A 55,604-nucleotide genomic window follows, 5' to 3' on the forward strand; every position below is an offset into this window, starting at 1 on the left:
CGTTTGCGCGCACAGCGGCTCATCTCCACCTTGCCCACATAGGGGTTGCCCCAGCCCATCACGCACGCCACCTGCTGGTTGCGTTGCTGCTCCCAGGCCTTGGGCGGGTAGGCCTTGCTCCAGGCTTCGTAGAGCTGCCGATCCTGTTTCGACAGGCGCAGCTTGTAGCGGTCGGCCATATAGAAATAGGTGCGGGCGATCATCCCGCGGATGGCCGGGCGCGGCATGACCTTGCGCGCCTTAAAGTCCACCACCGTCTCGCATCGACCGTATTGATGCGGCTTCTGCGGTAGCCAGGCAAAGCTGTAGTTGCTGCGGTCGCCGTTCACCTCACCGATGCTCGGCACCAGGTTGTGCAGGTCGGCCTCGGCCTTGCGGAACTGCGTATCGTGGGCCGTGCAATTCTTGCGTCCGCCTTTCTGCCAGCACTGGCGCTGATGGCCGATCACCCAGGCCGGGACGATATGTTCCCACTCGATGCGCTGGGCGCGATTGGCGTTCTTGCGCGGCGTGTAGCCACATGAGCGCAGGTCGACGCGATTACCGCTGTACTTGCAGCCGCAATAGAACTCGGTGGATTGCTGCTCATACAGCGGCCAGGCCAGGCGCTTGGCCTCGGCAAAGGTCGCGGGTGCAGCGTGCAGGGAAAGGGCGGTGAGACCGCACAACAGAGGGAGTAGGCGTCGAATCATGGGGCGGCAGAGTAGCCGCCACAGCCGTCGATGTGAAGATGGAAAATCAAGGTTTTTCAACGACTTATATAGTGGCAAAGCGCCCTCCTGCAGACAGGAGGGCGTCGACGCTCACGCCTTGGCCGCGGCGGTGATGGCCTGCACGCTTTCGCCACGATGGCGGCTGAACTGCGGCAGCAGCGAACCGATCAGCATGCCCGCCAGGCTCAGCAGCAGACCCGCCAGTTGCGGCGGCCAGAAGTCGGTTTCCTGGTAGGTCAGCTCCAGGGCTGCCCAACTCGTCAGACCGAAACAGATGGCCAGCAGCGCGCCCTGGGTGGTCGCACGCTTCCAGAACAGGCCGGCGAACAGCGGCACCACCGCGGCCACCAGGGTCACCTTGTAGGCATTGCCGACCATCTCGTAGATGCTAGCCGTGGAGTTCAGGGCGAAGATCGAGGTGGCGATGGTCATGGCCACCACGCTGACGCGCATGGCCAGCAGGAACTGGCGGTCGCTCATCACCGGCACGAAGTTCTTCAGGATGTTCTCGGTGAAGGTCACCGACGGTGCCAGCAGCGTGCCCGAGGCGGTGGACATGATCGCCGAGAGCAGCGCGCCGAAGAACATCACCTGGGCGAACAGCGGCGTGCGCTCCATGATCAGGTGCGGCAGGATCATCTGCGCGTCCTCCGCCAGCCACTGCTGGACCATCGCCGGATCGATCAGCGAGGCGGCGTAGGTGAGGAAGATCGGCAGCATGCAGAACGACAGGTAGAACACCGCGCCGGCCATCGAGGCGCGCGCGGCGATGTTCTCGGTCTTGGCCGACATCACCCGGGCGTACACGTCCTGTTGCGGGATGGAACCGAGCATCAGCGTCACCGCTGCAGCGATGAAGGCGACGATGTCGCGTGGCTCGAAGGCATGCATGAAGGTGAACTTGCCTTCGGCAGCGGCATGGCTTATCACCACATCGGCGCCGCCGGCCATATCGCCGATCAGCCAGGTCAGGTAGCACAGGCCGGCGACGATGATGATCATCTGCATGAAGTCGGTCAGCGCCACCGACCACATGCCGCCGAACAGGGTGTAGAGCAGCACGATGGCGGTGCCGATCAGCATGCCCTGGGTGGTGCTGATCGAGCCGTCGGAGAGCACGTTGAACACCACGCCCAGCGCGGTCAGCTGCGCCGCGACCCAGCCCAGGTAGGAGCCGATGATCACCAGGCTGGTGAAGATCTCCACGTGTGGGCCGTAGCGCTTGCGGAAGAAGTCGCCGATGGTCAGCAGGTTCATGCGGTACAGCGGCCTGGCGAAGACCAGGCCAACCAGCATCAGGCAGCCAAAGGAGCCGAACGGGTCCTCGATGATGCCGGCGAAGCCTTCCTCGATGAAGGTGGCCGGGATGCCCAGCACGGCTTCCGAACCGAACCAGGTGGCAAACACCATGGCCGCCACCAGCGGGAAGGACATGCTCCTGCCGCCGGCAGCGAAATCCTTGGAGTTTTTGACGCGGGTGGATGCATAGAAGCCGACACCGACGGTGAACAGCAGGTAGATCGCAACAAACCAGATCAGCATGGGATGAACACCAGTGGCTCGCCCGTCGTCCGGCGTGGGCAGTGCCCGCTAGGCCGCCTGGACAGACAGAATTGTTGTTTTCATGGCGTGTCACGAATGGCGATCGGTACCCCGCAGGCAATCGCCATAGCGGGTTCACGGCCACCTGCCGCAACGGGCGAGCAGTCTGCCAAAAACGTAAAATATGTCAAACAGATGAAGGGCTTTTTTTTGTGCAAAAGCGATAAACGACAAGCCCTTGATGCGGTGATTACAGCCAGATTGCGCGCCCAGGTGAATTTTCTGGATGACTGTTGTGGATATTTTACGAATGTGCTTGCCACCAATACTGCTGATCGCCAGGCGTCGCGCACGCGTTGGTCGCACCTCAAGGGACGGGCCAGGGACGATGGGGGCTGCAGCAATGGCCTGCCTTGCAGGCGTGGCTAACTGAAGCGTGGCAGGCGCCCATCGCTGGCGGTATCGGCGCGCTCGGTTTGCTGCGGCAGGCCGGCGACCTTGAGTACCGGCATCTTCTCGCCCACCAGGCGCAGGTCGCGGCGAGGCAGGGCGAAGCGCACGTCCAGCTCGCGCAGGGCGTCGAGCAGTTGCAGATTGATCTCCTGCTGGACGTCCATGTACTGGTTGTAGTCCGAGCTCAGCACGATATACACCACCTCGAAGGTCAGCTGGCTTTCATCGAAGCCAAGAAAATGCGCGCGGTCGAAGCGGGTCTTGGGCGTGGCGCGGATAATCTCGCCGACCTTGTTGGCCACCTGACGCACCTTGTCGCTCGGGGTGTCGTAGTTGATGCCGAACTTGAAGACGATACGGCGGGTGTCCATGCGCTTGTAGTTGTGCACGATCTGCCGCAGCAGATCGGCGTTGGCGCACACCACCTGCTCGCCACTGAGGCTGCGGATGCGCGTGGTCTTCAGGCCGATATGCTCGATGGTGCCGGCCACCTCGCCGAACACCACGAAGTCGCCGATCTCGAAGGGCTTGTCGACGCCAATCGATAGCGAGGCGAACACATCGCTGAGCACCGTCTGCACCGCCAGCGCCACGGCGATACCGCCAACCCCGAGGCTGGCCACCAGCGCGGTGATATCCACACCCAGATTGGCCAGGATAGACAGCAGCATCACCGACCACACCACGATCAGGATCATGATGCTCATGATGGTGGTCATCACCGGGTTGTAGTGGCCGCCGCTCTTGCCCATCACCAGGCTGCGCGACCACAGCCGCACGCCGGTATCGACCCACAGCGCGACCTGCAGGGCCAGGGCGACGAACCAGGTATGGCTCAGCGCGCCTTGCCAGGCTAGCGGCAAGTCCGCCAGACGCAACGCCAGCAACAGCGAAAACGCCAGCAACAACAGACGATTGGTGCGGCCGATGACCATGGCGATGAAATGCGCCCAACTGCTCTCCCGATCCTTCGACCCGGCCTTCAGCCGCTTGTGCAGGGTATTCACCAGGGTGCGCAGCACGCTGTAGATCAGCGCTGTAGCGACCAGGACAATCGCCACATTGAGCCAGATATCGCGGTTCAGCCAGATATTCCACTGCTCCATCGCCAGGGCCTCCAGAAAAAGACGTATAGGGTTCTGGTGGCGTTGGGGGGCAGAAGTTCCGGAGGATGGGTGAGTGGTTTGGGTTGGTTCAGTGTTGGGGGAGCCGGACCCTTTCCGGCGTCTCGCTGTGATCCGCAAAGCTCGGCTCTACTGGCCTTGCCGCCTACCCAAGACGGCATTTTTCCGCTATCTCTTGCAGTGATTTCGACACTTTTTCGACAGGCCGTCTGGACAGTTTTCAAGTCTGCCAGTAGCGTCTGGCCATTACGTTGCCTCGGCTGATCGGCTTGGTTGTGGTTTTCCGCCCACCCAGAGTCGCGCTCCTTCTTCTTGTCTTCATGCGAACCAAGACTGTACTGCATGACAAGGAACGTTATCCGACACCGCCAAGGTGTGTTATATGACAGCAATGTCGCCTAATTAATAGTTATGCTTTTTCAGAGTTAGATTCATGGAAATCAAAGTATTTATCAGCAAAGGTGGTGATGAAAGCACATCGCAAAGAGCTTTTGTTGTCGCCGTTATAGATGCGCTGAAGACTGCTGGAATAAAATCTCGGATTATGTATGAGAATGAATGGTCTCATGAGCAGCCGCTAAAAGTTATTAAAAAAACAATTAGTGAATGTGATGGTCTTTTGGTTATTGCTTATACAAGATCTGAGTTTGATAAAGGTAAAGAGCTTAGGGATAATAAAGAAAAAGAGATTCGTGATATTAGACTGCCTACAACATGGGTGCATATAGAAGGTGCGATTGCATATGCATATGAGCTTCCCATTTGGATACTTGCTGAAAGCGGATTGAAGTCTGAGGGTTTGATTGAGAAAGGCTACGATTGGAATGTTTATTGGTCAAGTTTGGATGTAGAGGAAGTTAAGTCCGATAAATTCAGAGGTTATCTCCAAAGCTGGAAATCCGCGATGGAAGAACGAAAGGAAAAAATGTCGAGTACCGCTCCTGAAATAGACTTATCTAAAATTGGTCTTGGTAAATTGCTTTCCATGATCTCTTTACCGCAGCTTTGGAAGGTTGTAGGGGTGCTAGTTGCTGCGTTCACTTTAACCGCTGTGGCGTCATATAAATTAGGTGCTGGTCAGTGGCCGGGGCAAGCCGACCCCGACCCTAACAAGTCAATCCAGCCGACCGCTGACGCTTCGGCTGATTGAGGCGTTATCAGTCGAACTGCTTCACTCGCACTTGGTCTCTCTCTGCTACGGTTTAACAGTGTGTGGCCACAAGAAAATAAATCTGTCCATTTTTTACATGGAACGCTATGTCTGCGACCCATTTGGGGTATTTGCTTGACAAAGCTTTTGATCTTATTGGCTCTTTGAGGGTTTGTGTACCTCAACCTCGTTAAAGTAAGTTACCTGGCCGTTCTCGGCTGGTTTATGGTCTGCAATGATTACTTCTGCTGCTCTTTCTGCGAATAGTAGAGCTATTTTGTAAAAGCATTCTTCATCCTCTGTAGCACCGGCAAGTGTAAATACCTCTTTTCCAAGTGCTGTGAGTGGATATGCTTTTATTGCTATATTTTTTTTGGGGGATGGGTCTTTGATTATGATTAGCTTTCTGTCGGTGAAAAAGTATCCTAGAAAAGAATCTTCAGATCGATTGTTTATTTTGTAATCTAGACCTATCGACTCTACTCCAGAAATTAATCCGATCTGTTGAAGGAATAAGAAGTTATGAAAATTTACGTTCTGATTGCTATAGTGATCAGTTAGCTCTCGGCAAATTACATTCCCCATTACGATTTTTGCAACTTTTTCAATTAACTGTGCTTCGGCCTTGGTAAGGCATTTCAAGAACTCCATGGTTCTGATTGAATAGCTGCCAGGGCTTTTTATTTCTCCCGCTAGCACCCTGCCCCACAAGCTTTGCAGTTCTTCTGAGGAAACTCTTTCTGCATATCCTCGCCATGCGAACAGCCAGTCTCTTTCAACTTCCTTGTCTGAGGGGGCTACTTCGCTCTGAGCTAGTTCGTCTTCAGCCTTAATCATGCTCTTTGCGATATTTATTTCTTTCTGCATGGCTTCGGCAGTTTGAGCTGCAGATGCCAGTCCGCATATGCTTAATTCACCAATATATGGCTCTATGCGGTCGCTCATTAACTTGTCTACTTCTTGCTCACTACGAAGTAGCTTTATTTGGCCGTTGCCACAGTATACTGCTTCGCCAGCTGCGATTTTCTTTGCGTCTTCTTCTGCTTGCGCTAGTGACAAAAGCTCGTCTCTGCGAATTTCATGTCTTGTTTTTCCAAGCCTTTTCTCTTGTGCTGGCTTTAAGATCCCACCGACTCCTTTGTCGATGAAGGAATCCCACATTTTAATTACAAGCTCTTCCCCAAAGAATTTCATCGATTTGACTCCGTTTATCGATAAATAACTTATTCCTTGATCGTGCTACGGGCATACCAGCGCCTAGATGCTTCCTGGGTGATCGCTATCCCGCGTCGGGTTGGCTCAAGTTTCGGTTGGCTTCGTCATAGGCCGCAAGGAAAAGGTGACAGATTTATTTTCCTTTCTAGCGCCTTTTCTGCCTGATCGCAAAGCGCCATCTTTCCCGGCTCAAACCCTTGCGGTCAAGCCCTTCAAACGCCAGAAACGAAAAAGCCCCGTCAGTGATGACGGGGCTTTTTCTTTGCTGTCTGGAGCGGGTGATGGGAATCGAACCCTTTCCAACCCAATGCAGTGATCCGCAATGCCCGGCTTAACTGGCCTTGCCGCCCACCAGCTACAGCTTTTTTCCGCTATCCCTTGCAGTGTTTTCGACAGTTTTTCGACACGCTAGCTAGACAGCTCTGAGGCTGAGGGGTAGCGTTTGGCTATTACAGGGAGGCCTGCCGGAGTTAGCCATGGATGACATTCCCCTATACGCAAATGATCTTGATGCGATTGTCCGTAGTGTTTCGAAGAACGGAGACTTCTTCATGGCTGCTGCGGCGCTAGCATCTGCCTCCCACATACTCAACCCAAGTCAGGCAGTCCGCTTATACGAACATATTCGGGATAATTCCGACAGACTTGAGGTGGAATGGCGGGATGATTTTATTGCTGCATTCTCTGGTGTTGAAAGCTTACTACCAGAACCTTTGTGGTGAATACGTTGATTTAAATAAATCTGCCGCCCTTTTTTAAGGATAAGATGGAACTTTATTATGTATATAAGCAAGGTGATAGTTGGAAAGTTTCGTCATCTAGAAAATGAAGAGCTTGGTCCGTTTGTGTTTAACCATAAGTCATCTGACTTGGTTGCATTTGCTGGTCCAAATGGTAGTGGGAAGAGTTCCGTATTGGAGTTAATCGGATATTCTTTGTCTAACTCATATAGCCTGAATTGGCAGCTATCTAGAACGTTTAGCGGTTTCTCATTTGAGGTTGGGATTGGGTTAAGTCCAGATGAGAAAAGAATTATTATCGATGCCTTGAAGAGTGAGTTGGCGCCAAAAGAGGAACGCCTTTCTCAGCATCTTAAGCAGATAGATGAAAATAACAATCTTGCTGATGAGCTAAAGGCGGTTGAGAAGAGAAACGTTACTGAAGTTCATCGACGCCCTTTAAAGTATCATTACGATATTCTTGAATATTTCACGCATAGCGATGTGTATTACAGGGCTTTTGAATACAATCAAGGAGAGTATGGGAAAAACTCCACGCTTCATAATCAAATTCATTCTTATGTTACGCGGGAATTAAAAGATCTTCTAAAGCGATCATTAGGTTTTTTTCTACGGGCAGACCGGCATTATCCGCAAGCAGGGTTTGATCAGAAGAAAATATTTCAATATGAGAATGTTAAGCGTAAAGAACATCTTTGGACAATGGCGTTTAATACCAGTGAGTTGCAGTATCGGGATATGTATGAGTTCTTGGTGCAGCAGAGATATCACTATTTAAGAGAGTTGGGTAATTATCATAATCAGAAGAATAAAGGAGTTCAGGTCGGGGATGAGCCGACCGATCCTTTGTTGCCATATGAGGAGCTCTTGAATAGGTTGTTCCCGTTCTACAAATTTGCAGACAAAAATGAAGCTGTTCCGTCAAACCTTTTTATAGAAATACCGTCCGGTGAAGTGATTACTTTTAATGATCTTTCTTCCGGTGAGAAAGAGGTTTTCTTTATACTCTCTTTCTTTATACGGCATAATGTTGAGAATGCAATTATTGTTATCGATGAGCCTGAGTTGCATCTGCATCCAGAGCTATCTAGGCTTCTAATTAGGAATATGAAGTCGATTCGCAATGGTAATCAAATATGGGTGGCCACGCATAACTCAGAAATAATAGATGAAGCTGGTAGAGATAAAGTCATATATGTTGCTAGAGATGTCTCTACTAGAAAGGCTAGATTTATAGCTGGTGAGCATGAGCAGGAAGTAATATCTCAGTTGAGAAATATGTTTGGTTTCTCTGGTTATATTGGAGTGGCTAAGAATCTTGTTTTTCTTGAGGGTGATAATTCAAGTCAGGATCGAAAGTTCTACAGTGCTCTGTTCCCGGGTGATAGTTCAAATTTTAAGATTGTTCCGTCAAGCAGTAGTAATAATCTGAATAAAATTAACAGCGCTGTTATGTCGATTGTTCAGGCTAATCTGGGGTGGATGAATTTTTTCCTGATTCGAGATAGGGACTATCTCACAGAGGAAATGGTTATTAAGTATAGGGCTCATTCTGAGGGTAAGGTTTTTGTTCTGTCGAAACATGAAATAGAAAATTATCTTATTAATTTTGAAGTAATTTCCATTGTTTTGTCAGATATTTTTAACATTGAAAAGAGTCCAAGTGATGTTAAGAGCTTGTTTCATCAGGCAGCTATTAAGCTATCTTCTGATGTTGTTAGGGATATGGTTTCATTTAGGTTGAATCTTATTATTAGTCCTCAAGATTTTTCTGTTGGCAAGGTCCTAAGCAAACAGCCTTACTTCGACTCAAGTGATGGGCAGGTGGTCCCGAAAGAAAGCTGTACTGAGGTTCTAAAAAATAAATTCAGTGGTGCTGCGCAGCAAATACATATGTCGCTAGCATCTTCGCTATCTCAGGATAGAATTGTTGCTATCTTAAGTGAGTGTGAGATGGAAGTGCAGTCGGCGCTTGAGTCGGATTTATGGATGAGTTTGTTTCCAGGTAAGGAATTAATAGAAACAGTATCAAAGCAGTTGGGGATTTCTAATCCAATTAGTTTTCAGAACTCTCTGATAAAAGAGTTTTCCAGTAACAGAGGTTATATTGACTCTGAGATTGAGGGGATATTTGATAGAATTAATTCTAACTAGAGTAAGCCATTTAGGGGTGGAATGGCTGATTAAAGTCCCATCCCTCTTTGTTGCAGGCTTAACAGCATCTATCGCTTTTGTGAGTGTTATTTATTTCTCTAAAAATACAACTAGAGATCACCCAGGCAAAGCCCGTAATTATCTTAATACATTCCTTCACTTTCTTTCGGGCATGCCAGTGCCTAGCTGTTTCCTGGATAATCGCTATCCCGCGTTGGGTTGGCTCAAGTTTCGGTTGGCTTCGTCATAGTCAGGGCTGGTCTGGCCAATCTCGGGTGCTATTTGCCCGCTCGCGATCCAGAAGGCGTATTCTGGGAACATCTGCACGATGGCCTCAATGTCCTGTTCGTTGGCTCGTCGCTTTCCATTTCTCAGGTGATACCAGCTGCTGCGGTCTATGCCAGTCAGCTTCTCAAGCTTAGGGGCTGAGAGCTTCTTTCTGTCCCATACGGCTATCAATCGTTCTCTGATCATTCCTTGATTACTTGCTCCGATTCCTTTCCTTAACGGGCATACCAGCGCCTAGCTGCTTCCTGGGTGATCGCTATCCCGCGTTGGGTTGGCTCAAGTTTCGGTTGGCTTCGTCATAGGCTGGGCTGGTCTGGCCGATCTCCGGCGCAGTTTTCCCGCTAGCCAGCCATAGGGCGTACTGGGGGTAAATCTTCACCAGTACGTCGATCTCGTCCGCGCTTACGCGTACAGCGCCCTTGCTGACGTTTCTCCAGCGCTCGTAATCCCCGCCTTGTTCGCTTGCTTTTTTCGGGCCTACCAGCTTGATCAATACGCGTGCTCTATCGGCTGCGCTTTCCATATAGAAAATATTTCCTGAGTAGTAATTGCTCCATCGTGGGGGATGGGTAACAATCACTCCATGGGTAGCTATTACCCATTTCGTTGGTTGCTTATCAATGCCGAACATAGTGGAACAAAGCTTATGGATACGGAAGGTCTCGACCCGCAAAAGCTGCACGGTGCACCACCCTTGATGCCGTGGCAGAAGTTCGCCGAGTGGATCGGCATGGGCGACGAACCCATCGTTGTACGCACCTGGGTAGAACGTAACTACCTGCCTTCGCAGAAGGTCGGCAAACGCACCATGGTCAACGTGGCGTTGCTGACCCGCCAGCTACTGGAACAGGAGTGGACGCTGTGAGCCGAACAGACCCGCAATTCAAGCTGCGCGTACCGCCAGAGCTGCGCGCCAAGATCGAACAGTCCGCCTTCGCCTCGCGCCGTTCGATGAACTCGGAAGTCGTCATTCGCCTGGAAGCGAGCTACGCCCAGGACAAGCCAGCAAAGGAGCCCACGCCATGACACACGTAATAGGCCGCGATCTGTGTGCCATCGATACCTTCGCCACCGCTTGTGGCGTTGAGGAACAGGAGGTGCGCGGCTGGGTACAGAACGGCACCCTGCCAAGCGTCAAGCTGGGCGATCAACGCTTCATCAACGTCAGTCGCCTGCAGGCCGATCTGCTGAGCGGAAAGGATGTCTTTGACGCGGGGGACTATGACCATGACTAGCACTGGCCTGACTCTAGATGCCGCAAGCGCAGTCGACTACATCGGCCAGACCGTTCTGGTCGAACTGTACTGGGATGATGAACCGGAGACCGTCTGGCATTGCCTGCATATCGTCGGTGTCATGCTGCCCGTTGAGGGTGTGTATCCGCATGGATGCTTCATGACCCTGGATCTGAACGGCAGTGACGACTTTCCGAATGAGGTGTTCTTTACGAACATCCGCACTATCAGGGCGATGCGGCACCGCGACCGGCGTGGTTCCGGCAACGTACTGGGCCGCATGACCCTGACCCATTCCGCCGATGGTTCCGGGTCAGGGGCCGCGCTCCCGGCTCGTCGGAACAGCTCCACCGTTCCGGCGAACGGAAGCACGGGCGCAGCGCACCCTTGACCCCACACCATGAAAACGAGCCTGACCACGGGAGAGTGGGGTAGCTTCACCACCCCGCGCTCCCGAGCCCTCGGCGGCAAGAGTGGGATGACAAGGGCAAAGCCCTTGGTGTTGATCTTCAACGCCCGCCAGTGCCGCACAACCTCCACGTCTGATCCTGGGCGTTCCCGCCTGCATCTGCTCCCGCCCACACCTGAAACCCTGCCGGGCTTCCTCGCGTTGATCCTTTACCTGCTGCTGTCCGCCTGGGGGAATAACTGGGTCTCCATGATGAGGCCAGGAAGCCCCTCGCCGAGCGCCTGGACAGTGACAGACGAAGGATGCGGGCCGGCGGTGGGGTTGCGTGCGAGGCACGAGCGCGGGTGCGCGCCGCCGGCCCGCTGACGCCCCTGTAGCACGTCAGAGAGTTAGAGAAAAACTTCCGCATTAATCAGCAATAGGTGAACAGATGAGAAAGCCAAAAGACTTCCTGAGACTCGACATGCTGGCCCGTGAAGACGCGAATGGCCGCCTGTACGTTGATCCAAGCACAACCCGTTTTGTCGACCTGTCGAAAGTCCGTCTGTTGCACTGCGGCGTCGATACCGTCCGCCAGTTGTATCGTGGCCTGATCCGCCCGGACATCATGTGCCTGTTCGACAAGCCCGGCACCATTGTCGATTTCGCGGGTGAACGTTGGCATGCCGGACGGGTCGGCAAGGATTCGGGCTACCAGTACAAGCTCCAGAATGCCGACCTTGGGTTCATCCTGCTGGTGAAGAACTTCAACGCCAAGCAAGAGAACATCGGCCCACACCTGAAAGTCGAAGTGTCACCCCATGCCATCGACAGCCTGTCGCCTGAGCGCCTGCAGGCCCGCATGGATTTCTATGCCGAACAGATCCTCACGCACGTTGAAGTGAACCAGTGCGCCGTCCACATCGCCCTGGATCTGCAAGGCTGGCAACCGCCCGTTGACTTGGTCGCTCACATGCACTGCCGCGCCCGTGCTGCCCGCGATATCTCCGGCATCAAGGAAATCCAGTGGACCCTGGAGTCGGCCACCTACGGCAAAGGCCAGTCCTACCTGTTCGGCTCGGCGGGGAGTGTCCAGCTGGGTATCTACAACAAAACCATACAGGCCCGTGCTGCCGACAAGCTCGACTACTGGGAAGGCGTCTGGAAGCGTCGTGACAGCTTCGACGAAGGCGACCCGGACAACTACGATCCCGAACAAGATGTGTGGCGCGTAGAGCTGCGTTATCACCACTCCGTCATCCAGCAATTCGCCACTGGCTCGGTCGATCTGCACACCGGCAACGCCATTGAAACGAATAGCTTTGCCGGCTTCGCGCCCCACCTCGACGGCCTCTGGCGCTATGGCCTGGGGCAATTCAAACTGCTGGCCCGCCCTGGGTACTTCGAACCCATCTGGACCCTGATCCGTGACGACGCCCGCGTCGATCTACCGGTCGATTCCCTGCTCGATGACACCGAATACAAGCGCAGCTACAAGACGTCTCGCGGCTTCTCCGGCAAGAACGTGGAACTGTTCCTGGGAAACTTCGTTAGCCTGCTGGCAAGGGAGCGAGTGGGCGTAAAAAAGGCGTTCTCCACCCTAAAACAATGGGACTGTTGGCCCGTTATACGGGATCACTACGCGGCCAAGGAAATGAGTGAGCGTGACCTCTACAAGCACATAAAAAACATCCTGGAGGAACGACACGTCAGGTGGGGCAGGGCGGTCTGATGGCGATCATCCAACAACCTGACGGACGCTGGAAGGTCGACGTCGAACCCATCAAGGGCCGGCGCTTCCGCAAGACCTTCAAGACCAAGACCGAGGCACAACGGTTCGAAACGTCCTGCCGGGCCAAGGTGATGGAAACGCCCGAGTGGGCACCCAAGCCAAAGGATCGCCGCAAGCTCTCTGAGCTGTTCGCCCGCTACTACGATCTGCACGGTCACACCCTGGCTGACTCCAAGCGCTTGCAGCAGGTGTTGGCAAACATCGCTCGCGACCTGGGCGACCCGCTCGCGGTCAAGTTCACCGCTGACCAGTTCTGCACCCTGCGCGGCAAGCAACTGGCTGAGGGCATGCACGGCAAGACGCTGAACAACCGCTTGGGCTACGTGAAGTCGGTATTCAACGAGCTGCATCGCCTAGGTGATATCGACTACCCGAACCCGTTGGCCAAGGTGCGTCCGTTACGCCTGCAGGAACGCCCGCTGTCGTACCTCACCCAAGAGCAGATAGCCGAGCTGCTGGAGACCTTCGACCACTACCCGAACTGCACGCATATGGCGTTGATTGCTCGCGTCTGTCTGGCCACCGGGGCACGTTGGGGAGAGGCTCAGGGGCTGGTGCCGTCCAGGGTGAAGAATGGCGCTGTGACCTTCGCCAATACCAAGTCGAGACGCACACGAACCGTGCCGATCGCGCCCGCCCTGGAGCGCATGCTGTTGGACTATTTCAGGGAGTACGGGCCGTTCCCGAACTGCATCCGGCATTTCAGCCGAGTGCTGCTGTCGACCTCGATCACGCTTCCGGCCGGACAAGCCACGCACGTTCTGCGGCACACCTTCGCCAGTCACTTCGTTATGGCCGGTGGCAATATCTTGACCTTGCAGAAGGTCCTAGGGCATTCCTCGGTGACGATGACCATGCGCTATGCACACTTGTCGCCTGATCACCTGCAGGATGCGCTTCGGCTAAATCCCATCGTCGACACTTTATCGACACTTCCAAAACCCGGAAACGAAAAAGCCCCGTAAAAACAGGGCTTTAACTTTGCGATTTTGGAGCGGGTGATGGGAATCGAACCCACGGCTCTAGCTTGGGAAGCTAGGGTATTACCATTATACGACACCCGCAGCGGGTGCCTTTATACCGGAAGCGGCGGCGGAAATGAAGCGCAAAGCGTATCCGCTTTGCGCTCGGTGCCCGTCATACCGCTATCGCCTGGAGGTCGCGCAGGTCGCCTTTGACCGGCAGTTGCAGGCGTCGGCTGGGGGCGTTGAAGAAGTCCAGCAGCACGCGTTGGGTCTGCAGCCAGGCGGCCTTGTGTTCCATGTCGAGGAAGTGGCCGGCGTCGTCGATCACGGCGAACTGGGCGTGGTCGATGTGCTGGGCGAACAGGCAGGCGTCTTCCACCGAGGTGTATTCGTCACGGTCGCCGTTGACGAATACCAGCGGAATGTCGATGGCCTGCAGGCATTCCTTGCTGCAGTTCGCTTCCATGTTCAGCACTTGCTTGATGTGCGTGTACATCTGCCGGTACTCGTGCTCGTCCAGGGTGCTGATGTGCTTGTGGTTGAAGCGCTTGAACAGCGACGGCAGATGCTTGCCGATGGTGCTGTTGACCAGCAGGGCGACGTTGTCGCGGTCTATCGAGCCGAGGAAGCGCAAGCCTTTGTGCAGGTAGTCGAGCATCGGCACGTTGAGGATCGGTGAGAAGGAGCAGATGGCTGCCTTCTCCAGCGTCGCCGGGCGTTGGGCCATGGCGAGCATGGAGGCGACGCCACCCCAGGAAAAGGACATCAGGTAGTTGGCGCCGTAGTGGTCGATCAGCTTCAGCAGGATCGCCGCTTCGTCTTCCTTGGTGATGGGCGTGAAATCGCTGTTGTGCGGTTTCGACTGGCCGGCGTAGGGCTGGTCGAAGGCCACCACGTTGTACTGTGGCTGCAGGTACTTGACCGTTTGCGCGAACGAGGCCGTGGTCGCCAGAGAGCCATTGACCAGGATGATGGTCTTGCTTGCTGCCGGGTTGCCGTAGAACTCCGTGTGTACCTTGTGCTTCCTGTTGATCTCGACGACTGCGGTTTCTGGCCTCATGTCGTTTCCTCCTGGCGCAAGTGTGTCAAGGCGAGCGGGCGACCGTTCGCGTTGTTTTGAGCAGTTAGAAAAGCGCCTGAGCGTGACAGCTTGATGTCAGGCTGGGGATTCTTATAAGTCTAGGAATTTCAATCAGTTAGGATCGAAACAGGCGAGCGCTCCAGGCCTTTTCGAGGGCCGGGAGAGGGCGGTGTTACCAGGCAGGAATCCAGTCGGTGCAGAGCACCAGCAACCGAAAAACATTTTCATCCGTCTAGCTGTGACCGATCAGTCACGCAAAGACTTGTGATTCGATTCAAGCAGCTCCCTTGCAGCCATGCAAGGCCGAGTCACATCTTTATGGACGATTGAGCTGACCGTTGGTCGGGTAGTCAGATTCAGGCGCAGGATGACGATCAAACGCTGGCGATTTCCGTATCCGTCAGGGCGCGGTATTGGCCCGGGGCGAGCTGCGGGTCGAGGACGATGTCGCCCATGCTTTCGCGGTGCAGGGCGACGACGCGGTTGCGGAAGTGGCCGAACATGCGCTTGACCTGGTGGTAGCGGCCTTCGAACAGGGTCAGGCGGGCTTCGTAGCTGCTCAGCATGTCGAGCTGGGCGGGTAGGGTGGTGAGGTCTTCGAAGGCGAAGTACAGGCCGCGTGCGAAGACCTCGGCGTACTCGGTGGTGATCGGCTGTTCGGTAGTGACGTAGTAGACCTTGGGTTTGCGTTGCTGCGGCTGGGTGATACGCCGCGACCAGCGCCCGTCGTTGGTGATCAGCAGCAGGCCACTGGTGTTCAGGTCGAGGCGGCCGGCCAGGTGCAGCTCGTGTTTGTCCGGCTCGTCGAGCAGGTCGAGGACGGTGCGGTGTTCGTCGTGCTCGGTGGCGCTGACCACGCCGACCGGTTTGTGCAGCATCCAGTAGCGCGCGCTGCGCCCGGCTTGCAGCAGTTCGTCGTCCAGCTCGACGCGCTGGAAGTCGCGTACGTCGAAGCGCGGGTCGTGCACCACCGCACCGTCCACACGCAGGCGTCCGGCACTGATCAGCAGGCGGCTGTCCTGGCGGCTGAAGCGGGGGAAGTTGCTGAGGAAGCGATCCAGGCGCATGGCTCAGTGCTGCTCGCCGCGCTCGACTGCATCCTGCACGCCGGCGCAGGCGGGGCACAGGCAGGCCTGGTCACGTTGCTCGGGTGTCAGGCGCTGCAGCGCGGCCGGGTCGATCTGCGCCTCGAAGCACCAGCAGGGTTCGTCGCGCCCGGCGGCGACACTGCACTGGTTGGCCTTGCCGCATAGCGGGCAGCGTTGGGTGTCCATCAGTTATCGACGCAGACGCGGTCGCGCCCGGCCTGCTTGGCGCGGTACAGCGCGCGGTCGGTGCGGCCGAGCAGGGCGTGCAGGCTTTCGCCGGCTTGCCACTGGCTAAGGCCGAGGCTGACGGTGACCTGCAAGGTCTGGCCTTCGACCTGATAGCGCTGTTCGGCGCATTGCTGGCGCAGTTTTTCGGCCAGGTCATGGGCGGCCTGGCGGTCGGTATTCTTCAGCAGCAGGATGAATTCTTCGCCACCCCAGCGGCAGAGAATGTCGGACTGACGCAGCCGCTCGCGCAGTTGCTGAGCGAAGCGTTGCAGCACTTCGTCGCCGGCCAGATGACCGTACTGGTCGTTGATCGACTTGAAGTTGTCCAGATCCAGCAGTACGGCGCACAGCGGGCTGGTGTCGCGCTGCGCTTCCTGCAGTGCCTGTTCGGCGAGGATGTCGAAGCCACGGCGGTTGGGCAGCTCGGTGAGGCTGTCGGTGGTGGCCAGGGCCTCGATGCGCTGCTGGTAGCGACGAATCGCCAGGTTGACCAGGACAAGGACGATGCTGGTGACCAGCAGGCACAACAGCAGGTTGATGTAGAGCCCCTGGCGGATGCCGGCCAGGGCCTTGTCGTGCTTGTCGACGAACAGGTACCACTCCAGTTCGGGGATGTAGCGCACGTTGAGGAAGTGTTCGTGGCCCTGTTCCTGATACTCGAACTGGCCACTCTGCGGCGTTGGCAGTTTCTCCATCAGGTTTTCCAGGCCGGGGATGTCGACCAGTTTGTCGCCGACCTTGGCGCCCAGCGGCCCGCCCTGGGCGCCGGTAAGGGTGATGCGCCCGGTGGTGTCGACGAAGTAGACGCTGCGCGAGTAGCGCTGCTGGTATTCATCGATCAGCTTGACCACCGCATCGACGGCCAGGCCGACGCCGGCAGCGCCGATGAAGTTGCCCTCGTAGTCGAGCACCTTGTAGTTGATGAAGATGGTCAGACGGTCGGCGTTGGCCATGTCGACGTCGACATTGATTTCATAGGGCTCCGGCAGCATGCGCACGCGGTAGTACCAGACGTCGCGTGGCTCGTTCGGTTTGACCTTCTTCAGCACGCCCTTGGACTGGTAGTAGACGCTGCTCTTGTCGGAGACGAAGAAGCTGGTGAAGGCGCCGTAATGCTCCTGCACTTCGCGCAGGTAGCGGGTCATCTGCTCGGTGTCCTGCTCGCCGGCCAGCACCCAGTCACGCAGGAAGGTGTCGCGGGCCATCATCGAAGAGATGAGCGTGGGGCGTACCAGGTCTTTCTGGATTTCCGAATAGACGGTATCGGAGGTCAGCGGCAGTTCGGTGTTGATGATGCTGTCGCGGATCGAGTCGCGCGAGGCGTAGTAGCTCAGCAGCGAGGTGGTGAGAAAGCCGCTACCGAGCAGGAACAGGAGCAGTAACACCAACGAGGTTTGCGTGTGCCTTTTGGGGCGCAAGGGCATGGGAGAATCCGGGAGCGGGTGGATGGCGTGATGCTAGCTTGCCGGAAGGGGATAGCGCCAGTTGTGATCACAATCGGCGCTGTTTATCGGTTGCGAATGTCTGGGGGGAGGGTTCCCGGATTGCATCCGGGCTACGGGGCTATGTAGGAGCGGATTTATCCGCGACTGGAGTTGCCGGTATTACGGTGGGGCATGAGGTTGTCGCGGCTAAAGCCCCTCCCACAGGGGGGGCTTGGGGCGTTGGCGAGATCGCGGCTGAAGCCGCTCCTACAAGGTGTTGGTGGTCTTGGGGACGCTGGTGTATCGCGACTGTAAGGGAATGCCGCCCAGCCGCTCCTAAGGAGCGCTGCTGTTCGTGGGGAGAACGCCTCCCGCAAGGACTGGTCAGAGGCGCTTTAGCGGCGAGCTTATCGAAGCAGTCGCGGCTAAAGCCCCTCCCACAGCGGGCGCTTGGGGCTTTGGTGAGATCGCGGCTGAAGCCGCTCCTACAAGGTGTTGGTGGTCTTGGGGCGCTGGTATATCGCGGCTGTAAGGGAATGCCGCCCAGCCGCTCCTATGGGGGCGCTGCTGGTCGTGGGGAGAACGCCTCCCGCAAGGACTGGTCAGGTCCTGTGGGAGGCGCTTTAGCGGCGAGTTTTTCAGGCTTCTTCAAGCACCACCACGCGCTGCCCGGCACGCACCGGCGAGCCCGGTTGCACGCGTACTTCGCGCACGGTGCCGGCTATTGGTGCGGTCAGTGGGATCTCCATCTTCATCGACTCGAGGATCACCAGTACGTCGCCGGCCTGCACCTGGGTGCCGGCCTCGACCTGCACCTGCCAGAGGTTGCCCGCTACATGGCTTTCGATGGCGTGTTGGCCGGCGGCCAGTGGCGCATCCTCGCCCTGTTCGGGCGCGGCCTCTTCGACCTCGAAGTGGGCCTGGCCGTTGTCGATCCAGCGCTGACGTTCGGCGTCGAAGGCGGCGCGCTGCTGCTGGCGGAAGGCGGCGATGCCCTCGGCTTCGTCATCGAGAAACTGCTGGTAGTCGGCCAGCGCCAGTTCGCTCTGTTCGATGCGCAGCGGGTAGCGGCCCAGCGGGAAGTCGCGGCGGATGCGCAGCAGCTCGTCGGCCGAGACCGGGTAGAAGCGGATCTGGTCGAAGAAGCGCAGCAGCCACGGCTTACCGTCGAAGGCCTCGACCGCGCGGTAGCGGTTCCACATCTGCAGGGTGCGGCCGACGAACTGGTAGCCGCCGGGGCCTTCCATGCCGTACACGCACATGTAGGCGCCGCCGATGCCGACGGAGTTTTCCGCCGTCCAGGTGCGCGCCGGGTTGTACTTGGTGGTGACCAGGCGGTGGCGCGGATCGAGCGGGGTAGCCACCGGCGCACCGAGGTAGACGTCGCCCAGGCCCATGACCAGGTAGCTGGCGTCGAACACCGTGCGGTAGACCTCGTCCAGATTTGGCAGGTCGTTGATGCGGCGGATGAACTCCAGGTTGCTCGGGCACCAGGGCGCGTCCTTGCGCACAGTGGTCATGTACTTGTCGATGGCCAGCTGGCAGGCCGGGTCGTCCCAGGACAGCGGCAGGTGGACGATACGCGACGGCACGCGCAGGTCTTGCGCGGCGCAGACGGCGTCCCACTCGCCGGCGACGATGTCGAGCAGCGTCTGCAGTGCCAGGGTTTCCGGCTGGTAGTGCAACTGCAACGAGCGGATGCCCGGCGTCAGGTCGATCACGCCGTCGAGTTGCATGGCTTGCAATGCCTGCATCAGCGCGTGGCCGCGGAAACGCAGCACCAGATCGAGTTCCGGCTGGCCAATTTCCAGCAGCAGATGGGTGTCGCCGGACAGGCGCGCGACCAGGCGGGTATCGCCTTCGCCGAGGTCGAGGACGATGGGGCTTTGGAGGGCCTTTGTGGGAGGGGCTTCAGCCGCGACAGAAGCGGCGCAATTGTCGCGGCTAAAGCCCCTCCCACCGAGTTCGGCGTATTCGCGTGCATTGCTTTGCGCCAACGCCCGCGCCGTGGCGATATCCACCGGCACGAAGCGCACCTTGTCGCCGGCCTTGAGCTGGCCGAGCTGCCACAGGTCGGCTTCGATGATGGTTACCAGACAGACGAAACCGCCCAGGCTGGGGCCGTCCGGGCCGAGGATCACCGGCATGTCGCCGGTAAAATCCACCGCGCCGATGGCGTAGGGGTTGTCGTGGATGTTGGACGGGTGCAGGCCGGCTTCGCCGCCACTGTCGCGCACCCATTCCGGTTTTGGGCCGATCAGGCGCACGCCGGTGCGGCTGGAGTTGAAGTGCACTTCCCAGTCGGTGGCGAGGAAGTTGTCGACATAGGCGGGCGTGAAGTATTCCGGCGCGCCGTGCGGGCCGTAGATCACCCGCAGTTCGCGCACCGCCGGCAGGGCCGGGCAGAGTTCGGCGGGCAGTTGTGCGCCGGCCTCACGGCTATCGAGCGGCAGCAGATGCAGCACGTCACCGGCACGCAGGGCGCGGCCGCCATGGCCGCCGAACTGGCCGAGGGTGAAGGTGCTCTTGCTGCCCAGGTAGTCCGGCACCTGGATGCCGCCACGGATGCTCAGGTAGCTGCGCGCGCCAGCACCCGCGATGGTGCCGAGGGCCAGGGTGCTGCCGGCCTTGACCAGCAGCGCGGTGTTCATTGGTTGCTGCGCGCCATCGACGCTTAGCGGTATCTCGGCGCCGGTGACGGCCAGCATGGCGTCGCAGTTGAAGCGCAGGCTCGGGCCGCTCATGGTGATTTCCAGGCCGGCGGCGCCTTCTGCGTTACCCAGCAGGCGATTGCCCAGGCGCAGCGCGCGGTCATCCATCGGCCCGGATGGCGGTACGCCTACCGCCCAGTAGCCGAGGCGGCCGGGGAAGTCCTGCACACTGGTCTGGGTGCCGGCGCTGAGCACCTCGAAGGTGCTGGCCTGGTAAACCAGATTCTCCAGGCAGCGCGTCCACGGCGAGCCGCTGGCGAAGGGCGCGTCAGTGAGGATCTGGCGCAGGTAGTCGCGGTTGCATTCCACGCCGTACAGCAGGGTGCCTGCCAGCGCCTGATCCAGTGCGGCGCTGGCCCGTTCGCGGGTTGGCGCCCAGGTGATCAGCTTGGCGATCATTGGGTCGAAGTAGGGCGGAATCTCGCAACCGGCCTCGACCCAGGTGTCGATGCGCAGGGCCTTGCCGTCGGCTTCGGGAAACTGCACGGCGGTGAGCAGGCCGGGGCTGGGCTGGAAGTCGCGACCCGGGTCTTCGGCATACAGGCGCGCCTGGATGGCATGGCCGCTGGGTTGCAGCGTTGCCGCCAGCTCACTCAGCGGCGCCAGATCACCAGCCGCCAGCTCGATCATCCAGCGCACCAGGTCGACGCCCCACACCTGTTCGGTGACGCCGTGCTCGACCTGCAGGCGGGTGTTCACTTCCAGGAAGTAGAAGCGCTCGGCCTCGCTGTCGTAGACGAATTCGACGGTGCCGGCGCTGCGGTAATTCACCGCCTTGGCCAGCTTGATCGCGGCGGCGCACAGTTCATCGGCCATGCCGGCGGGCAGGTTGGGTGCCGGGGTTTCCTCCAGCACCTTCTGGTTGCGCCGCTGCACCGAGCAGTCGCGCACGCCGAGGGCGAGCACCTCGCCCTGGCCGTCGCCGAACACCTGCACTTCCAGGTGGCGGGCGCGCTGGATGTATTTCTCGATGAATACGCCTGAGTCGCTGAAGTTGTTCTGCCCCAGACGCTTGACCGCCTCGAAGGCCTCGGAGAGTTCTGCTGCCGAGCGGCACACGCGCATGCCGATGCCACCACCGCCTGCGGTGCTTTTCAGCATCACCGGGTAGCCGACCTGTTCACCGGCCTTGAGCGCGGCGTCGAGGTTTTCCAGCAGCTCGGTGCCTTCGAGCATCGGCACGCCATGCTGTTTGGCCAGGGCGCGGGCGGTGTGCTTGAGGCCGAAGACGCGCAGCTGTTCTGGTGTTGGGCCGACGAAGGCGATGCCGGCCGCTTCGCAGGCTTCGGCGAAGGCCGCGTTTTCGGAGAGAAAACCATAACCGGGGTGAATGGCCTTGGCGCCGCTGGTTTTGGCAGCGGCGAGAATCTTGTCGACCACGAGGTAGGTCTGCGCGGCCGGGCCGTCGCCGAGGGAGAGGGCTTGATCGGCCTGCTGGATATGCAGGCTGGCGGCGTCGGCTTCGGAATACACGGCCACGCCACCGACGTTCAGCTCACGCAGGGTGCGCAGGATGCGGCAGGCGATGGCGCCACGGTTGGCGATTAGAAGTTTCTCGAACATATCCGCTCCCGAGACAGTTCAAAGCTGCTGCGCTCCACCATGCGGCGTTGGCAGGCAGTTCGAAATGCTCATTTGCTCCAGCAAACTCCGCTTTCTCACTGGCTGCCGCCTTGCCAGATGTTGGCTCGCGACGCTTTGCTTGTGCCTCGTATAAAGTGGCGGGCCGTCCCGCCGTCATTTGTCATGGGCCACGGTCGTCCGTGGTGAAATCCGGTGATGCGTGGTCCCTGTGTAGGAGCGCTCGGGCGGCGTTCCGCTTCAGCCGTGAACCGGCGCAGCCGGTGGATGTAGAAAGCGACATCCACCCTACGGGGTATCGCGGCTGAAGCCGCTCCTACAGATCTTGCGGCCTCACAGCCTGGATGCGATCCGGGTTACTGCTGTAGGAGGGGCTTTAGCCGCGAGCTCTTGAATGGCTGTCGTGGCTGAAGCGAAACGCTGCTCGGTCCTTCCCACAGGAAAATCATCAATCCCACACCAGCACTTCGGCGGGCGTCGGGTTCCAGCCGTTGCAGGGGTTGTTCAGCTGCGGGCAGTTGGAGATCAGTACGATCACGTCGGTCTCGGCTTTCAGCTCCACGTACTTGCCGGGGGCGGAGATGCCGTCCTCGAAGGTCAGGCCGCCCTCCGGCGTTACGGGAACGTTCATGAAGAAGTTGATGTTGGCGCCGATGTCGCGCTTGCTCAGGCGACCGTCGTGCAGGCTGGCGCGCAGGAAGTTGTCGCGGCAGCTGTGCATGTAGCGCTTGTCCAGGGCGTAGCGCACGGTGTTGCTCTCCTGGGCGCAGGCGCCGCCGAGGGTGTCGTGGCGGCCGCAGGTGTCGGCGACTATGGTCAACAGCGGCTTGCCGAGGTTGGAATAGAGCACCGTGCCGGTGCTCAGGTAGACCTTGTTCTGCTTGCGCAGGGTACGTTGCGGGTCGAAGCGCTCGCGCGGATTACGGGCGGCGAAGAACAGGGTATCGATGGCCTGGTTGCCTTCCAGATCATGCAGGCGCAGGGTCTGCCCGGCCTTGACCTCGAACAGGTAGGGTTCGCCCGCCGGGATGGTGTGGCGGAAGCTGGCGGTTTCGGGATGCAGGTTGCTTGCGGTCAGGCTCATGTCGGCATCCTCAGAGGTACTGGCGTTCGGTGTTGTGGAAGGCGCGGCCGTTCTCCGGGCGCGAGGTGCGGCAGAGCACGCTGATGCCATCGCTGGCCACCTTGCTCCAGGCGAGCTGCACCGGCTTGGGCGCGTACTGCGGGTTGGGGTCCATCGGGTGCTGCAGGGCGGTGAGCACAACCAGGCAGTCCATCGGCGCGTACAGCTCGATGTAGTCGCCGGCCTTGCTGTTATTCGGTTGGAAGTGGAAGGCGCCTTCGGCGTCGACATCCACGCGGCTGAACAGGTTGAGGTTCATCAACAGGTCTTGCAGGTTCAGATCCCACTTGCCCATTTCCACCAGCAGGTTGTCCATGCCGTTGCGGAAGAAGCCATTGCGCAGTTCCTGGTAGCGGCCCTGGCCATATTTCTCCAGCGTTTCCTCGGCATTGAGCACGCCGCCGAAGCTGTCGTGCCAGCCGCAGGTGTCGGCGGTGACGGCGGCGAGTACCTTGCCCATGTCCGAGTACAGGCAGTGGCCGGTGGTGAGCTTGGCGGTGTGCTGGCCCTTGAGGGTGTCCGGCAGGTTCAGCCGTTCGCTTTTCTCAAGGGCGTTGAACAGCAGCAGGCTGACGTTGGCGCCGCCTTCGAGATCGGTAATGCGCAGCAGTTGACCGCGCTTGAGGACGAAGGAAGTGTGGCCGCCGCCGGGAAGGGTTTCCTCATAGAGGGTGGCGCGCAGGGTGGGGGCAGTTGTCATGGGTACCTCGGAATCAAAGCCTGGTCGTCAGGCGCCGGCAGTGGCGCCTGATCATCGTTGCGATGGGGTTCAGGGCGGGCTTTTAGCGCTGCCCGTCAGAGCTTGCCGTCGACGGCCATCTGTATGTAGCTCGGGTCGAAACGCAGCTTGATGTTGGCGCTGTCGCCAGTGCTCACCCCGCCGGCGAAGGTCATGCCGATGGCGTCGGCGCTGCGCGCGCCTTCACCAAGGATGCCGTGTTCGAAGCTGAAGTTGGCGACCTTGGTCATGGTCTCCGGCAGGGCCGGGCTGGTGACGAAGTCCAGGGTTTCCTGCGGCGTGTAGAACAGCTTGGTGGTCGCCAGCTGGGCCTGGAAACCGGCCAGGTCGGTGCCGGAGGCCTTGGCCATGTCGGTCAGGGCTTCAGTGGCTTCTGGCGTGCCGGACTGCATCAGCTCGAGAATCTCGAACCAGGCGCCGACCAGGGCCTTGCCGAAGTCCGGGTTGTCCTTCAGGGTCTGGGTGTTGACCACCATCATGTCGAGGATCTCGCCGGGAATCTTCGACGAGTCGAACACTTCGGTGCTGCCGGGCTGGGCCTTGATCTCGGCGAGCATCGGGTTCCAGGTGGCGGCAGCCTGCACGCTCGGGGTGGAGTAGGCGGCGATGATGTCGGCATCGGAGGTGTTCACCACCGTGACGTCGCGCTCGCTCAGGCCAGCGGTTTCCAGGGCGCGGGCAAGGAAGTAGTGGGAAACCGACAGCTCCACCAGGTTGACCTGCATGCCCTTGATATCGGCCAGGGCCTTGCCTTCACCCTTGATCAGCAGGCCGTCGTTGCCGTTGGAGTAGTCGCCGACGATCAGCGCGGTGCTGTCCACGCCACCGGCGGCGGGGATGGTCAGGGCGTCCATGTTGGTCATGGTGCAGCCGTCGAACTGGCCGACGCTGTACTGGTTGATCGACTCGACGTAGTCGTTGAGCTGCACCACATCGATGTTGATGCCGTACTTCTTCGCCCATTTGTCGATGATGCCGGAGGTGCTGACATGGCCCCAGGGCATCCAGCCAGCGTAGAGCGTCCAGCAGACGCTGAAGTTGTCTTTCTTCTCGGCGTGAGCGCTGAAGCTGAGCACCGCGGCCAGACCGGCAGCGGCGAAGGAGAGCAGACGGTACTTGCGCATTTGGAACCTCCAGTCTTGATGAGTACGGGCAGGAGTCGCGGCACGTTTCGATGCGTTCGAAAGGCGCGTTCTCCCGGGCTTTTATCCCGCCGTGTAACCTCACTGGAGGTCGATGACTCTCGGACCAGTCACCCGCTTGCGCGGATCGGAACCCTAGTCATCCATTTCGCAAATTGTGGTGCCGCGATTCCGGGAAACCCCGGTGAAAACCTGCACACCCAGGCTTTAGCGAATAGCGTGCCAGCTCGCCCAGGCCCGTGATTTGGCGCTCTGCCGGCGCAGCTGGCAGATTGCGTGCTGCCTGATGGGGCTGGCGCGGTGCGATTTGCACCGTTGCGGGGCGATTTGTTGCTGGCAGGGCCGGTTGCTGTCGCCATGGTGATGGCATGGAAATCGCTATCGACTCCTGTGCAGGGGCGAGCAGGCGATCGCCCTCGGGACGACCCGACCCGCTGCTCGTCTGGACGACCAGGTAACTCACTTGTTCAAGGGAGATTGCCATGGCGCATACCCATTTCACCTCCATCCCTCTGGTCGACGTTGCCGGCCTTTATGCCGACGACCTGGCTCAGCGCCAGCGCGTTGCCGACGAGCTGGGCCGCGCTGCCCGCGAGGTCGGCTTCCTGCAGATCCGCGGGCACGGTATTGCCCGCGAGCTGCGCGACGGGCTGATCGACCAGGCACGCAGTTTCTTCGCCCGTCCGCTGGAGGAGAAGATGCGTTTTTATATCGGCCAGTCGAGCAACCATAGTGGCTACGTGCCGGAAGGCGAGGAGCAGTTCGCCGGCGGTAGCCAGGATCTGAAGGAAGCCTACGACGTCAATTACGACTACACCGAGGCGGCCCAGGTCTACCCGCTGCTGGGGCCGACGCAGTGGCCGGACTCCGCGGATTTCAAGCGCGCGGTCAGCGCCTACTACCGCGCCGCGCTGGCGCTGGGCGACACGCTGTTCCGCGGTTTCGCCCTGGCCCTGGGGCTGGCCGAGGACAGCTTCGCCGGCATCACCCGGCATCCCACCAGCCAGTTGCGCATGATCCATTACCCGCTTGACCCCGACCCGGTGGCTGATCGCCCGGGCATCGGCGCGCACACCGACTACGAGTGCTTCACCATCCTGCTACCGACCGCCGAAGGATTGCAGGTGCTCAACGGCGACGGGCAATGGATCGATGTGCCGCTAGTCGAGGACGCCTTCGTGATCAACATCGGCGACATGCTCGAGGTGCTCAGCAACGGCCAGTTCGTTGCCACCTCGCACCGCGTGCGCAAGGTCAGCGAGGAGCGTTTCGCCTTCCCGCTGTTCTGCGCCTGTGACTACCCGACGCGGATCGCGCCGATTGCCGGCCTGGCGCCGCGGGGTGAGCGGGTGTACACGCCGGTGAGTTGCGGCGACCACCTGTTCGCGCAGACAGCGCAGACCTTTCGCTACCTGCGCCAGCGCCTGGAGGACGGTTCGCTGCAGTTGCCCGATGGCACGGCAGGCCTGTCCAGCTTCGGCGCAGCCAGCCGGGAGGTGACGGCATGAACCTGCTGCAACTGGCAGCACGTTACCCACAGCGTGCCGAGGGTGGTGTGCCGGACTGGATGCTTGGGCACTTTCGCCGCCGAACCATCAGCTTCGCCGACGGCCGCAGCGACGAGCGCACTCAGGTGCACTGGCTGCAGAGCCGCACCTTCACCATCGACCTGCGCCTGCCGGACGCACCGGCGCTGCCGCCGCGTGCCTGGCACGACTACGACGCCGCCGAGCTGCGCGTGCTGGCCAATCACGAAGGCTGGCTGGCCGACAGCGTCTGGGAGAATGGCTACCTGAGCTGGCGCGGTGGTGTGTCTCTGCAGCTGCACAACCGCTGGCCGGAGCCGGCGCAGTTGCAGCGCATCGGCAACTGCATGATCGAGTTTGGCACCACGGGCGCCTATATCGAGGACTGGCGTCTGCAGGCCAGTAGCGGGCCATTGATCGGCCTGCGTCTGCTGGAGGAATGCGACGCGCAAAGCGGCCAGGTGCTGCATCGCGGCGGCGGCCTGATTCTCTGTGGCGAGCAGCTTGCCTGGGTGCAGGGGCGGGCGGTCGAGCCGGGTGAATCAGCGTTGCAACTGCGCGAGCAGGCGCAGCGTGCGTGCGGCGATGGTGCTGCCCTGGCGGCATTGTTCGGTTGCGAGACCTCGCTGGCCTACGCCGATCAGCAGGGGCGTTACCAGGTGGCGTTGTCGACCATGCCGGCACGGGTGGGGCAGATGATTTCGCTGGAGGGCTTCGAGCTACCGGGAGCAGGGCGCGTCTGTCAGCACTTGCAACGCCCGGACGGCCGTGCGGTGGTGCGGACGTTCATCATCGATACGCTGGAGCCGGATTGGCGCGCGGAACTCGCCACGCCGTGCAGCGACGAGGCGCAGCGCTGGTTTGCTGCGGAGGGCGAAACGCTGTCGCGTTATCTTGAGGTGCTGAGTTAGTCAGGCAGTGACTGTCTGATTCAGCGCTGAAAAGCGCGCCGCTGAAGCGCCTCCCACGGGGCGGGGTCCGCCACGATTCGTGGGAGGGGCTTTCGGCTCGGGCATCCTGCTTCGCTCTACCTCCTGCATCCATGCAGTCGTAGCCGCGAGGCTGTGGCTGCAGAGGTGGTGCGCCGAAATACGCTACATCTCTGGTCCGTAGCCCGGATGCAATCCGGGGACAATGTGCCGGTTATCCCCCCCGGATTTCATCCGGGCTACGGTGTTGAATTGATCGGCAACGTCTTCGGGGCGGACGGTCAGCGTGCAGCAATACGCTCGGCCACTTCGCTGGGCAATTGCGCCTGCGCGCGGCGTGCGGCGTTGAGCGGAATGTCGTAGGTGATGCGCGCGCCATAGGCGTTGGGCGCCTGCGGATCAATGCGCACCTTGTCGAATACCAGCAGGCGGGTGCCAAGGCTGAAACCTTCGGACAGGTCATGGGTGACCATGAACACCGTCAGGCGGGTTTCCTGCCACAGCTCCAGCAGCAGCGCGTGCATGTCCTTGCGGATGCCGGGGTCGAGGGCGCCGAAGGGCTCGTCGAGCAGCAGCATACGTGGTTGCATCACCAGCGCCTGGGCGATGGCCAGGCGTTGCTGCATGCCGCCGGAAAGTGCGCTGGGATATTTGTTCAGGGCATGGCCGAGACCGACCTTGCTGAGGATTTCGGCAGCGCGCTCGCGCGCTTCGCGCTTGGCCGCGCCGAACAGCCGGCCCAGCAGCTTGGATTTCGGCAGCTCCAGGCCCAGGGCGACGTTGTCCAGCACGCTCAGGTGGGGGAACACCGAGTAGCGCTGGAACACCACGCCACGGCTCGGGTCGGGTTCGTTGGGCAGCACCTGGCCGCTCAGCAACAGCTCGCCACGGCTCGGGCGTTCCTGGCCGAGCAGCATGCGCAGGAAGGTGGATTTTCCGCAGCCGGAGGCGCCGACCAGGGTGCAGAACTCACCTTCGTTGACCTTGAGGTTGAGGCCTTCGAGCACGACCAGATCGCCGTATTCCTGCCACAGGTTGCGCGCCTCGATAAAGGCGGCGTTCGAGGTGCCGTGTGCGGCGGCGCTTGAGTCAGTCATGGCAGGTTCACTCAGCGGGACGACGTGTTGGCTGAACAGGGTCATGCCTTGCCTCCTTCATGCCAGGGGAAGCACAGGCGTAGTACCTGGCGCAGGCCCAGATCCATCAGCCAGGCCAGCAGGGTGATCCACAGGACGTAGGGCAGGATCACGTCCATGGCCATGTAGCGACGTACCAGAAAGATGCGGTAACCGAGGCCATCGGTCGAGGCGATGGCCTCGGCGGCGATCAGAAACAGCCAGGCCGAGCCAAGCATCAGTCGCAGCGAGATCAGCAGGCGCGGCATCAGTTGCGGCAGCACCAGGCGCAGGATCAGCGTCCAGGAATTGGCGCCCAGGGTCTGCGCCTTGATCAGCAGTTCGCCGGGAATCTCGCGCGCGCGTTGCTCGATGTCGCGGGCGATGCAGGGGGTGATGCCGATGACGATCAGCATCACCTTGGACAGCTCGCCGAGGCCGAAGACGATGAACAGGATCGGCAGAATGGCCAGCGGCGGAATCATCGACAGCACCGTGAGCAGCGGTGACAAGGGCGCGCCGAACAGCGGCACGCTGCCGGCCGCGATGCCCAGCACCAGGCCCAGCAGCGCGGCGATGCCGATGCCGAGGGCCAGACGCTGCAGGCTGGAAGCGGTGTCCTGCCAGAACAGGTACTGGCCGCTGCGTTTGTCTTCGCTGAAGGCCAGGCGGTCGATGGCATCGACCATCTGACTGGCGCTGGGCAGCAGCTTGTCATTGGGGTTCTCGGCCAGGCGGCTGGTCGAGGCGCTGAAGTAGACGAACAGCAGCAGCGCGAAGGGCAGCAGGATCAGCAGCAGGCGGCCGCTGCGATCCGGGTGGCGGTTGATCAGGCGCATGGGGAGTCCTCGTCGGGCCTTGGGCGGAATGCGTGCGCGGCTAGCGTGCGAAGAGGGCGCAAGAGGGCAGGCGCACGGGCGTCTGGCCGTTCTGGTGGGCGGCTGGCTGCCGCTGTTGCGAGTGGGGCGTACCCATGGTGAACCTCCAGTTTGACAGGGGCGGACAGGAGTTCGCGGCGGTTCCCCACGGATGGGGCGCGTTCTCCCGGGCTTTTGTCCCGCCGTGTAACCTCGCTGGAGGTCGCTAGCTCTCGGACCAGTCGCTCGCGCATGGCGAGCCGGAACCCTAGCCGGCTATTGGCAAATTGTGGTGCCGCGATCCCGGTGAGCCGGGGGGTTCCTGCACCAGAGATTCTTAGCGAACATCGTGCCATGCGCCGTAAGGTGCAGCGCTTGGCGCTGCGCTGCGGTTCGTCGCTGGCGCCGTGCGCCGTGCTGGTGCGTGGTGTGGGCGGCGTGCTGCCTGCTGGGGCGCTACAGGGCGCCGTCTGCGGCCAGCTGCATGTAGGCGTGGTTGAAGCGCAGCAGGATGCGCTGGGGGCTGCCAATGGTCTTTTCACCGCTGAACTCGATACCCAGGTTGGTCAGGCCCTGGCCACGCTTGCCCAACAGGCCATGAGCATCGGCAAAGTGGGCGACGCGTCGCATCGTGTCCGGCAGCTTGCCGGTGCGGGCGAAGTTGAGGGCCGAGCGTGGCGAATAGAACGAGCGCAGGGTGACCAGCTGTTCCTCGAAGTCCTCGGGGCTGGTGTCCGCAGCGGTGGCCATGCGGGCTCGGGCTGCGCGCCCGGCAGCTGTCGGCAGGCCAAGCAGGCGCTGGGTCTCGAACCAGGCACCGGTCAGCGCCCGGCCGAACTCGGGATGCTGGGCCAGGGTCTGGCTGTTGACCACGGTGAGGTCGAGGATCTCGCCGGGGATGCGGTTGGAGTTGAACACCATGCTGACCTGCGTCTTGCGCTGGATCTGCGAGAGGATCGGGTTCCAGGTGATCACCGCATCGCCCTGGCCGGAGAGAAAGGCCTCGGCGATCTCGGTGTCGGAGACATGCTGGATGGTCACGTCGCTTTCCTCCAGCAGTGCCCATTCCAGCGCGCGGCTGAGCAGGTAATGGGACACCGAGTTCTCTACCAGCAGCACGGTCTTGCCCTTGAGGTCGCGGATACTCTTGCCGTTGCCGCGCAGCAGCAAACCGTCGGCTCCATTGGAGAAGTCGCCGATGATCAGCGCGGTGCTGTCCGTGCCGGCAGCGGCGGGGATGGTCAGGGCATCCATGTTGGTCATGGTGCAGGCGTCGAACTGACCCGCGCTGTAGCGCTCGATGGAAGCGACGTAATCCGGCACTTCCTGCACCTGAATGTCAATTCCATACTTGTCCGCCCACTTCTTCACGATGCCTTGCTCGGCGGCGTAGCCCCAGGGCATCCAGCCGGCGAATATCGACCAGCACAACTTGAAGGTTTTGGGGGCGGCCTGGGCTGTCGGAGCGCCGAGCAGGCAGGCGCAGAGCAGGACGGTGAGCAGGGAGCGAATGGACATGGATACCTCGGGTCATGGACGAAAGCTGGAAAGCCGGCAGCCGTGCTGCGCGTTCTCCCGGGCTTTTGTCCCGCCGTGTAACCCCGCGGCTTCCGGCCGCTGCATGAGGTCGCCGACTCTCGGACCAGCCACTCGCCCTGCGGCGAGCCGGAACCCTAGTCGGCCATTGCGATTCGCTAACACTGACGATCCTGGGCGTGGATCGGCTTTCCGCTGCGCTGAGTAAGCGAATGCCATGCCAGGGACATGGCAATGGTCCTGTGCTCTCGTGGTTTTGCGCCGTCGGTCACAGCCGACGAAGTGAATCGCACCTGTTGTGGGCGGCGCTGTCTGATGAGTCAGGGATCACCATCCCGGAGGCCGACATCGGTCGGCGTCGTCCCAGCGGTCACAGGAGGCCGCCATGCCCTACAAGATGCTATTGTCCGCGCTGTTCCTGTTGCTTTCCGGTTGTGCCGTCTATGGCGATGGCTACGACCGTAGTTATCACAACGGTCATGGCTATCGTTATTACGACGGTTACCGGCGTGATTACTACTCGCCGCCCGTCTACGTGACGCCGCGCTACTACTATGAGGATCGCCGGCACAGCTACTACTCCGCCCCTCCGCGCTACGTGCCGGCGCCGCCGCCGCGTTACCACTACGGACACGAGCAGCGCTATCGCGAAGGCTACAAACGTGATGCCCAGCCGCGGCACGACTATCGCCGAGACCAGCGCCGTCAGGAGTATCGCGGCGGGCAGGTTCAGCGCGGCTGGGAAACCGGCCGCAGCACCCAGCAGCGCTTTTCCAGCGGGCGCAGTCATGACCAGCCGCGGCGCGGCAGCGAGCGCCGCTGGTAAGCCTCGGCTCAATCCGCCGCGTGTCCAGCACGCGGCGTTTGTTCATCTACCCGACGAATCGCCTCGACCATGGCTTGCGCCGCTGGCGACAGGCTGTGGCCGGCGCGGCTGACCAGGCCGTAGGCCGAATGCTGGTGCAGCCCCTCCGCCTGCATGGGTAGCAGGCACAGCTGGCCGCTGCGAACTTCTTCGGCAATCACATCCCAGGGCGCCATGCTCAGCACGTCGCTGCCCGCGACCAGGCGCTTGAGCACCAGAAAATTGTCGCACTCCACGCTCAGCGGCTGCAGTCGGCCGCTGGCAGTGCTCAGGCTGCGCTCGACCACGTGCGGCAACTGCGTGCCGGCCAGGGGGAAGTCGAGCAGGTCGCCGAGCCTCAGCTCGCGCCGTTGCAGCAGGGGGTGCGCCGGACGGCAGAACAGCACGCCGTGATGCACCCGTAGCGGCTCGATGTGCAGTTGCGCATCGCCTTGCAGTTCGCGGATGTCGGCGACGAACAGCTCGATGGTCGACTCCAGCAGCGCGTCGCGCAGCTCCAGCCAGTTGCCGATGTTCAGTTTCACCTGCACGCGCGGATAGCGCTGCAGCAACTGGCCGAGCGCCTGCGGTACCAGCCTGGCGGCGGGGTAGGGGCCAGCGCCCAGGCGCAGCTCACCGGCCTGCAGGTTGCCCAGCTGGTTGACCGCATTGCTCAATGCCAGGCTGCCGGCCAGCAGGCGCCGGGCATGCTCCAGCACCAGCCGGCCATGGGCGGTGAGGGTGACGCCACGGTTGTGGCGATCCACCAGGGTGCAGCCGAGCTGGCTCTCCAGGGCCTGGATGCTGCGGCTCAGGGCGGGTTGGCTGAGGTGCACGGCGGCAGCGGCACGGGCGAAGTGCTGGTGCTCGGCGAGCGCGACGAAGTGGCGAAGCTGGCGTAGATCGTTCATGTGCATTGTGCATCAACTTGCTTATTCGAATGCATTGGAATTATCGAACAGGCTTTGCCAACCTGCCAGCACTCCAACAACAAGACGTCCATCGCCATGAGCACATTCTTTCGCTTGAGCGGCCTGCTGCTGGCCGCCTCCCTGCCCTTGAGCGCCTATGCCGAGCTGCCGGCCGAGCGCATCGAGCCCAGCATCAATGCCGAGCTGGCGGCCCACACCAAGGTCTTCGCCCAGCAGATCTACCGCGTCGCCGACAACGTCTATTCCGCCGTGGGCTGGCAGCTTGGCAACGTGGTGATGATCGAGGCGCCGGAGGGGCTGATCATCGTCGACACCGGCGAGTCGGTCAGCGAGTCGCGCAAGATCATGGCCGAGTTTCGCAAGATCACCGACAAGCCGGTGAAGGCGGTGGTCTACACCCACTTCCATCCGGACCATATCAATGGCGTGCAGGCGTTCGTCACGCGCGAGCAGGTCGAGTCCGGCGACGTGCAGATCTACGCCCACGACACCCTGCTGGCCAACGTCGTGGCCCAGGGCGCGCTGGTCGGGCCGATTCTCGGTGTGCGCTCGGCCTACAGTTTCGGCTCCTTCCTCGAGGCGCAGGACGAGCAGGACATGAACGGCGGTATCGGCCCGCTGGTCACCCCGGAGCCTTCCACCTTCATCGCCCCGACGGTGACCTTCGCGGACAGGCTCGACACCACCATCGCCGGGCTCGACGTGCAGTTCCTGCATGTCCCCAGCGAGGCGCCGGACGAGATCGTGCTCTACCTGCCGGCCAATCGCGTGCTGATCAGCGCCGAGGTCGATCAGGGGCCGACGCTGCCGAACATCCACACCTTGCGTGGCACCAAGTTCCGCGATCCGGTGCAGTGGGTCGAGAGCCTGGACAAGCTGCGCGCCTACCGGGCCGACTACATGGTGCCGCTGCACGGTCGCCCGGTCAGCGGTCAGGACGCGGTGGAGGAAGTGCTGCGCATGACCCGCGACGGCATCGCCTACATCCATGACCAGACCGTGCGCTGGATGAACAAGGGGCTGACGCCGGACGAGCTGGTGGAGAAGGTCAAGCTGCCGCCGCACCTGGCGGGCTACACGCCCTACCTGCGCGAGTACTACGGCACGGTGAAGCACAGCGTGCGGCAGATCTACAACGGCTACCTGGGCTGGTTCCAGGGTGACCCGGTGGACCTCGACCCGACGCCGCCACGGCAGAAGGCCGAGCGCCTGATCGCCATGATGGGCGGGCGCGAGAAGCTGCTGCTGGAGGCCGGCAACGCCTACCTCAAGGGGGATTACCAGTGGGCCGCCGAGCTGGCCGGCTATGCCATCCGTGTCGATCACGACGACCAGCTGGCGCGCGACATCAAGGCGCGCAGCTTCCGCAAGCTGGGCTACGCCAGCATGAACATCAACTGGCGCAACTGGTATCTGATGAGCGCCATGGAGCTGGAGGGCAAGCTCGACGGTGACGAGATCAGCCAGCGCTCGATCGAGATGCGCAAGGTCTTCCTCTCGCCGGACATGGTGCGCAGCTTCACCCCGCAGAGCTTCCTGCAGAACTGGGTGACCCGTATCGATCCAGACAAGGCCGGTGATGTCGAGCTGACCCTGGGTTTCAACTTCCCCGATGTGGACGAACAGTGGGCGCTGGAGGTCCGGCGCGGTGTCGCGCAACTGCACAAGGGCATTCCCGAGGGTACGGGTTTGCGCCTGAGCATGGACAAGCGCTTCATGGAAACCCTGCTGACTGGCGAAGGTGGCCTGGTCAAGGGTGCGCTGCTCGGTGATGTGCAGGTCGATGGCAACCTGCTGGAGATTCGTCGCTTCCTCAGCTGCTTCGACTTCAGCGACGAAGCATTTGGCCTGACCTTGCGCTAGGACTTGCGCCAGTCGAAAGAGGGGCGGCCTCTTGCGGATCAGCCCGGCACACTTCGGGCTCATCCACTCGGAGGCTCATGATGAACCTGCTGTCTTTCGCCAAGGGCGCCCTGGCCATGTTCTGGCTGGTGGCGCTGCTCAATCTGTTCTATCCCTTCGCCACGCCGCTTGGCGGCTGGGTCAACTGGGCGGCGCTGCTGGTGCTGCTGGCGCATGTCGGCGAGCTGTTGCTGTTTCGCACGCGCCTGCAGGGGTTGCCGGGGCAATGGTGGCAGCGCCTGCAGGTGCTGTTGTTCGGCATGTTGCATCTGCAGCACCTGCGCTGAGCGCTGATGCCAAAGGTGACGACCCTGCCGGGGTTGCCGCGCGGCGTAGCCGGCTTGCCGGCACGCAGCGCTGTTGCCCAGCGTTATTCCACGAACAGCTGCTGCACCACCGAGAAGTCCTGTTTGCCCTTGCCCTGCTTGAGCAGTAGGCGATAGAGCTGCAACGCCAGGGCGCCCATCGGTGCGCTGTTGCCTTTGTGGCTGGCGGTTTCCTGGGCCAGGCCGAGGTCCTTGGCCATCAGCTCGGCCATGAACCCGCCGCTGTAGCCTTTCGAGGCCGGTGCGCTCTCCATCACCCCGGGCCAGGGGTTGTACTTCTCCAGTGTCCAGTTGCCGCCGGAGCTCTGCCGCATGATCTCGGCCAGCACGGCCGGATCCAGGCCATTGGCCACGCCCATGGCCATGGCTTCGGCAGTGGCGATCATCTGCACAGCGAGCACCTGGTTGTTGCACACCTTGGCCACCTGACCGGCGCCATCCGGGCCGGCGTGGAAGATGTTCTTGCCCATGGCCGCGAGCAGCGGTCGGGCCTGTTCCAGAGTCTGCGCCTCACCGCCGACCATGAAGGTCAGGGTACCGGCCGCTGCGCCGCCAGTACCGCCGGATACCGGTGCATCCAGCAGGGCGACGCCGCGCTCGCGAGCGGCGGCGTGCACCGTGCGCGCGGACTCCGGGGCGATGGTCGAACACTCGATCACCAGGGTGCCGGCCGCCAGTCGACTGAGCAAACCATCTTCGCCCAGATAAAGGCTCTCCACGTGGCGGCTGGCCGGCAACATGCTGATCACTACCTGCGCCTGGTCGATGGCGTCGGTGGCACTGCATGCCGCCAGAGCCCCCTCGCTGGCCAGGGTATCGACAGCGCTGCGTACCAGGTCGAACACTTTCAGCGGATAGCCCGCCTTGAGCAGGTTGCGGGCCATGGGCAGGCCCATGTGGCCAAGGCCAATGAAGGCGATCTGGGTCATGTCGGTTCTCCTTTTCTTGTTTTGGCAGCGTGGGCCATTGTCCGGTTTTGAATGGTTCCTACAGATCCGTAGCCCGGATGAAATCCGGGGGCGTGCAACCCATTTCCCGGATTGCATCCGGGCCACGGCCAGTGTTACTGCCCGGTTTTGAACATCTCGTTGAGTTCGGCGAAGGAGGCGGCGTTCCTGGCGAAGCCGGCATCGCCCTGCTGCAGTGCGCGTGCGGCCTGGAGAAAGCCGCCGAAGGCTGCGCGTGCCAGACTGGAGCCGACGCTGACGCGGCGCACGCCCAGCTCATTGAGATCATCGAATGTCAGTGCGCAGGACGACAGCCCCAGCAGCACGTTGACCGGCCTGGGCGCCACGGCGCGCACCACGGCATCGATCTGCGCGCGGGTGCTCAGGCCGGGGGCGTAGAGCACATCGGCGCCGGCCTCGGCATAGGCTTCCAGGCGGCGCAGGGTGTCGGTCAGGTCTTCGCGCCCATGCAGGAAGTTTTCCGCGCGGGCACAGAGGGTGAAGGGGAAGGGCAGGCTGCGCGCGGCCGCCACCGAGGCGCGGATGCGTTCTACGGCCAGCTCCAGCGGGTAGATGGGCGCCTGCGGATTACCACTGGCATCTTCGATGGAGCCGCCGACCAGTCCGCAGGCCGCGGCCTGCAGCAGGGTGTCGGCGCAGCCTTGTGGCTCGTCGGCGAAGCCGTTTTCCAGATCGGCGGCCACGGGCAAGGATGTGGCTTCGACGATGGTGCGGGCGTTGACCAGAGTCTCCTCACGGCTGATCAGTCCTTCGCCGTCGGCGCGCCCGAGGCTGAAGGCCAGGCCGGCGCTGGTGCTGGCCAGGGCTTCGAAGCCCAGCGTGGCGAGGATTCTCGCCGAGCCGGCATCCCACGGGTTGGGCAGCACCAGCAGTTGCTCGCGCAGGTGCAGGGCCTGGAAGGTCAGGGCTTTTTGCAGTTGTGTATCGGCCATGCCAGCTCTCCTTGGTAAGTGTCGTGCCCGTAGCTCCTCGGGTCGCGGCTAAAGCCCCTCCCACAAAAGCCCTGCTACAGAGCCCGGAAACATCACAAATCCGCCAGCGGATGCTCGCCGTCCCAGGCCGGGGCGAAATGCGCGTCGATCACGGCCTGTGGAATTGCCGCCACGTCGGGCCAATGCCAATGCGGCGTCTGGTCCTTGTCGATCAGGCGGGCGCGCACGCCTTCGGGAAATTCCGGGTGGCGGCAGCAGTTCAGGCTCATGGCGTATTCCATGCGGAACACTTCGGCCAGCGACAGATGGCGCGCACGGCGGATCTGTTCCCAGACCAGATGGGTGGTCAGTGGGCAGCCGTGGGCCAGGGTCTTGGCGGCGCGGGCAAGCAGGGTGTCTTGGTCGTGCTGCAAGGCGCAGAGGTTGGTCACGGCAGCCGGCAGGTCGGCGACGTCGAGCAGCTCGTCGATGTGTTCGCGGCGTGGCAGCCACTGCGCGCCTGGCAGTTCGGCGCGGGCCTCGCTTTCCAGCGCTCGTAGCAGGCTGTGCAACTGGGCATCGGGCTGCTCGCGCCAGTTCAGTTGCACCAGACCGTCGAGCAGCGCGCCTTGCTGGTCATCACGCAGGAAGCGATCGGCCAGATTCAGGTCCAGCGCATCACGGGCGTTGATGCTGGCGGCGGTGAGCCCGAGGAACAGGCCCAGGCGACCCGGCAGGCGGGCGAGGAACCAGCTGCCGCCGACATCCGGGTACAGGCCGATGTTGATCTCCGGCATGCCCAAGCGGCTGCTCGGGGTGACGATGCGAATGCCGGCGCCTTGCATCAGGCCCATGCCGCCGCCCAGCACATGGCCGTGGGCCCAGCAGATGAAGGGTTTGGGGTAAGTATGGATGCGATGGTCGAGGCGGTATTCGTCGGCGAAGAAGCGGCTAGCCAGGGGCGGCACCTCGCCGGGGTGTTCGCGACACTGGTGCACCAGCTGGACCACGTCGCCGCCGGCACAGAAGGCCTTGGGGCCGTTACCGCGCAGCATTACGCAGGCGATGGTCGGATCTTCGGCCCAGGCTTTCAGGCGCTCGTCGAGTGCCTCGATCATCGGCAGCGACAGGGCGTTGAGGCTTTTCTCGGCGTCCAGGCTGGCGATGCCGATGCGGTAGCCGTGCAGGCTGGGGCGTTCTTCGAATTGCAGGTTCATGAGGTTTTCCCGCGTAGGGTGGATGGCGCTTTATCCATCCACCGTGTGGGTTGGGGTGGATGTAAAAGGCGACATCCACCCTAGGTATGCAGACACTGGACTTATTTGTTACGCCACTGCGGATCGCGTTTTTCCAGGAAGGCGTTGACGCCTTCGCGGGTGTCGTCGGCGTCGAACAGGTCGACGAAGCGCTCGCGCTCCTCCGGCAGCCAGGTGTTCGGGCCGCGCTGGCGCGCGCCCTGGATCAACGGCTTGATGGTGCGTACCGCCACCGGACTTTGCCGTGCCACCTTGGATGCCAGCAGCAGGGCGGTGCCGCGTGCTTCGCCGGTGTCCACCACCTGTTCGACCAGGCCGATACGCAGGGCGGTGTCGGCGTCGATGCGTTCGCCACAGAGGATCATGCGCTTGGCCCAGCCTTCGCCCACCAGCCAGGGCAGCGCCTGGGTGCCGCCCGCGCAGGGCAACAGGCCCACGGACGCTTCCGGCAAGGCCATCTGCGCCTGGCGCTCGGCGATACGGATATCGCAGGCCAGCGCGCACTCCAGGCCGCCACCCATGGCGTAACCGTTGATTGCGGCGATGGACACACCACGGAAGTCGCGCAGGCTCTCGAAGGCCTCGCCAAAGCGTCGCGCCATCTCGCGGGCGCGGGCCTTGTCGCCATCGGCGAACATGTTCAGGTCGGCGCCGGCGCTGAAGAACTTCGGCCCCTGGCCGGTCACCACCAGCGCGTACACCTCGTCGTCACGGTTGAGGTGCTCGATCACCTGTTTGAGGCCGATCAGCGAGTCGCGATCCCAGGTGTTGGCTGGTGGGTGATTGATGGTGATCAGCGCGGTGTGGCCATGCTTCTCCACGGTGAGCTTGTGGGTCAGGTCGAAGATGCCGGATTTGTAGGTTTCCAGTGCAGTGCTCATAGCGATTCCTCATCGATCATCGCCCCTTTTCCATATACGGGAGAGGGACGGGGCGGCCCGCGTAGGGAGAGGGCATTAAATGGTCAGAGCAGGCGATCGAGCATGCCGCCCTGCAGGAGCAGGCGGCGGGCGACGATCACCCGCATGATTTCGTTGGTGCCTTCCAGGATCTGGTGCACGCGAGCGTCGCGCACCCAACGCTCCAGTGGATAGTCGTTGAGATAGCCATAGCCACCATGAAGTTGCAGGGCCTCGTTGCACACCGTGAAGCAGTGGTCGGTGGCGAAGCGCTTGGCCATGGCGCAATACAGGCTGGCTTCAGCGTGATCGTGATCGAGCTTGTGTGCGGCCAGGCGCACCATCTGCCGGCTGGCGGTGAGGTCGGTGAGCATGTCGGCCAGCTTGAACTGCAGGGCCTGGAACTGGCTGAGCGCTTTGCCGAACTGCTTGCGCTCCTCGACGTAACGCAGGCTCTGCTCCAGCGCTGCCTGGGCTGCGCCGAGCGAGCAGCTGGCAATATTGAGGCGGCCGCCATCGAGGCCTTTCATGGCATAGACGAAGCCTTCGCCTTCCGGGCCGATACGATGGCTGGCAGGAATACGCACGCCCTCAAAGGTGATGGTGCGGGTCGGCTGCGCCTTCCAGCCCATCTTGTCCTCGTTGCGGCCATAGCGCACACCGGGGGCATCGGCTGGCACCAGGAAGCAGGAGATGCCCTTGGCACCATCCTCGCCACTGCGCGCCATGACGATCAGCACATCGGTACTGCCGGCACCGGAGATGAAGCATTTGCTGCCGTCGATCACGTAGTCGTCGCCATCGCGGCGAGCGCGGGTGCGCAGGTTAGCCGCATCGGAGCCGGCGTCCGGCTCGGTCAGGCAGTAGGACGCCAGTGACTGGCCGCTGATCAGCCCCGGCAGCCAGGCGTCTTTCAGCGCCTGGTCAGCGAAGCTGGCGAGCATCCAGGTGGCCATGTTGTGGATGCTCAGGTAGGCGGTGGTGGCCACGCAGCCGGCCGCCAGTTGTTCGAAGATCAGTGCGCTGGAGAGTCGCGACAGCCCCAGGCCGCCGTCCTCCTCGGCGATGTACAGGGCCAGGTAGCCCTGTTCGGCGGCGCGGCGGATTACCTCGACGGGGAAGTGGTGGTCGCGATCCCAGTCGGCGGCGTGGGGTGCCAGTTCCCGCGCGGCGAAGGCGCGGGAACTGTCGGTTAGCAGGCGTTGCTCATCACTGAGTTCGAAGTCCATGGCATCTCATTGCAAGGTCAAAGGTTGGCCGCCGGCGCGCCGTTCGGCCTGCCATTCGGCGAGGCTGGGCAGCGCCGTGTTGGCGTCGAGGCGGTCGACGATTTCGAAGTAGTCCTGTTTCAACGGGTCCTTGAGCACGTCCTCGCGTGGCTTGACCTTCACCGCGTAGACGGTCTGCAGGTTCTGATGGTCGAAGGCGCGCCATTGCTGCTCGTCTTTGAGCAGGCTGTAGCGGTGGCCTTCGAGTGCCTTGATCAGCGCCTCGCTATCGAGGCTGTTGGCGCGCTTGGCGGCGTCGGCCCATTGCTGGACGATGCTGTAGGCCGATGCGGCAGAGCTGGACGGGTACATCTCGTAGCGGGTCTTGAATGACTGCACGAAGGCTTCGCCGCGCGCGGACTTCTCCAGCGCCGGGACGCGCCAGGTCCAGGGTTCGGTACCGATCACGCCCTGCATCAGATTGGGGCCGGCCTGCTCGACCATGCTCTGGGTCAGGTTGGGCGCGATGACCTGCATGCGCTCGGTCAGGCCCAGGTCCTTGGCGATACGCATGGCGCGCACCAGATCTTCACCGAACAGCACCAGCGCCAGGACCTCGGCATTGCTGGAGGCAGCCTGGGTCAGGGCATCCTGGTAGTCGGCCAGGCGGGCGCCGGGGAAGGGCACGCGCACGCCCGCATGCTGGCCGACGTTGTCGGTGGCCGTGGCCTGGCGCAGCGAGGCCTCGGTGGTGTGGCCCCAGGTGTAGTCGGAGGTCACGTAAAAGTAGCGTTTGTTCGGCAAGGTCTTGCTCAGATACTGGCCAAGCACCTTGGCGCTCATCCAGGCGTTGTTGCACTCGCGGAACATGTAGCGGTGGCCATCCTTGCCAGTGGTGTCGTTGGAGTAGGTGAGGGTGCCGAAGTACAGCAGGCCGTGCTCCTTGGCACGCTTGCCGGCCGCGATGGCGACCGCGCTGGAAGAGCCGCCGAACAGCACCGCCACCCCTTCGGCGGCCAGCTTGTCGACGTTCTTCACCGCCTTGGCCGGGCGCGAGGCAGTGTCCTTGCTGGACAGGCGCAAAGGCCGTCCCAGCACACCGCCTGCGGCATTGATTTCATCGATGGCCAGCAGGGCTCCACGCATTTGCGCCAATCCCTCCTCCTTGTATGGTCCGGTGCGCGGATAGTTGAGCCCGAGGGTAATGGGCTCGGCAGCCTGCGCACAGGCAGTGATCGCGGCCCACAGGGCCAGCATGGCAGACAGTTGGCGCATTGCAGTTCTCCTTATTCTTGTTCTGCTGAGAACCCTTTTACGCCGCTTGTCCAGTTCAGGTGATCGTCTATTGGTCTAAGGTCACGCTACCCCGTTCTCATTTCAGTGAAATGGTCATGTTCGGCCCATCGCCCAGCGGCTCGTCATCGAACCAGCGGCTGGTCACCGTCTTGGTCTCGGTATAGAAGCGCACCGCCTGTTTGCCGTAGGCATGCAGGTCGCCGTAGAACGAGCCCTTCCAGCCGGTGAAGGAGAAGAACGGCAGCGGTACCGGGATCGGTACGTTGATGCCCACCTGGCCCACTTCGATCGCATGCTGGAAATGCCGTGCGGCGCCGCCGGAGCGGGTGAACAGGCTGGTGCCGTTGCCGTAGGGGCTGGCGTTGACCAGTTCGATGGCCGCTTCCAGGCTGTCCACCTCCATGCACACCAGCACCGGGCCGAAGATTTCCTCGCGGTACAGGCCCATCTTCATGGTCACGCCACGGAACAGGGTCGGCCCGACCCAGTTACCCTTCGGATAGCCCTCGACCGTGCACTGCGAGCCATCGAGCAGGCAGTCGGCGCCCTCGGCCTTGCCTTGTTCGATCAGGCGCAATACGCGCTGGCGCGCCTGCGGGCTGATCAGTGGGCCATAGGCGGCGCCGTTGTCCTGCCAGTGACCGGGGCGCAGTGCGGCCATCTGCGTCGCCAGTTCGTCGATCCAGTGTTTCGACTCGCCAACGAACACCGCCACGCTGATCGCCATGCAACGTTGCCCGGCAGCACCGCAACTGGCACCGATCAGGTTGCTGATCACCTGATCCTTGGGCGCGTCCGGCATGATCACCATATGGTTCTTGGCCCCGGCGAAGGCCTGCACGCGTTTCAGGTGCTGGGTGCCGGTGCGGTAGACATGCTGGCCGACGGTTACCGAGCCGACGAACGACACCGCGCGCACGGCCGGATGCACCAGCAGCGCGTCGACCTGCTCGCGCCCGCCATGCAGCACCTGCAGCACGCCTGCTGGCGCACCAGCCTCGATAAAGAGTTCGGCGAGGCGGTTGGGTGTCAGCGGATCCTGCTCGGACGGTTTGAGGATAAAGGTATTGCCGCAGGCGATGGCCAGCGGAAACATCCACAGCGGAATCATCGCCGGGAAGTTGAACGGGGTGATGCCGACGCACACGCCCAGTGGCTGGATCCAGCTGGCGGTGTCGATCTCGCGGGCGACGTTTTCCACCGTCTCGCCCATCATCAGGCTGGCGATATTGGCGGCGTGCTCGGCCACTTCGATGCCGCGCCAGACGTCGCCCTTGGCATCGGCGAAGGTCTTGCCGGTTTCCGCTGCGAGAGTTTCCGCCAGCTCGTCGTGATGCTCCTTGAGCAGGTGCTGATAACGCAGCATCAGGCGGGCACGTTCCGATACCGGCACCTCGCGCCAGGCGAGGAAGGCCTGCTGCGCACTACTTACTGCTGCCTCGATTTCCTCGGCGGTGGCCTTGGGCGCCAGGGCGATCACTTCCTGGGTGGCCGGGTCAGTGACTTCGATCAGGTCCGTGGCCTGGCTTTCACGCCATTGGCCGTCGATCAGTTGCGGCAGGTTACGGGGCATCGTCGCCTCCTGTTGTTCTTGTTGTGTTCTGTTATAGCCCTTGGCGATGGCCTTGTGGATTGACGATCTTGGTCTGTGGATGGACGATCTTGTCATTCGATTGAATGGTGTGAGGTGCACATGGGGATGCGTGTGGAAACGTCCAACTGGCCACTGCCGGTGGGTGGGCAGCGCTTCATCACGCCGCCGCGTCTGCGTCGCCTGCTGGCGCACCATGCCCTTAGCAGCGGTTGCTATCCGCTGGCCATGGGCTTCTATCCGGAGGCTGCCGGCCATCAGATGCGCCGCGAGCGAGCGGACGACCACCTGCTGATCTACTGCCGTTCGGGGAGAGGTTGGTTGCACTGCACGGATGGACGATTCGATGTCGGCCCCGGCGACCTGCTGCTGCTGCGCAAAGACATGGCGCATGCCTACGGCGCCGACGCGCAAAGCCCCTGGACGATCTACTGGGTGCACTTCGACGGCGCTCTGAGTGACGACTTCCTGCGTCTGCTGGGCAAGCAGCCGCTACGCCGGATTGGTGTACAGCCGCGCCTGCTGGGGGATTTCGAGGCGCTGCTCGCCGTGCAGCGCCAGGGGCTCAATGCAGCGCCGTTCATCCATGCTGCACACCGTTTGCAGGCGCTGCTCAGCTCGCTGGCGGTGCTACCGGCGCGGGTCAATCTCAAGTTTGGCCGGGTGCTGGATATCGAGGCGGTGCAGGCGGTGATGCGTGAACATCTGCGTGGCAGCCTCAATCTCGACGCGTTGGCCGCGCAGTTCAAACTGTCGCGCTTTCATTTCGCCAAGACCTACCGCGCGCTGACCGGGCATGCGCCGATTCAGGATTTCATTCAGCTGAAGATGGCGCTGGCTTGCCGCCTGCTCGATCGGGGCGAGATCGAGGTGCGCCAGGTGGCCGAGCAACTGGGCTATGACGATCCCTATTATTTCTCGCGGCTGTTTCGCAAGGTGGTGGGCATGGCGCCCAGTCATTACCGAGCGCTGCATCAAGGCTAGTCGCGCGCCCGCTACACCCGTGCGATGGTCGCCAGGCCGGTAGCCACCAGTTTTTCCTGACCGTCCTTCTCGGCGAACACGTCGGCTCGGCAGACTGCCTGGCGTTGACCGGCCTTGAGCACTTCAGCGCGGCAGATCAGACGCTCGCCAACGGCAGGGGCGAGCAGGTTGAGCTTGTATTCGCTGGTAACCACGTCTCCGACCATCGAGGCCGCGGCCCAGGCGCAGCCGCTGTCGACCATGAAGCCGACCACTGCGCCATGCATGTAGCCATGGTGCTGGCACAGATCGCGGCGGCTGCGCACTTGCAGGCTGACCCGGCCTGGCGCGAAGTCGAGCAGTTCGGCACCGAGCAGTTGGGCGAAGGTGGAATGGGCGAGCGCCTGTTCCAGACGCTCGCGGCTGATGCCGTTCGAGTCGCTCATATGATTTCCTGCACGAGTTGTGCGGGAGAGTCTCGACCTGCTCTCAGGCTTGGACAAGCTGCATCCACCTGCCTGATAAGGCTGCATAGCAGGAAGCCTCAGGCGAGCAGGCGCTTCCACAGTTGCAGTTCGCCGGCCAGCTCCTGCCGCAGTTCGGCGAGCGGTTGCTCCAGGCCAAGCTTTGCCTGCGCCGGCAGCGGCTCGGGTAGAGGAGCGTTGCTCTGCAGGGCGCTGGCGAGCAGGACCAGATCGGCCAGGTCGGCTGCGCCGTCATGCTGGCGTTGCCATTGGCCGTAGAGGCGAGTGGATTCGATCACCGCCGACGGCAACTGCCAGCGCGTGAGGATCAGCGCGCCGAGGTCACCGGACAGCTGTTCGCACAGCCGGTGCAGCGAATCGGCGTCGCGCGGCACATCCGGCCAGTGTTCCAGCTCCGAGAGCAGCGGCAGGCTGCCGATGTCCTGCAGGAGCCCGCCGAGCATGGCATCGTCCAGAGACAGACCCGTGCGCTGGGCCAGTGCCGCACAGTAGGCGGCGCGTTCACGGGCATGCTTCCAGCGCGCGCGGAAGGCCTGTTGCAGCGCAGGGTCCTGACTGGTGAACAGGTGCTGCAGGCTGAAGCCCAGCACCAGGTCAGCCAGCTGCCGGGTGCCGAGGCGACCGAGCAGGTCACGCAGTGAGGTGCAGGCGCGGTTGCCGCGCAACAGCGGCGTTGTGGAAAACTGCATGAGATAGGCGGCCAGCGGGGGATCGCTGTTGATCACGCGGGTCAGCTGTTCCAGCGAGGTGCGTGGGTCGTCCAGCAGCTTCTTGATCCGTACCGCGGCCTCGGGCATTTGCGGAATTCTGGCTTCGCCCTTGAGAAAGCGGTTCAGTAGCGCCAGGCGCAGGGTATCGACAGGGGTTGTCATCGTCTTGGGGTTCGTTCTCGGCGTCTATGGTTGCAAGGCTAGCAAAGCATCTTGCCGCGTGCCGGGGCAGCCTTCCTTGACTTGCCGCAACCCCTTCTCTAGCGTGCCTGCATTTGTGAAGATTCAGGCAGGAAAAAGTCCATGACCGACGACCGCATCAAACTCGACGCCAGCTGGAAAGAGGCTTTGCGCGAGGAATTCGACAAGCCTTACATGAGCGAACTGCGAGAGTTCCTGCGGTCGGAAAAGGCGGCAGGCAAGGAGATCTACCCGCCGGGCCCGTTGATCTTCAATGCGCTCAATTCCACGCCGCTGGACAAGGTGAAGGTGGTGATCATCGGTCAGGATCCCTACCACGGCCCTGGGCAGGCCCACGGCTTGTGCTTCTCGGTACAGCCGGGCGTGCAGACGCCGCCGTCGTTGCTGAACATCTACAAGGAGCTCAAGCGCGACCTCAATATCGACATCCCGGCACACGGCTACCTGCAGAGCTGGGCGGATCAGGGCGTGCTGCTGCTCAACACCTCGCTGACCGTGGAGCGCGCCAACGCCGGCTCGCATGCCAAGATGGGCTGGCAGTTCTTCACCGACCGGGTGATCGAAGTGGTCGGCGCGCAGCAGGACAAGCTGGTGTTCCTGCTCTGGGGCAGCCACGCGCAGAGCAAGCAGCGCCTGATCGACCCGACCAAGCACCTGGTGCTGCGCTCGCCGCATCCGTCGCCGCTATCCGCTCACCGTGGCTTCATCGGCAACGGTCACTTCAGTCGCTGCAATCAGTTCCTCAGCCAGAACGGCATGCAGCCGATCGACTGGCGCCTGCCTGCGCTGTGAAAGCCGCTTCAGCGCTGCACGACGGCCTCGTCAGCAGTGCATTGCTGTGCGGCCAGGTCGGCATGAAGGCTTTGCAAACGGTTTTCGGCCCGCTGCATCTGTTTTGAGTCGGCCTGCTCGACCAGGTCGACGATCAACTCGGCCATTGCCTGACGATTCTTCTCATAACTGGCCTGATAGGCGCGGGTGTAGAAACGCTCGCGTTGCTGCAGCAGGGCCGTCATGCGCGGGGCGAAGTCGTCGCCGCGGCGAACTTCCAGGGCTTCATGCAGGGCCTGCTGCCAGGCGATGCGGTTATCCAGCCAGATCCGGTTCTGCTCGCCAAGGCCCTGTGCCCAGCTCTGCACCCGTTCTTGCTGCGCGGCATTGAGTGTGCCGAACCAGGGCTGCAGGCGCTCCTCCATGCGTCCGGCACGGTGGCTGATCTGCTCCTGTACGGGCGGGTCTAGAAACTCCTCACGCAGTTTGCCGTTCTGCTCGTCTAGCGCAGCCATCAACTGTTCGACCTGGCGCGGACTGAGACCGCGCAGCAGCTCGATGGCGCTGGGGGTGATTTCCACGGCGATACGCTGCATGGCCTGTTCGAAGCCGGCCAACTGGCTGGCCATCAGCTCGCTGTCGCGGCGGCTGAGCGCCAGTTGGCTGCGTTTCAGCCAGTCGAGATAGCCCGGAAGTTCTACGCTGCAATGCCAGGCCAGATGTTCCTGCAACTGGGGCTTGAACCACGCGCTCTGCTCGCTGGTCAGCGCCACGTAGTCGCTGAGCTTCCAGGGGATCAGCCAATCGAGATTGCGATAGGCCAGGCCGACGCGGCTGCAGGCGCTCAGCAGCAGAGTGGCGGTCAGCAGAAGAAGCAGGGATTTGCGCATGAACGCAGTCTCGCGAGGGCAGAGTCCTTGAGACTAATACTCGTCGAACCTGATGCAAGAGGGCGGAAATATTCGCTTATGACTTCGGTGATGTGAGGTTCGGATCGTGGGCGAAAGGGATTCTTTGCATGGATTGGGAAAGTGCAGATTGATACCGGACTGGTAAGTTTGTGCGTTCTTTTGCGCTATTTACATCAGGGCAAAGATCATTGGCGCGTCGATCTTTCGTCCTGGTTTCGCCCCTCACGGGCGAGTCACTTTCTCTTGCTTGCCCAAGAGAAAGTAACCAAAGAGAAGGGCACCCCGTTCATCCGGCCCCGGCTACGCCGGGGTTCCCTCGCTCCATCACCACTCCAGGGGCGCGCCACGAAGGGCCATCCCTGGCCCATCGTGGCTCTCGCGACATCCATGTCGCTCAACCCCTTACGCGGCGATTCCACTCAGCCTCCTGAAGGGGATTTCGGCGTCGCCTGTAACATTGCGGTTGAAAAGCAAAGGCCAGACGCCGCCAATTTCAACTCAGCGAAGATTACGCAAGCTCGAGACCTGGTCCCCTTCAGGAGGCCGAGTGGAGGTGTTGCGTAGGGGAGCGAGCCGCATGGATGCGGCGAGAGGCTTAATGGGCCAGGGATGGCCCATGTAAGCCGGCCCCCGGAGCGGCACCGGAGTGAGGGAAGTTTCGCGTAGCGAAACCCGGATGTCGGGGTGCCCTTCTTTGGCACACCTTTCTTGGGCAAGCAAAGAAACGCAGCGAAGCGCAGTAACAGCCGCAGGCTGGCCCGAAGGGTGAGCGCAGCGAATCAAGGTGTGGCGCCCGTAAGGGGCGCAACCCAAACGCTCAGCAAACGCTGTAATGGATAATGCCAAGCCCGTGAGCAATACGCACACAAACTTACCAGTCCAATGTCAAACGCATCCAAATACGAACAACCAATAAAAAACCGCCCCGAAGGGCGGTTTCGATGGTGCCGGTAGCGCTCAGCCGCCGAGGTAGGCGTCGCGCACCTTGGGGTCGTTGAGCAGCTCTTCGCCGCTGCCCTGCATGACGATATGGCCATTCTCCAGCACGTAACCGCGGTCAGCCAGTTTCAGCGCCTGGTTGGCGTTCTGCTCGACCAGGAACACGGTCACGCCGTCCTTGCGCAGTTGCTCGATGATGTCGAAGATCTGCTGGATGATGATCGGTGCCAGACCCAGCGACGGTTCGTCGAGCAGCAGCAGGTTGGGCTTGCTCATCAGCGCGCGACCGATGGCGAGCATCTGCTGTTCGCCGCCGCTCATGGTGCCGGCACGCTGGGCGAAGCGTTCCTTCAGGCGTGGGAACAGGTGCAGGACCTTGTCCAGTTGCTCCTGGTTGTCCGCCTTGTTACCGAAGAAGCCGCCCATGGCCAGGTTTTCCTCGACGGTCAGGCGGGCGAACACGCGACGGCCTTCCGGCACGATGGCGATGCTCTTGCGCATGATCTCCGGGGTGTCCATGCCCACCAGTTCTTCACCCAGGTAACGGATGCTGCCGCTGGTGGCGCGCGGGTTGCCGCACAGGGTCATCAGCAGGGTCGACTTGCCCGCGCCGTTGGCGCCGATCAGGGTGACGATCTCGCCTTTCTGCACCTCGATGCTGACGTCGTGCAGGGCCTGGATCTTGCCGTAGAAGGTGGAGACGTTGTTGAAACTCAGCATGGATTACGCCTCCCCCAGATAGGCTTTGATCACGTCCGGGTTGTTGCGGATGTCGTCCGGCGTGCCGTCGGCCAGGGGAGTGCCCTGGTTGATCACGTAGATGTGGTCGGAGATGCTCATCACCAGCTTCATGTCGTGCTCGATCAGCAGCACGGTGACATTGTGCTCGTCGCGCAACATGCCGATCAGCTCTTTGAGGTCTTCGGTCTCGCGCGGGTTGAGGCCGGCAGCCGGCTCGTCGAGCATCAGGATGCTCGGCCGCGTCATCATGCAGCGGGCGATTTCCAGGCGACGCTGCTGACCATAGGCCAGGGTGCCCGCTTCACGGTTGGCGAAGTCCACCAGGTTGACCTTCTCCAGCCAGTAGCCGGCGAACTCCATCGCCTCGCGCTCGCTGCGACGGAAGCCCGGCGTCTTGAACAGACCGGCCAGATAGCTGGTGTTGAGGTGGCGGTGCTGGGCGATCAGCAGGTTTTCCACCGCGGTCATGTCCTTGAACAGACGCACGTTCTGGAAGGTCCGCACCACACCCTTGCGGGCGATCTTGTGCCCCGGCAGGCCTTCGATGGCCTCGCCATTGAGGCGGATGCTGCCCGAACTCGGCTGGTAGAAACCGGTCAGGCAGTTGAACACGGTGGTCTTGCCGGCGCCGTTCGGGCCGATCATCGACACCACCTGCTTTTCCTTGACGTTCAGGCCCACCCCGTTGACGGCCAGCAGGCCGCCGAAACGCATGGACAGGCCGCTTACTTCGAGAATCGTGCGGCTCATCGCTTCAGCTCCAGGTGGGGACGTTGCATCGGCAGCAGACCTTGCGGGCGCCAGATCATCATGAAGATCATGACCAGACCGAAGATCAGCATGCGGTACTCACTCAGCTCACGCATCTCCTGCAGCATCACCATGACGATGGCCGCGAGGATCACGCCAAGCTGCGAGCCCATGCCGCCGAGTACCACGATGGCGAGGATCATCGCCGACTCGATGAAGGTGAACGACTCCGGTGTCACCAGGCCCTGGCGCGCGGCGAAGAAGCTGCCGGCGAAACCGGCCAGGCTGGCGCCGATGGTGAAGGCCGAGAGCTTGATCACGGTGGGGTTCAGGCCCAGCGCGCGGCAGGCGATCTCGTCTTCGCGCAACGCTTCCCAGGCACGCCCGATCGGCATGCGCAGCAGGCGGTTGACCAGAAACAGGGTCAGCAGCACCAGCAGCAGGGCGATCAGGTAGAGGAAGATCACCTTGTACTGCGAGTTGTAGGCGATCTCGAAGTAACCGTGGAAGGTCGGCATGTCGGCGGGTACACGGCGTTCGAAGGACAGACCGAACAGGGTCGGTTTGTTTTCGTTGGCGATGCTCAGGCCGTTCGGGCCGCCGGTCAGGTCGGTGAGGTTACGCAGCAGGATGCGGATGATCTCGCCGAAGCCCAGGGTGACGATGGCCAGGTAGTCACCGCGCAGGCGCAGCACCGGGAAACCGAGCAGGAAGCCGAACAGCGCAGCCATCATCCCGGCGATTGGCAGGCACATCCAGAAGCTCAGGCCGAAGTAGTGCGAGAGAATCGCGTAGCTGTAAGCGCCGACGGCGTAGAAACCGACGTAACCCAGGTCGAGCAGGCCCGCCAGGCCGACCACGATGTTCAGGCCGAGGCCGAGCATCACGTAGATCAGGATCAGTGTGGCGATGTCCACCGCGCCGCGGCTGGCGAAGAACGGCCACACCAGCGCCACCATGACCATTGCCAGAATGATCCAGCGTTGGGTGGAGGGCAGGGTGAGGAAGTTGCCGATCTGGCCGCTGCCGCTGGGCAACTGGGGACGTTTGGCCCAGACCGGCGTGATGCGATCACGCAGCAGTTGCCAGAGGAAAATCAGCGTTGCAGCGCCGCCGATGCACCAGAGTTCAAACGCAGTGGCACCGTGCACTTGCAGGCCGATGCCAACAGTGGTGAGTTTCAGACCCAGGACCGGGTAGGCAACGATCAGCACCAGCAGGGCGCTGAAAATCGCCGATTTGAGGTTCTTCACGCTGGAGGTGCTCATACCTTCTCCACCTCCGGACGGCCGAGGATGCCGGTGGGACGGAACAGCAGCACCAGCACCAGCAGGCTAAATGCGACCACGTCCTTGTATTGATCACCGAAGATATCGGCACCGAAGGCTTCGGCCACGCCGAGCAGCAGGCCGCCAAGTACCGCGCCGGGGATGCTGCCGATGCCGCCGAGTACCGCAGCGGTGAAGGCCTTGATACCGGCGAGGAAGCCCAGGTGCGGGTTGATCACGCCGTATTGCATGCCCAGCAGCACCGAGGCGATGGCCGCCAAAGCGGCACCGATGACGAAGGTCAGGGCGATGATATTGTTGGTGTTGATACCCAGCAGGTTGGCCATCTTCAGATCTTCGGCGCAGGCGCGGCAGGCACGGCCCAGGCGCGAGCGGGAAATGAACAGGGTCAGACCGATCATGGCGACGAAGGTGACGATGAAGATCAGCACCTGCATGTAGGAGATGACGACGCCGTTGGTAGCACTTTCACCGAAGATGAAATTGCCAGGCAGCAGGCTGGGAATGGCCTTGTCCTTGGAGTCCTGCGAAAGCAGCACGGCGTTCTGCAGGAAGATCGACATACCAATCGCGGAGATCAGCGGAATCAGGCGGTTGCCGCCGCGCAGCGGGCGGTAGGCGACGCGCTCGATGCTGTAACCATAGGCGCTGGTCACGATCATGGTGACGACGAAGGCGCCGATCATGATCACCGGCACGGCTTCGATGCCGAACATGGAGAGACCGGCGATCACGATGAAGGCGACGTACGCGCCGATCATGTAAACCTCGCCGTGGGCGAAGTTGATCATGCCGATGATGCCGTAGACCATGGTGTAGCCGATGGCGATCAGGGCATAGGTGCTGCCAATGGTCAGGCCATTGAGCAACTGTTGCAGGTAGTGATAAAGATCAGGCATAGCCTAACTCCTGGGCAGCGCGTAAAGCGGCGCTTGTGGCGCAGCGCGAGGCCGGAATTCTTCTAATAGACAAAGCCCACTGCGGGAGGCACAGTGGGCTTTGAGTTCAGACAGGAAACTTACTTGGCTTCGGACTTGGTGCCGTCCTGGTGCCACTCGTACACCACGAAGCTGAAGTCTTTCAGGTCGCCCTTCTCGTCGAAGGCCAGGGTGCCGGTGGGGGTGTCGAAGCTGTTGGAACGCAGCGCAGCCGCTACCTTGGCGGTATCGGTGTCGCCGGCTTTCTCGATGCCTTCAGCGATGACCTGAACGGCGGCGTAGGCCGGGAACACGAACGGACCGCTCGGGTCTTCGTTCTTGGCCTTGAAGGCCTCGACCAGCGCCTGGTTCTTCGGATCCTGGTCGAAGGACTTCGGCAGGGTGACCAGCAGGCCTTCGGAAGCCGGGCCGGCAATGGCCGAGATTTCCTTGTTACCCACGCCTTCCGGACCCATGAACTTGACGTTCAGGCCGCGCTCTTTGGTCTGGCGCAGCAGCAGGCCCAGTTCCGGGTGGTAGCCGCCGTAGTAGACGAAGTCGACACCTGCCTGGTTGAGCTTGGCGATCAGGGCGGAGAAGTCCTTGTCGCCGGCGTTGATGCCTTCGAACATGGCGACTTTTACGCCTTTGCTTTCCAGGGTCTGCTTGACCGCGGTAGCGATGCCTTCGCCGTACTGCTGCTTGTCATGGATGACGGCAACGCTCTTCGGCTTGACGTGGTCGGCGATGAAGTTGCCGGCGGTCGGGCCTTGCAGGCTGTCCAGACCGATGGTGCGGAAGACCAGCTCGTAACCGCGAGCGGTGATGTCCGGGCTGGTGGACGCCGCGGTGATCATCAGGATGCCTTCGTCTTCGTAGATGTCGGAAGCCGGCTGAGTGGAGCTGGAGCACAGGTGGCCAACCACGAACTTGACGCCGTCGTTGACGATTTTGTTGGCAACGGCAACGGCCTGCTTCGGATCGCACGCGTCGTCGTAGACCACGCCTTCGAGCTGAGCGCCGTTCACGCCGCCGGCCTTGTTGATCTGCTCGATGGCCATCTTGGCGCCGATGAATTGCATTTCACCGTACTGAGCGACAGCACCGGTCACCGGACCGGCCAGGCCGATCTTGATGGTGTCGGCTGCCATCGAATAGCTGGCCGCCCCTGCCAGCGCCATTGCCGCGAACAGCTTGGAAATCTGCTTAGTAGCCTTGTTCATGAGTGCTCCACTCTTATGTTTTTCGTTGTTGTAGTTCTTGCGGCCGAAGCTGCAGAACCGGGTCAGTGACCCCGGTCGTGCCCCCGGCAACTGTACCGGAACAGTGTAGAGCGCCGGTTTGCGCCTTGAAAAGCCGGCAGCCGGAGGCGAAACGTGGGGTTGTCGCTAAATTGCAAGGAATGTATAGAAAAACGGCGTGGCCTGAGCCAGCTGACGAGCGTCGTGCGGTTGCCAGGGCATTTGCTGACGCTATCATTGCGCGCCTGCATCCAACGCCATCGACACGGGACACACCATGACGGATCAATCTAGCACCCTCTATGCCAAGCTGCTCGGTGAGACAGCGCCGATTCGCTGGCAGGAACTGCAGCCGTTCTTCGCTCGCGGTGCGTTGCTATGGGTCGAGGGCAGTCAGGATCTGGTGGCGGTTGCGCAGGCCGTGGCCGAGAACGATCAGGCGCGTGTCGCGCAATGGATGAACCAGGGGCTGTTGTGCGCGTTCGAAGATGCACGGGCCGAAGATCTGCTCACGCGTGACCCTCAGTTATGGGCGGTGGTGGTTGCGCCCTGGGTGCTGGTGCAGGAAAGGGCAGGGGACTCGACCCTGCACTGAAACGGCGCGCTGAAGGGCTGGAAGTGGCGGGCTAGACTCTTCCGCGCTCTTTTCGGGGTAGCCCCGTCGCAGTGCTATGGCAAAGGAGTGAGCGCCATGTTCGAACCTGGTCATCTGCATCGCAGCAACCTGCCAGCCCTGGGCGGGCAGCCCGGCTACAGCATCGACTTCTACTACGAGGTACGTCAGGACCCGAAAGAGGGGGCCATGCTGCATGGGCGCCTGGTTGGAGAAGTCGAAGGCAAGGCATTCGAGGACGTCTTCGAAATGCACCGCGATACCGCTTTCAATTTTGCCAGTGTGATCTCGCGGCTGATGGCCAAGCATGGCTTGCCGCCCAACCATAGCCCGATCATGAGGGAACATGCCGAGTACGATGCGATCTTCGAGGACATCCGCGCCAAGCTGCACGCCAAGTCAGGGGATGCGGTGAATTTCGAACACCTGGAGCGTGACGGTCTGTAAGGGCTGGTTCGAAGCCTGAGTGAGGGCGAAAAAAAAACCGGACTCTGAAAGTCCGGTTTTTTGTCTGCGAGCTACACGTCAGGCTGCGACGAACCCGGCTGGGTAGGCAAGCGATGCCTGGCTGCTCTGTACTTCGGCGATGGTTTCGCGAACGACCTGCTTGGCCAGGCAGGCACACTTGCCGCACTGGCTGGCGATGCCTAGCGTGCCGCGTACTTCACGGTAGCTGCAGCAGCCTTCATAGACCGCATCGCGGATCTGAGTATCGGTGACACCTTCACACAGGCAGACGTACATAAGCAGGGCTCGTCTTGGTGGTTCTGTTCGATGGATCGGATACTAATGTTAATGAGAATGCTTGTCAAAGATCGTATGTGAATGATCGCAGCAGCTGACGAACGGTATTGCGCCGTTGAGCGCGCATTAAAAAACCGGCCGAGGCCGGTTTCTTAATGCGTGCGAACGTTAGCGGTTACTGGTCGAATTCATCCCAGCCGCCCATTTCCTTCCAGCGGTTGACGATGCCGCAGAACAGTTCGGCGGTCTTCTCGGTGTCGTAGCGCGCCGAGTGTGCTTCCTTGCCGTCGAACTCGATGCCGGCCGTCTGGCAGGCCTTGGCGAGTACGGTCTGGCCATAGGCAAGGCCGGCCAGGGTGGCGGTATCGAAGCTGGAGAAGGGATGGAAGGGGTTGCGCTTGATGCCGCAACGCGCCACCGCCGCATTGAGAAAGCCCAGGTCGAAACTGCTGTTGTGGCCAACCAGGATCGCGCGTTTGCAACCAGCCGACTTGATCGACTTGCGCAGGCCCTTGAAGATTTCCCCCAGTGCATGCTCCTCGCTCACCGCCATGCGCAGCGGGTGGTCGAGCTTGATGCCGGTGAACTCCAGTGCCGCCGCTTCGATATTGGCGCCCTCGAAGGGCTCGATGCGGAAGAAGTGGGTGTGGTCCGGGTAGAGGAAACCACCTTCGTCCATGGCGATGGTGGTCGCGGCGATTTCCAGCAGCGCGTCGGTGGCACTGTTGAAACCGCCGGTCTCGACGTCCACGACCACTGGCAGATAGCCGCGAAAGCGCGCCGCCATCGGCGTGCGCGGGCCGGACGGCAGGCTCGGTTCGAGTTCGTCTTCGTAGTTGTCCTCGCTCACGCCTGACCCTCCAGCAGTTTCCAGCGCAGGGTTTCGCCAGCGCGCAGCGGTACGACGCTATTGTCGCCCAGTGGCAGGGTGGCCGGTACGGTCCATTCCTCGCGCACCAGGGTGATGCTGTCGCTGTTGCGCGGCATGCCGTAGAAGTCCGGGCCGTGGAAGCTGGCGAAGGCCTCCAGCTTGTCCAGCGCATTGCGCTGCTCGAAAGCCTCGGCATACAGCTCGATGGCGGCATAGGCGGTGTAGCAGCCGGCGCAGCCGCAGGCGGCTTCCTTGGCGTGCTTGACGTGCGGCGCCGAGTCGGTGCCGAGGAAGAACTTGACGTTGCCGCTGGTGGCGGCATCGAGCAGGGCTTCCTGATGCACATTGCGCTTGAGGATCGGCAGGCAATAGAAGTGCGGACGAATGCCGCCAACCAGCATGTGGTTGCGGTTGTACAGCAGGTGATGCGCGGTGATGGTGGCGCCAACGTTGGCCGAGGCCGCCTCGACGAACTGCACCGCGTCA

54 protein-coding genes, 1 tRNA gene and 3 riboswitches (1 of these 58 running past the window's edge) are annotated in these 55,604 nt (G+C 61.5%); of the genes, 19 read left to right on the forward strand and 36 right to left on the reverse strand.

The window, feature by feature from the left end; all coding sequences use genetic code 11:
• Positions 1–692: endonuclease (locus PCLY_RS23355; RefSeq protein ID WP_061243269.1), on the reverse strand; the 692-nt coding region annotated here is incomplete at its 3' end.
• 111 nt (positions 693–803) lie between these two features.
• Positions 804–2,255 (reverse strand): high affinity choline transporter 1, encoded by a 1,452-nt coding sequence (locus PCLY_RS23360; RefSeq protein ID WP_061242826.1) that lies wholly within the window; start codon positions 2,253–2,255, stop codon positions 804–806.
• A gap of 96 nt (positions 2,256–2,351) precedes the next feature.
• Here PCLY_RS23360 and PCLY_RS24950 point away from each other — a divergent pair, with 96 nt between their 5' ends.
• Positions 2,352–2,684, forward strand: coding sequence for a hypothetical protein (locus tag PCLY_RS24950; RefSeq protein WP_156458653.1), 333 nt, complete (start codon positions 2,352–2,354; stop codon positions 2,682–2,684).
• On the opposite strand, the gene PCLY_RS23365 is transcribed toward PCLY_RS24950, so the two are convergent.
• The gene (locus PCLY_RS23365; RefSeq protein WP_061242828.1) at positions 2,681–3,814 is read right to left on the reverse strand and encodes a mechanosensitive ion channel family protein; all 1,134 of its coding nucleotides are present in this window, start codon (positions 3,812–3,814) and stop codon (positions 2,681–2,683) included. The genes PCLY_RS24950 and PCLY_RS23365 overlap by 4 nt on opposite strands.
• Positions 3,815–4,265: 451 nt before the next feature.
• On the opposite strand from PCLY_RS23365, the gene PCLY_RS24955 reads away from it, so the two are divergent.
• Positions 4,266–4,982: a hypothetical protein gene (locus PCLY_RS24955; protein WP_156458654.1), complete on the forward strand. Its 717-nt coding sequence runs from the start codon at positions 4,266–4,268 to the stop codon at positions 4,980–4,982.
• Positions 4,983–5,135: 153 nt separating this feature from the next.
• Here PCLY_RS24955 and PCLY_RS23370 read toward each other — a convergent pair whose 3' ends face one another.
• Positions 5,136–6,176 carry a DUF2806 domain-containing protein gene (locus PCLY_RS23370; RefSeq protein WP_061242831.1) on the reverse strand — a complete coding sequence of 347 codons (1,041 nt, stop codon included), beginning with the start codon at positions 6,174–6,176 and terminating at the stop codon, positions 5,136–5,138.
• A 497-nt stretch (positions 6,177–6,673) separates the two neighbouring features.
• Here PCLY_RS23370 and PCLY_RS24960 point away from each other — a divergent pair, with 497 nt between their 5' ends.
• Positions 6,674–6,919, forward strand: a complete 246-nt coding sequence (locus tag PCLY_RS24960) for a hypothetical protein (RefSeq protein WP_156458655.1) — start codon at positions 6,674–6,676, stop codon at positions 6,917–6,919.
• A 57-nt stretch (positions 6,920–6,976) separates the two neighbouring features.
• Positions 6,977–9,091, forward strand: a complete 2,115-nt coding sequence (locus tag PCLY_RS23375) for an AAA family ATPase (RefSeq protein WP_082768144.1) — start codon at positions 6,977–6,979, stop codon at positions 9,089–9,091.
• A gap of 544 nt (positions 9,092–9,635) precedes the next feature.
• Here the strand turns inward: PCLY_RS23375 and PCLY_RS23385 are convergent.
• The gene (locus PCLY_RS23385) at positions 9,636–9,872 is read right to left on the reverse strand and encodes a DNA-binding protein (RefSeq protein WP_082768146.1); all 237 of its coding nucleotides are present in this window, start codon (positions 9,870–9,872) and stop codon (positions 9,636–9,638) included.
• Positions 9,873–10,025: 153 nt separating this feature from the next.
• Here PCLY_RS23385 and PCLY_RS23390 point away from each other — a divergent pair, with 153 nt between their 5' ends.
• The 6 genes from PCLY_RS23390 to PCLY_RS23410 all read left to right on the forward strand — a co-directional run bounded on the left by PCLY_RS23390 (position 10,026) and on the right by PCLY_RS23410 (position 13,759).
• Positions 10,026–10,244: a hypothetical protein gene (locus PCLY_RS23390; RefSeq protein ID WP_059390727.1), complete on the forward strand. Its 219-nt coding sequence runs from the start codon at positions 10,026–10,028 to the stop codon at positions 10,242–10,244.
• Positions 10,241–10,405, forward strand: coding sequence for an Arc family DNA-binding protein (locus PCLY_RS24705; RefSeq protein WP_013714357.1), 165 nt, complete (start codon positions 10,241–10,243; stop codon positions 10,403–10,405). The genes PCLY_RS23390 and PCLY_RS24705 overlap by 4 nt, the downstream gene beginning before the upstream one ends.
• On the forward strand, positions 10,402–10,614 hold the full coding sequence (locus tag PCLY_RS23395) for a MerR family transcriptional regulator (protein ID WP_061242840.1): 213 nt from the start codon (positions 10,402–10,404) through the stop codon (positions 10,612–10,614). Before PCLY_RS24705 ends, PCLY_RS23395 begins: the two co-directional genes overlap by 4 nt.
• Positions 10,607–11,005 (forward strand): hypothetical protein, encoded by a 399-nt coding sequence (locus PCLY_RS23400; protein WP_061242842.1) that lies wholly within the window; start codon positions 10,607–10,609, stop codon positions 11,003–11,005. Before PCLY_RS23395 ends, PCLY_RS23400 begins: the two co-directional genes overlap by 8 nt.
• Before the next feature lie 448 nt (positions 11,006–11,453).
• Positions 11,454–12,734, forward strand: a complete 1,281-nt coding sequence (locus PCLY_RS23405) for a hypothetical protein (RefSeq protein WP_061242844.1) — start codon at positions 11,454–11,456, stop codon at positions 12,732–12,734.
• Positions 12,734–13,759 carry a phage integrase gene (locus PCLY_RS23410; RefSeq protein WP_061243273.1) on the forward strand — a complete coding sequence of 342 codons (1,026 nt, stop codon included), beginning with the start codon at positions 12,734–12,736 and terminating at the stop codon, positions 13,757–13,759. The genes PCLY_RS23405 and PCLY_RS23410 overlap by 1 nt, the downstream gene beginning before the upstream one ends.
• Before the next feature lie 25 nt (positions 13,760–13,784).
• Here the strand turns inward: PCLY_RS23410 and PCLY_RS23415 are convergent.
• The 9 genes from PCLY_RS23415 to PCLY_RS23455 all read right to left on the reverse strand — a co-directional run bounded on the left by PCLY_RS23415 (position 13,785) and on the right by PCLY_RS23455 (position 24,858).
• Positions 13,785–13,858, reverse strand: a tRNA-Gly gene (locus tag PCLY_RS23415).
• Positions 13,859–13,931: 73 nt separating this feature from the next.
• Positions 13,932–14,819, reverse strand: a complete 888-nt coding sequence (locus PCLY_RS23420; protein WP_061242845.1) for an alpha/beta fold hydrolase — start codon at positions 14,817–14,819, stop codon at positions 13,932–13,934.
• 395 nt (positions 14,820–15,214) lie between these two features.
• Positions 15,215–15,907, reverse strand: a complete 693-nt coding sequence (locus PCLY_RS23425) for a pseudouridine synthase (RefSeq protein WP_061242847.1) — start codon at positions 15,905–15,907, stop codon at positions 15,215–15,217.
• A 3-nt stretch (positions 15,908–15,910) separates the two neighbouring features.
• A complete protein-coding gene (locus tag PCLY_RS23430; RefSeq protein WP_061242849.1) occupies positions 15,911–16,114 on the reverse strand; it encodes a cysteine-rich CWC family protein in 204 nt (67 codons plus the stop codon).
• Positions 16,114–17,580 (reverse strand): sensor domain-containing diguanylate cyclase, encoded by a 1,467-nt coding sequence (locus PCLY_RS23435; protein ID WP_061242851.1) that lies wholly within the window; start codon positions 17,578–17,580, stop codon positions 16,114–16,116. The genes PCLY_RS23430 and PCLY_RS23435 overlap by 1 nt, the downstream gene beginning before the upstream one ends.
• 638 nt (positions 17,581–18,218) lie before the next feature.
• The gene (gene uca, locus PCLY_RS23440) at positions 18,219–21,854 is read right to left on the reverse strand and encodes an urea carboxylase (RefSeq protein WP_061242853.1); all 3,636 of its coding nucleotides are present in this window, start codon (positions 21,852–21,854) and stop codon (positions 18,219–18,221) included.
• A 466-nt stretch (positions 21,855–22,320) separates the two neighbouring features.
• Entirely contained in the window at positions 22,321–22,956 is a 636-nt protein-coding gene (locus tag PCLY_RS23445; RefSeq protein ID WP_061242855.1) for an urea amidolyase associated protein UAAP2, read from the reverse strand.
• A gap of 10 nt (positions 22,957–22,966) precedes the next feature.
• Positions 22,967–23,695, reverse strand: coding sequence for an urea amidolyase associated protein UAAP1 (locus PCLY_RS23450; protein WP_061242857.1), 729 nt, complete (start codon positions 23,693–23,695; stop codon positions 22,967–22,969).
• Between the two features lie 95 nt (positions 23,696–23,790).
• Positions 23,791–24,858 carry a putative urea ABC transporter substrate-binding protein gene (locus PCLY_RS23455; RefSeq protein WP_061242859.1) on the reverse strand — a complete coding sequence of 356 codons (1,068 nt, stop codon included), beginning with the start codon at positions 24,856–24,858 and terminating at the stop codon, positions 23,791–23,793.
• A gap of 68 nt (positions 24,859–24,926) precedes the next feature.
• Positions 24,927–25,026: riboswitch (guanidine-I (ykkC/yxkD leader) on the reverse strand.
• 332 nt (positions 25,027–25,358) lie between these two features.
• Here PCLY_RS23455 and PCLY_RS23460 point away from each other — a divergent pair.
• Positions 25,359–26,384 (forward strand): isopenicillin N synthase family dioxygenase, encoded by a 1,026-nt coding sequence (locus PCLY_RS23460; RefSeq protein WP_061242861.1) that lies wholly within the window; start codon positions 25,359–25,361, stop codon positions 26,382–26,384.
• Entirely contained in the window at positions 26,381–27,313 is a 933-nt protein-coding gene (locus PCLY_RS23465) for a hypothetical protein (RefSeq protein ID WP_061242864.1), read from the forward strand. The genes PCLY_RS23460 and PCLY_RS23465 overlap by 4 nt, the downstream gene beginning before the upstream one ends.
• 299 nt (positions 27,314–27,612) lie before the next feature.
• On the opposite strand, the gene PCLY_RS23470 is transcribed toward PCLY_RS23465, so the two are convergent.
• The 3 genes from PCLY_RS23470 to PCLY_RS23480 form a co-directional block, all read right to left on the reverse strand.
• Complete coding sequence (locus PCLY_RS23470; protein WP_061243279.1) at positions 27,613–28,428, reverse strand: ABC transporter ATP-binding protein; 816 nt, start codon at positions 28,426–28,428, stop codon at positions 27,613–27,615.
• Positions 28,429–28,469: 41 nt separating this feature from the next.
• Positions 28,470–29,285 (reverse strand): ABC transporter permease, encoded by an 816-nt coding sequence (locus tag PCLY_RS23475; protein ID WP_061242866.1) that lies wholly within the window; start codon positions 29,283–29,285, stop codon positions 28,470–28,472.
• Positions 29,286–29,485: 200 nt separating this feature from the next.
• Positions 29,486–29,586: riboswitch (guanidine-I (ykkC/yxkD leader) on the reverse strand.
• 173 nt (positions 29,587–29,759) lie between these two features.
• Positions 29,760–30,821 carry a putative urea ABC transporter substrate-binding protein gene (locus PCLY_RS23480; RefSeq protein ID WP_061242869.1) on the reverse strand — a complete coding sequence of 354 codons (1,062 nt, stop codon included), beginning with the start codon at positions 30,819–30,821 and terminating at the stop codon, positions 29,760–29,762.
• A gap of 52 nt (positions 30,822–30,873) precedes the next feature.
• A riboswitch (guanidine-I (ykkC/yxkD leader) is annotated at positions 30,874–30,991 on the reverse strand.
• A 233-nt stretch (positions 30,992–31,224) separates the two neighbouring features.
• On the opposite strand from PCLY_RS23480, the gene PCLY_RS23485 reads away from it, so the two are divergent.
• The gene (locus PCLY_RS23485) at positions 31,225–31,665 is read left to right on the forward strand and encodes a hypothetical protein (protein WP_061242871.1); all 441 of its coding nucleotides are present in this window, start codon (positions 31,225–31,227) and stop codon (positions 31,663–31,665) included.
• An 8-nt stretch (positions 31,666–31,673) separates the two neighbouring features.
• On the opposite strand, the gene PCLY_RS23490 is transcribed toward PCLY_RS23485, so the two are convergent.
• On the reverse strand, positions 31,674–32,594 hold the full coding sequence (locus PCLY_RS23490) for a LysR family transcriptional regulator (protein ID WP_061243283.1): 921 nt from the start codon (positions 32,592–32,594) through the stop codon (positions 31,674–31,676).
• 96 nt (positions 32,595–32,690) lie between these two features.
• On the opposite strand from PCLY_RS23490, the gene PCLY_RS23495 reads away from it, so the two are divergent.
• Positions 32,691–34,478, forward strand: coding sequence for an alkyl/aryl-sulfatase (locus tag PCLY_RS23495; protein WP_061243285.1), 1,788 nt, complete (start codon positions 32,691–32,693; stop codon positions 34,476–34,478).
• 77 nt (positions 34,479–34,555) lie between these two features.
• Entirely contained in the window at positions 34,556–34,804 is a 249-nt protein-coding gene (locus PCLY_RS23500; RefSeq protein ID WP_231740211.1) for a DUF1145 domain-containing protein, read from the forward strand.
• An 83-nt stretch (positions 34,805–34,887) separates the two neighbouring features.
• Here the strand turns inward: PCLY_RS23500 and mmsB are convergent, their stop codons facing one another.
• From mmsB to PCLY_RS23535, 7 genes are all read right to left on the reverse strand, one after another.
• On the reverse strand, positions 34,888–35,772 hold the full coding sequence (gene mmsB / locus PCLY_RS23505) for a 3-hydroxyisobutyrate dehydrogenase (RefSeq protein WP_061242875.1): 885 nt from the start codon (positions 35,770–35,772) through the stop codon (positions 34,888–34,890).
• A gap of 134 nt (positions 35,773–35,906) precedes the next feature.
• The gene (locus PCLY_RS23510) at positions 35,907–36,743 is read right to left on the reverse strand and encodes an isocitrate lyase/PEP mutase family protein (RefSeq protein ID WP_061242879.1); all 837 of its coding nucleotides are present in this window, start codon (positions 36,741–36,743) and stop codon (positions 35,907–35,909) included.
• Between the two features lie 92 nt (positions 36,744–36,835).
• Positions 36,836–37,939, reverse strand: a complete 1,104-nt coding sequence (locus PCLY_RS23515; RefSeq protein WP_061242882.1) for an enoyl-CoA hydratase/isomerase family protein — start codon at positions 37,937–37,939, stop codon at positions 36,836–36,838.
• Positions 37,940–38,040: 101 nt separating this feature from the next.
• A complete protein-coding gene (locus tag PCLY_RS23520; protein WP_061242884.1) occupies positions 38,041–38,859 on the reverse strand; it encodes an enoyl-CoA hydratase in 819 nt (272 codons plus the stop codon).
• A gap of 83 nt (positions 38,860–38,942) precedes the next feature.
• Positions 38,943–40,106, reverse strand: coding sequence for an isobutyryl-CoA dehydrogenase (locus PCLY_RS23525; protein ID WP_061242887.1), 1,164 nt, complete (start codon positions 40,104–40,106; stop codon positions 38,943–38,945).
• A gap of 6 nt (positions 40,107–40,112) precedes the next feature.
• A complete protein-coding gene (locus PCLY_RS23530) occupies positions 40,113–41,360 on the reverse strand; it encodes an ABC transporter substrate-binding protein (RefSeq protein ID WP_061242889.1) in 1,248 nt (415 codons plus the stop codon).
• Between the two features lie 97 nt (positions 41,361–41,457).
• A complete protein-coding gene (locus PCLY_RS23535; protein WP_061242891.1) occupies positions 41,458–42,954 on the reverse strand; it encodes a CoA-acylating methylmalonate-semialdehyde dehydrogenase in 1,497 nt (498 codons plus the stop codon).
• Positions 42,955–43,074: 120 nt separating this feature from the next.
• Between PCLY_RS23535 and PCLY_RS23540 the strand changes: the two genes are divergently transcribed.
• Positions 43,075–43,956 (forward strand): AraC family transcriptional regulator, encoded by an 882-nt coding sequence (locus tag PCLY_RS23540; protein ID WP_061242894.1) that lies wholly within the window; start codon positions 43,075–43,077, stop codon positions 43,954–43,956.
• Between the two features lie 11 nt (positions 43,957–43,967).
• Here PCLY_RS23540 and PCLY_RS23545 read toward each other — a convergent pair whose 3' ends face one another.
• Positions 43,968–44,381, reverse strand: coding sequence for a PaaI family thioesterase (locus PCLY_RS23545; protein ID WP_061242897.1), 414 nt, complete (start codon positions 44,379–44,381; stop codon positions 43,968–43,970).
• Positions 44,382–44,479: 98 nt separating this feature from the next.
• Positions 44,480–45,292 (reverse strand): HDOD domain-containing protein, encoded by an 813-nt coding sequence (locus tag PCLY_RS23550; RefSeq protein ID WP_061242901.1) that lies wholly within the window; start codon positions 45,290–45,292, stop codon positions 44,480–44,482.
• A gap of 141 nt (positions 45,293–45,433) precedes the next feature.
• Between PCLY_RS23550 and ung the strand changes: the two genes are divergently transcribed.
• Positions 45,434–46,123 carry a uracil-DNA glycosylase gene (gene ung / locus PCLY_RS23555; RefSeq protein ID WP_061242904.1) on the forward strand — a complete coding sequence of 230 codons (690 nt, stop codon included), beginning with the start codon at positions 45,434–45,436 and terminating at the stop codon, positions 46,121–46,123.
• Positions 46,124–46,131: 8 nt separating this feature from the next.
• Here the strand turns inward: ung and PCLY_RS23560 are convergent, their stop codons facing one another.
• From PCLY_RS23560 to PCLY_RS23585, 6 genes are all read right to left on the reverse strand, one after another.
• Positions 46,132–46,992: a DUF6279 family lipoprotein gene (locus PCLY_RS23560; protein ID WP_061242907.1), complete on the reverse strand. Its 861-nt coding sequence runs from the start codon at positions 46,990–46,992 to the stop codon at positions 46,132–46,134.
• Between the two features lie 978 nt (positions 46,993–47,970).
• Positions 47,971–48,672, reverse strand: a complete 702-nt coding sequence (locus tag PCLY_RS23565; protein ID WP_036998952.1) for an ABC transporter ATP-binding protein — start codon at positions 48,670–48,672, stop codon at positions 47,971–47,973.
• A 3-nt stretch (positions 48,673–48,675) separates the two neighbouring features.
• Positions 48,676–49,443 (reverse strand): high-affinity branched-chain amino acid ABC transporter ATP-binding protein LivG, encoded by a 768-nt coding sequence (gene livG, locus PCLY_RS23570; RefSeq protein WP_061242910.1) that lies wholly within the window; start codon positions 49,441–49,443, stop codon positions 48,676–48,678.
• A complete protein-coding gene (locus PCLY_RS23575; RefSeq protein WP_061242913.1) occupies positions 49,440–50,711 on the reverse strand; it encodes a high-affinity branched-chain amino acid ABC transporter permease LivM in 1,272 nt (423 codons plus the stop codon). The genes livG and PCLY_RS23575 overlap by 4 nt, the downstream gene beginning before the upstream one ends.
• The gene (gene livH, locus PCLY_RS23580) at positions 50,708–51,631 is read right to left on the reverse strand and encodes a high-affinity branched-chain amino acid ABC transporter permease LivH (RefSeq protein WP_061242916.1); all 924 of its coding nucleotides are present in this window, start codon (positions 51,629–51,631) and stop codon (positions 50,708–50,710) included. The genes PCLY_RS23575 and livH overlap by 4 nt, the downstream gene beginning before the upstream one ends.
• A gap of 119 nt (positions 51,632–51,750) precedes the next feature.
• Entirely contained in the window at positions 51,751–52,872 is a 1,122-nt protein-coding gene (locus PCLY_RS23585; protein ID WP_061242918.1) for a branched-chain amino acid ABC transporter substrate-binding protein, read from the reverse strand.
• Positions 52,873–53,167: 295 nt separating this feature from the next.
• Between PCLY_RS23585 and PCLY_RS23590 the strand changes: the two genes are divergently transcribed.
• A complete protein-coding gene (locus tag PCLY_RS23590) occupies positions 53,168–53,485 on the forward strand; it encodes a DUF2288 domain-containing protein (RefSeq protein WP_061242921.1) in 318 nt (105 codons plus the stop codon).
• A 96-nt stretch (positions 53,486–53,581) separates the two neighbouring features.
• Positions 53,582–53,950, forward strand: a complete 369-nt coding sequence (locus PCLY_RS23595) for a DUF5064 family protein (RefSeq protein WP_061242924.1) — start codon at positions 53,582–53,584, stop codon at positions 53,948–53,950.
• Between the two features lie 78 nt (positions 53,951–54,028).
• Here the strand turns inward: PCLY_RS23595 and PCLY_RS23600 are convergent, their stop codons facing one another.
• From PCLY_RS23600 to pyrC, 3 genes are all read right to left on the reverse strand, one after another.
• Positions 54,029–54,247, reverse strand: a complete 219-nt coding sequence (locus PCLY_RS23600) for a bacterioferritin-associated ferredoxin (RefSeq protein WP_004423711.1) — start codon at positions 54,245–54,247, stop codon at positions 54,029–54,031.
• Positions 54,248–54,422: 175 nt separating this feature from the next.
• Positions 54,423–55,097: a ribonuclease T gene (gene rnt / locus PCLY_RS23605; protein ID WP_061242928.1), complete on the reverse strand. Its 675-nt coding sequence runs from the start codon at positions 55,095–55,097 to the stop codon at positions 54,423–54,425.
• Positions 55,094–55,604 carry the 3' portion of a dihydroorotase gene (gene pyrC / locus PCLY_RS23610; RefSeq protein ID WP_061242931.1) on the reverse strand. The gene runs 536 nt beyond the window's last position, so 511 of the gene's 1,047 nt are visible here — the last part of the coding sequence; the start codon falls outside the window, past its right edge; it ends in the stop codon at positions 55,094–55,096. Before pyrC ends, rnt begins: the two co-directional genes overlap by 4 nt.

Origin of the sequence: Ectopseudomonas composti (assembly GCF_001567565.1) — a bacterium.
In the GTDB taxonomy this organism is placed as follows: Bacteria; Pseudomonadota; Gammaproteobacteria; order Pseudomonadales; family Pseudomonadaceae; genus Aquipseudomonas; species Aquipseudomonas composti_A.

Bases quoted from the DNA above. Each gene is read 5' to 3' on its own strand.
- PCLY_RS23465 (WP_061242864.1), top strand. From the start codon at position 26,381: ATGAACCTGCTGCAACTGGCAGCACGTTACCCACAGCGTGCCGAGGGT.
- PCLY_RS23420 (WP_061242845.1), bottom strand. From the start codon at position 14,819: ATGAGGCCAGAAACCGCAGTCGTCGAGATCAACAGGAAGCACAAGGTA.
- livH (WP_061242916.1), bottom strand. From the start codon at position 51,631: ATGCCTGATCTTTATCACTACCTGCAACAGTTGCTCAATGGCCTGACC.
- PCLY_RS23410 (WP_061243273.1), top strand. From the start codon at position 12,734: ATGGCGATCATCCAACAACCTGACGGACGCTGGAAGGTCGACGTCGAA.
- PCLY_RS23460 (WP_061242861.1), top strand. From the start codon at position 25,359: ATGGCGCATACCCATTTCACCTCCATCCCTCTGGTCGACGTTGCCGGC.
- PCLY_RS23395 (WP_061242840.1), top strand. From the start codon at position 10,402: ATGACACACGTAATAGGCCGCGATCTGTGTGCCATCGATACCTTCGCC.
- uca (WP_061242853.1), bottom strand. From the start codon at position 21,854: ATGTTCGAGAAACTTCTAATCGCCAACCGTGGCGCCATCGCCTGCCGC.
- PCLY_RS23375 (WP_082768144.1), top strand. From the start codon at position 6,977: ATGTATATAAGCAAGGTGATAGTTGGAAAGTTTCGTCATCTAGAAAAT.
- PCLY_RS23485 (WP_061242871.1), top strand. From the start codon at position 31,225: ATGCCCTACAAGATGCTATTGTCCGCGCTGTTCCTGTTGCTTTCCGGT.
- PCLY_RS23500 (WP_231740211.1), top strand. From the start codon at position 34,556: ATGATGAACCTGCTGTCTTTCGCCAAGGGCGCCCTGGCCATGTTCTGG.
- PCLY_RS23585 (WP_061242918.1), bottom strand. From the start codon at position 52,872: ATGAACAAGGCTACTAAGCAGATTTCCAAGCTGTTCGCGGCAATGGCG.
- PCLY_RS23370 (WP_061242831.1), bottom strand. From the start codon at position 6,176: ATGAAATTCTTTGGGGAAGAGCTTGTAATTAAAATGTGGGATTCCTTC.
- livG (WP_061242910.1), bottom strand. From the start codon at position 49,443: ATGAGCCGCACGATTCTCGAAGTAAGCGGCCTGTCCATGCGTTTCGGC.
- PCLY_RS23550 (WP_061242901.1), bottom strand. From the start codon at position 45,292: ATGACAACCCCTGTCGATACCCTGCGCCTGGCGCTACTGAACCGCTTT.
- PCLY_RS23600 (WP_004423711.1), bottom strand. From the start codon at position 54,247: ATGTACGTCTGCCTGTGTGAAGGTGTCACCGATACTCAGATCCGCGAT.
- mmsB (WP_061242875.1), bottom strand. From the start codon at position 35,772: ATGACCCAGATCGCCTTCATTGGCCTTGGCCACATGGGCCTGCCCATG.
- PCLY_RS23475 (WP_061242866.1), bottom strand. From the start codon at position 29,285: ATGCGCCTGATCAACCGCCACCCGGATCGCAGCGGCCGCCTGCTGCTG.
- PCLY_RS24960 (WP_156458655.1), top strand. From the start codon at position 6,674: ATGGATGACATTCCCCTATACGCAAATGATCTTGATGCGATTGTCCGT.
- PCLY_RS23495 (WP_061243285.1), top strand. From the start codon at position 32,691: ATGAGCACATTCTTTCGCTTGAGCGGCCTGCTGCTGGCCGCCTCCCTG.
- PCLY_RS23365 (WP_061242828.1), bottom strand. From the start codon at position 3,814: ATGGAGCAGTGGAATATCTGGCTGAACCGCGATATCTGGCTCAATGTG.
- PCLY_RS23515 (WP_061242882.1), bottom strand. From the start codon at position 37,939: ATGAACCTGCAATTCGAAGAACGCCCCAGCCTGCACGGCTACCGCATC.
- PCLY_RS23435 (WP_061242851.1), bottom strand. From the start codon at position 17,580: ATGCCCTTGCGCCCCAAAAGGCACACGCAAACCTCGTTGGTGTTACTG.
- PCLY_RS23565 (WP_036998952.1), bottom strand. From the start codon at position 48,672: ATGCTGAGTTTCAACAACGTCTCCACCTTCTACGGCAAGATCCAGGCC.
- PCLY_RS23595 (WP_061242924.1), top strand. From the start codon at position 53,582: ATGTTCGAACCTGGTCATCTGCATCGCAGCAACCTGCCAGCCCTGGGC.
- PCLY_RS23480 (WP_061242869.1), bottom strand. From the start codon at position 30,821: ATGTCCATTCGCTCCCTGCTCACCGTCCTGCTCTGCGCCTGCCTGCTC.
- PCLY_RS23360 (WP_061242826.1), bottom strand. From the start codon at position 2,255: ATGCTGATCTGGTTTGTTGCGATCTACCTGCTGTTCACCGTCGGTGTC.
- PCLY_RS23510 (WP_061242879.1), bottom strand. From the start codon at position 36,743: ATGGCCGATACACAACTGCAAAAAGCCCTGACCTTCCAGGCCCTGCAC.
- PCLY_RS23445 (WP_061242855.1), bottom strand. From the start codon at position 22,956: ATGAGCCTGACCGCAAGCAACCTGCATCCCGAAACCGCCAGCTTCCGC.
- PCLY_RS23400 (WP_061242842.1), top strand. From the start codon at position 10,607: ATGACTAGCACTGGCCTGACTCTAGATGCCGCAAGCGCAGTCGACTAC.
- PCLY_RS23450 (WP_061242857.1), bottom strand. From the start codon at position 23,695: ATGACAACTGCCCCCACCCTGCGCGCCACCCTCTATGAGGAAACCCTT.
- PCLY_RS23525 (WP_061242887.1), bottom strand. From the start codon at position 40,106: ATGGACTTCGAACTCAGTGATGAGCAACGCCTGCTAACCGACAGTTCC.
- PCLY_RS23575 (WP_061242913.1), bottom strand. From the start codon at position 50,711: ATGAGCACCTCCAGCGTGAAGAACCTCAAATCGGCGATTTTCAGCGCC.
- PCLY_RS23470 (WP_061243279.1), bottom strand. From the start codon at position 28,428: ATGACTGACTCAAGCGCCGCCGCACACGGCACCTCGAACGCCGCCTTT.
- PCLY_RS23560 (WP_061242907.1), bottom strand. From the start codon at position 46,992: ATGCGCAAATCCCTGCTTCTTCTGCTGACCGCCACTCTGCTGCTGAGC.
- PCLY_RS24955 (WP_156458654.1), top strand. From the start codon at position 4,266: ATGGAAATCAAAGTATTTATCAGCAAAGGTGGTGATGAAAGCACATCG.
- PCLY_RS23520 (WP_061242884.1), bottom strand. From the start codon at position 38,859: ATGAGCACTGCACTGGAAACCTACAAATCCGGCATCTTCGACCTGACC.
- PCLY_RS23545 (WP_061242897.1), bottom strand. From the start codon at position 44,381: ATGAGCGACTCGAACGGCATCAGCCGCGAGCGTCTGGAACAGGCGCTC.
- PCLY_RS23390 (WP_059390727.1), top strand. From the start codon at position 10,026: ATGGATACGGAAGGTCTCGACCCGCAAAAGCTGCACGGTGCACCACCC.
- PCLY_RS24950 (WP_156458653.1), top strand. From the start codon at position 2,352: ATGGCGATCGGTACCCCGCAGGCAATCGCCATAGCGGGTTCACGGCCA.
- PCLY_RS23425 (WP_061242847.1), bottom strand. From the start codon at position 15,907: ATGCGCCTGGATCGCTTCCTCAGCAACTTCCCCCGCTTCAGCCGCCAG.
- PCLY_RS23535 (WP_061242891.1), bottom strand. From the start codon at position 42,954: ATGCCCCGTAACCTGCCGCAACTGATCGACGGCCAATGGCGTGAAAGC.
- PCLY_RS23590 (WP_061242921.1), top strand. From the start codon at position 53,168: ATGACGGATCAATCTAGCACCCTCTATGCCAAGCTGCTCGGTGAGACA.
- PCLY_RS23430 (WP_061242849.1), bottom strand. From the start codon at position 16,114: ATGGACACCCAACGCTGCCCGCTATGCGGCAAGGCCAACCAGTGCAGT.
- PCLY_RS23405 (WP_061242844.1), top strand. From the start codon at position 11,454: ATGAGAAAGCCAAAAGACTTCCTGAGACTCGACATGCTGGCCCGTGAA.
- PCLY_RS23490 (WP_061243283.1), bottom strand. From the start codon at position 32,594: ATGAACGATCTACGCCAGCTTCGCCACTTCGTCGCGCTCGCCGAGCAC.
- PCLY_RS23530 (WP_061242889.1), bottom strand. From the start codon at position 41,360: ATGCGCCAACTGTCTGCCATGCTGGCCCTGTGGGCCGCGATCACTGCC.
- PCLY_RS23540 (WP_061242894.1), top strand. From the start codon at position 43,075: ATGGGGATGCGTGTGGAAACGTCCAACTGGCCACTGCCGGTGGGTGGG.
- ung (WP_061242904.1), top strand. From the start codon at position 45,434: ATGACCGACGACCGCATCAAACTCGACGCCAGCTGGAAAGAGGCTTTG.
- PCLY_RS23455 (WP_061242859.1), bottom strand. From the start codon at position 24,858: ATGCGCAAGTACCGTCTGCTCTCCTTCGCCGCTGCCGGTCTGGCCGCG.